Origin of the sequence: Swaminathania salitolerans (assembly GCF_007988945.1) — a bacterium.
Taxonomy (GTDB): Bacteria; Pseudomonadota; Alphaproteobacteria; order Acetobacterales; family Acetobacteraceae; genus Swaminathania; species Swaminathania salitolerans.
In genome coordinates, this window is the sequence record NZ_BJVC01000002.1 from 401,982 (window position 1) to 459,652 (window position 57,671).

Annotated in this window: 53 protein-coding genes (2 of these 53 cut by a window edge); 16 read left to right on the forward strand and 37 right to left on the reverse strand. The window is 63.7% G+C overall.

The features are described from left to right. Together glk and SSA02_RS05805 are read right to left on the reverse strand one after the other, a co-directional pair. On the reverse strand, positions 1-791 hold the 5' portion of the coding sequence (gene glk, locus SSA02_RS05800) for a glucokinase (protein ID WP_147093040.1). The gene continues 184 nt to the left of window position 1, outside the view; 791 of the gene's 975 nt are visible here — the first part of the coding sequence; the start codon lies at positions 789-791; its stop codon lies off the left edge, out of view. A 131-nt stretch (positions 792-922) separates the two neighbouring features. After that, entirely contained in the window at positions 923-1,729 is an 807-nt protein-coding gene (locus SSA02_RS05805) for an SDR family NAD(P)-dependent oxidoreductase (protein ID WP_147093043.1), read from the reverse strand. Between the two features lie 141 nt (positions 1,730-1,870). Between SSA02_RS05805 and SSA02_RS05810 the strand changes: the two genes are divergently transcribed. Beyond that, entirely contained in the window at positions 1,871-2,998 is a 1,128-nt protein-coding gene (locus SSA02_RS05810; RefSeq protein ID WP_147093388.1) for a hypothetical protein, read from the forward strand. A gap of 74 nt (positions 2,999-3,072) precedes the next feature. Here the strand turns inward: SSA02_RS05810 and thiL are convergent, their stop codons facing one another. The 3 genes from thiL to nrdR all read right to left on the reverse strand — a co-directional run bounded on the left by thiL (position 3,073) and on the right by nrdR (position 5,217). Further along, positions 3,073-4,017 carry a thiamine-phosphate kinase gene (gene thiL, locus SSA02_RS05815; protein ID WP_246103661.1) on the reverse strand — a complete coding sequence of 315 codons (945 nt, stop codon included), beginning with the start codon at positions 4,015-4,017 and terminating at the stop codon, positions 3,073-3,075. Positions 4,018-4,174: 157 nt separating this feature from the next. Beyond that, the gene (gene nusB, locus SSA02_RS05820; protein ID WP_147093046.1) at positions 4,175-4,708 is read right to left on the reverse strand and encodes a transcription antitermination factor NusB; all 534 of its coding nucleotides are present in this window, start codon (positions 4,706-4,708) and stop codon (positions 4,175-4,177) included. Continuing rightward, entirely contained in the window at positions 4,705-5,217 is a 513-nt protein-coding gene (gene nrdR, locus SSA02_RS05825; protein ID WP_147093047.1) for a transcriptional regulator NrdR, read from the reverse strand. The genes nusB and nrdR overlap by 4 nt, the downstream gene beginning before the upstream one ends. Before the next feature lie 84 nt (positions 5,218-5,301). Here nrdR and SSA02_RS05830 point away from each other — a divergent pair, with 84 nt between their 5' ends. After that, positions 5,302-5,781 carry a copper chaperone PCu(A)C gene (locus SSA02_RS05830; protein ID WP_246103689.1) on the forward strand — a complete coding sequence of 160 codons (480 nt, stop codon included), beginning with the start codon at positions 5,302-5,304 and terminating at the stop codon, positions 5,779-5,781. 100 nt (positions 5,782-5,881) lie between these two features. On the opposite strand, the gene recQ is transcribed toward SSA02_RS05830, so the two are convergent. From recQ to SSA02_RS05910, 16 genes are all read right to left on the reverse strand, one after another. Continuing rightward, entirely contained in the window at positions 5,882-7,663 is a 1,782-nt protein-coding gene (gene recQ / locus SSA02_RS05835) for a DNA helicase RecQ (protein WP_246103690.1), read from the reverse strand. Between the two features lie 194 nt (positions 7,664-7,857). Further along, positions 7,858-8,253 carry an OmpA family protein gene (locus SSA02_RS12705; RefSeq protein WP_186807694.1) on the reverse strand — a complete coding sequence of 132 codons (396 nt, stop codon included), beginning with the start codon at positions 8,251-8,253 and terminating at the stop codon, positions 7,858-7,860. Positions 8,254-8,426: 173 nt separating this feature from the next. Then, on the reverse strand, positions 8,427-10,175 hold the full coding sequence (locus SSA02_RS05845) for an amino acid ABC transporter ATP-binding/permease protein (RefSeq protein ID WP_246103662.1): 1,749 nt from the start codon (positions 10,173-10,175) through the stop codon (positions 8,427-8,429). Next, complete coding sequence (cydD, locus tag SSA02_RS05850; RefSeq protein ID WP_147093054.1) at positions 10,172-11,875, reverse strand: thiol reductant ABC exporter subunit CydD; 1,704 nt, start codon at positions 11,873-11,875, stop codon at positions 10,172-10,174. The genes SSA02_RS05845 and cydD overlap by 4 nt, the downstream gene beginning before the upstream one ends. 306 nt (positions 11,876-12,181) lie before the next feature. Beyond that, a complete protein-coding gene (locus tag SSA02_RS05855) occupies positions 12,182-12,529 on the reverse strand; it encodes a hypothetical protein (RefSeq protein ID WP_147093056.1) in 348 nt (115 codons plus the stop codon). Between the two features lie 190 nt (positions 12,530-12,719). Then, on the reverse strand, positions 12,720-13,181 hold the full coding sequence (locus tag SSA02_RS05860; protein WP_147093058.1) for a type II toxin-antitoxin system RatA family toxin: 462 nt from the start codon (positions 13,179-13,181) through the stop codon (positions 12,720-12,722). Beyond that, the gene (gene lipA, locus SSA02_RS05865; RefSeq protein ID WP_371859194.1) at positions 13,181-14,164 is read right to left on the reverse strand and encodes a lipoyl synthase; all 984 of its coding nucleotides are present in this window, start codon (positions 14,162-14,164) and stop codon (positions 13,181-13,183) included. The genes SSA02_RS05860 and lipA overlap by 1 nt, the downstream gene beginning before the upstream one ends. An 8-nt stretch (positions 14,165-14,172) precedes the next feature. Beyond that, positions 14,173-15,576 carry a dihydrolipoyl dehydrogenase gene (lpdA, locus tag SSA02_RS05870; protein ID WP_147093061.1) on the reverse strand — a complete coding sequence of 468 codons (1,404 nt, stop codon included), beginning with the start codon at positions 15,574-15,576 and terminating at the stop codon, positions 14,173-14,175. A gap of 3 nt (positions 15,577-15,579) precedes the next feature. Then, entirely contained in the window at positions 15,580-16,884 is a 1,305-nt protein-coding gene (locus SSA02_RS05875) for a pyruvate dehydrogenase complex dihydrolipoamide acetyltransferase (RefSeq protein ID WP_147093063.1), read from the reverse strand. Positions 16,885-16,896: 12 nt separating this feature from the next. Next, positions 16,897-18,243, reverse strand: a complete 1,347-nt coding sequence (locus SSA02_RS05880; protein ID WP_147093065.1) for a pyruvate dehydrogenase complex E1 component subunit beta — start codon at positions 18,241-18,243, stop codon at positions 16,897-16,899. A 3-nt stretch (positions 18,244-18,246) separates the two neighbouring features. Next, positions 18,247-19,266 carry a pyruvate dehydrogenase (acetyl-transferring) E1 component subunit alpha gene (gene pdhA / locus SSA02_RS05885; RefSeq protein ID WP_147093067.1) on the reverse strand — a complete coding sequence of 340 codons (1,020 nt, stop codon included), beginning with the start codon at positions 19,264-19,266 and terminating at the stop codon, positions 18,247-18,249. A gap of 104 nt (positions 19,267-19,370) precedes the next feature. Beyond that, positions 19,371-20,282, reverse strand: coding sequence for an indole-3-glycerol phosphate synthase TrpC (gene trpC / locus SSA02_RS05890; protein WP_147093069.1), 912 nt, complete (start codon positions 20,280-20,282; stop codon positions 19,371-19,373). Continuing rightward, entirely contained in the window at positions 20,279-21,397 is a 1,119-nt protein-coding gene (gene trpD / locus SSA02_RS05895) for an anthranilate phosphoribosyltransferase (RefSeq protein ID WP_147093071.1), read from the reverse strand. Before trpD ends, trpC begins: the two co-directional genes overlap by 4 nt. Beyond that, the gene (locus SSA02_RS05900; protein ID WP_147093073.1) at positions 21,398-21,997 is read right to left on the reverse strand and encodes an anthranilate synthase component II; all 600 of its coding nucleotides are present in this window, start codon (positions 21,995-21,997) and stop codon (positions 21,398-21,400) included. Positions 21,998-22,038: 41 nt separating this feature from the next. Next, positions 22,039-23,511, reverse strand: a complete 1,473-nt coding sequence (trpE, locus tag SSA02_RS05905) for an anthranilate synthase component I (RefSeq protein ID WP_147093074.1) — start codon at positions 23,509-23,511, stop codon at positions 22,039-22,041. Next, a complete protein-coding gene (locus tag SSA02_RS05910; RefSeq protein WP_186807695.1) occupies positions 23,508-25,433 on the reverse strand; it encodes a peptidylprolyl isomerase in 1,926 nt (641 codons plus the stop codon). Before SSA02_RS05910 ends, trpE begins: the two co-directional genes overlap by 4 nt. 394 nt (positions 25,434-25,827) lie before the next feature. Between SSA02_RS05910 and tpiA the strand changes: the two genes are divergently transcribed. The 5 genes from tpiA (at position 25,828) to SSA02_RS05935 (ending at position 29,982) form a co-directional block, all read left to right on the forward strand. Then, the gene (gene tpiA / locus SSA02_RS05915) at positions 25,828-26,577 is read left to right on the forward strand and encodes a triose-phosphate isomerase (protein ID WP_147093078.1); all 750 of its coding nucleotides are present in this window, start codon (positions 25,828-25,830) and stop codon (positions 26,575-26,577) included. A 34-nt stretch (positions 26,578-26,611) separates the two neighbouring features. Further along, on the forward strand, positions 26,612-26,971 hold the full coding sequence (gene secG, locus SSA02_RS05920) for a preprotein translocase subunit SecG (RefSeq protein ID WP_147093080.1): 360 nt from the start codon (positions 26,612-26,614) through the stop codon (positions 26,969-26,971). 92 nt (positions 26,972-27,063) lie between these two features. Beyond that, positions 27,064-28,695, forward strand: a complete 1,632-nt coding sequence (locus SSA02_RS05925; protein ID WP_147093082.1) for a CTP synthase — start codon at positions 27,064-27,066, stop codon at positions 28,693-28,695. Then, complete coding sequence (kdsA, locus tag SSA02_RS05930) at positions 28,692-29,519, forward strand: 3-deoxy-8-phosphooctulonate synthase (protein WP_147093084.1); 828 nt, start codon at positions 28,692-28,694, stop codon at positions 29,517-29,519. The genes SSA02_RS05925 and kdsA overlap by 4 nt, the downstream gene beginning before the upstream one ends. Then, entirely contained in the window at positions 29,509-29,982 is a 474-nt protein-coding gene (locus SSA02_RS05935; RefSeq protein WP_147093085.1) for an OsmC family protein, read from the forward strand. Before kdsA ends, SSA02_RS05935 begins: the two co-directional genes overlap by 11 nt. Here SSA02_RS05935 and SSA02_RS05940 read toward each other — a convergent pair. Then, positions 29,970-30,458 (reverse strand): DUF3429 domain-containing protein, encoded by a 489-nt coding sequence (locus SSA02_RS05940; protein ID WP_147093087.1) that lies wholly within the window; start codon positions 30,456-30,458, stop codon positions 29,970-29,972. The two genes, SSA02_RS05935 and SSA02_RS05940, sit on opposite strands and share 13 nt — an antisense overlap. A 100-nt stretch (positions 30,459-30,558) precedes the next feature. Here SSA02_RS05940 and eno point away from each other — a divergent pair, with 100 nt between their 5' ends. Then, positions 30,559-31,839 (forward strand): phosphopyruvate hydratase, encoded by a 1,281-nt coding sequence (gene eno / locus SSA02_RS05945; protein ID WP_147093088.1) that lies wholly within the window; start codon positions 30,559-30,561, stop codon positions 31,837-31,839. A gap of 255 nt (positions 31,840-32,094) precedes the next feature. Then, positions 32,095-32,424, forward strand: coding sequence for an FtsB family cell division protein (locus tag SSA02_RS05950; RefSeq protein WP_147093090.1), 330 nt, complete (start codon positions 32,095-32,097; stop codon positions 32,422-32,424). A gap of 129 nt (positions 32,425-32,553) precedes the next feature. Here the strand turns inward: SSA02_RS05950 and rpmG are convergent, their stop codons facing one another. Next, the gene (rpmG, locus tag SSA02_RS05955; RefSeq protein WP_023977387.1) at positions 32,554-32,721 is read right to left on the reverse strand and encodes a 50S ribosomal protein L33; all 168 of its coding nucleotides are present in this window, start codon (positions 32,719-32,721) and stop codon (positions 32,554-32,556) included. A 236-nt stretch (positions 32,722-32,957) separates the two neighbouring features. Between rpmG and lexA the strand changes: the two genes are divergently transcribed. Continuing rightward, positions 32,958-33,689: a transcriptional repressor LexA gene (gene lexA / locus SSA02_RS05960; RefSeq protein ID WP_147093092.1), complete on the forward strand. Its 732-nt coding sequence runs from the start codon at positions 32,958-32,960 to the stop codon at positions 33,687-33,689. Positions 33,690-33,813: 124 nt separating this feature from the next. Here lexA and SSA02_RS05965 read toward each other — a convergent pair whose 3' ends face one another. The 4 genes from SSA02_RS05965 to SSA02_RS05980 all read right to left on the reverse strand — a co-directional run bounded on the left by SSA02_RS05965 (position 33,814) and on the right by SSA02_RS05980 (position 38,795). Next, positions 33,814-34,380: a hypothetical protein gene (locus SSA02_RS05965; protein ID WP_147093094.1), complete on the reverse strand. Its 567-nt coding sequence runs from the start codon at positions 34,378-34,380 to the stop codon at positions 33,814-33,816. 263 nt (positions 34,381-34,643) lie between these two features. Further along, the gene (pgsA, locus tag SSA02_RS05970) at positions 34,644-35,249 is read right to left on the reverse strand and encodes a CDP-diacylglycerol--glycerol-3-phosphate 3-phosphatidyltransferase (RefSeq protein WP_147093096.1); all 606 of its coding nucleotides are present in this window, start codon (positions 35,247-35,249) and stop codon (positions 34,644-34,646) included. A 96-nt stretch (positions 35,250-35,345) separates the two neighbouring features. After that, on the reverse strand, positions 35,346-37,508 hold the full coding sequence (gene uvrC / locus SSA02_RS05975) for an excinuclease ABC subunit UvrC (RefSeq protein WP_246103663.1): 2,163 nt from the start codon (positions 37,506-37,508) through the stop codon (positions 35,346-35,348). Between the two features lie 297 nt (positions 37,509-37,805). Then, the gene (locus SSA02_RS05980) at positions 37,806-38,795 is read right to left on the reverse strand and encodes a dipeptidase (protein ID WP_147093098.1); all 990 of its coding nucleotides are present in this window, start codon (positions 38,793-38,795) and stop codon (positions 37,806-37,808) included. 81 nt (positions 38,796-38,876) lie between these two features. Between SSA02_RS05980 and SSA02_RS05985 the strand changes: the two genes are divergently transcribed. Further along, positions 38,877-39,680: an exodeoxyribonuclease III gene (locus tag SSA02_RS05985; protein ID WP_147093099.1), complete on the forward strand. Its 804-nt coding sequence runs from the start codon at positions 38,877-38,879 to the stop codon at positions 39,678-39,680. A 57-nt stretch (positions 39,681-39,737) separates the two neighbouring features. On the opposite strand, the gene SSA02_RS05990 is transcribed toward SSA02_RS05985, so the two are convergent. Further along, complete coding sequence (locus SSA02_RS05990) at positions 39,738-40,457, reverse strand: response regulator transcription factor (protein WP_147093101.1); 720 nt, start codon at positions 40,455-40,457, stop codon at positions 39,738-39,740. Between the two features lie 200 nt (positions 40,458-40,657). Here SSA02_RS05990 and SSA02_RS05995 point away from each other — a divergent pair, with 200 nt between their 5' ends. Next, entirely contained in the window at positions 40,658-41,161 is a 504-nt protein-coding gene (locus tag SSA02_RS05995; RefSeq protein WP_147093103.1) for a L,D-transpeptidase family protein, read from the forward strand. A gap of 81 nt (positions 41,162-41,242) precedes the next feature. Here SSA02_RS05995 and SSA02_RS06000 read toward each other — a convergent pair whose 3' ends face one another. From SSA02_RS06000 to mutM, 9 genes are all read right to left on the reverse strand, one after another. Then, complete coding sequence (locus SSA02_RS06000) at positions 41,243-43,165, reverse strand: cation:proton antiporter (protein WP_147093105.1); 1,923 nt, start codon at positions 43,163-43,165, stop codon at positions 41,243-41,245. Between the two features lie 50 nt (positions 43,166-43,215). Continuing rightward, positions 43,216-44,508, reverse strand: coding sequence for an RsmB/NOP family class I SAM-dependent RNA methyltransferase (locus SSA02_RS06005; RefSeq protein WP_147093107.1), 1,293 nt, complete (start codon positions 44,506-44,508; stop codon positions 43,216-43,218). 23 nt (positions 44,509-44,531) lie between these two features. Continuing rightward, complete coding sequence (gene guaB, locus SSA02_RS06010) at positions 44,532-46,040, reverse strand: IMP dehydrogenase (RefSeq protein ID WP_147093391.1); 1,509 nt, start codon at positions 46,038-46,040, stop codon at positions 44,532-44,534. 155 nt (positions 46,041-46,195) lie between these two features. Beyond that, positions 46,196-47,341, reverse strand: coding sequence for a hypothetical protein (locus SSA02_RS06015; protein WP_147093109.1), 1,146 nt, complete (start codon positions 47,339-47,341; stop codon positions 46,196-46,198). 399 nt (positions 47,342-47,740) lie between these two features. Then, positions 47,741-48,841: a DNA replication/repair protein RecF gene (gene recF, locus SSA02_RS06020; protein WP_147093111.1), complete on the reverse strand. Its 1,101-nt coding sequence runs from the start codon at positions 48,839-48,841 to the stop codon at positions 47,741-47,743. 23 nt (positions 48,842-48,864) lie between these two features. Continuing rightward, a complete protein-coding gene (dnaN, locus tag SSA02_RS06025; protein WP_147093113.1) occupies positions 48,865-49,989 on the reverse strand; it encodes a DNA polymerase III subunit beta in 1,125 nt (374 codons plus the stop codon). A gap of 72 nt (positions 49,990-50,061) precedes the next feature. Next, positions 50,062-51,450, reverse strand: a complete 1,389-nt coding sequence (gene dnaA / locus SSA02_RS06030; protein ID WP_147093115.1) for a chromosomal replication initiator protein DnaA — start codon at positions 51,448-51,450, stop codon at positions 50,062-50,064. Between the two features lie 373 nt (positions 51,451-51,823). Continuing rightward, positions 51,824-52,093 (reverse strand): 30S ribosomal protein S20, encoded by a 270-nt coding sequence (gene rpsT / locus SSA02_RS06035; protein ID WP_147093117.1) that lies wholly within the window; start codon positions 52,091-52,093, stop codon positions 51,824-51,826. 134 nt (positions 52,094-52,227) lie between these two features. Next, entirely contained in the window at positions 52,228-53,097 is an 870-nt protein-coding gene (gene mutM / locus SSA02_RS06040; protein WP_147093119.1) for a bifunctional DNA-formamidopyrimidine glycosylase/DNA-(apurinic or apyrimidinic site) lyase, read from the reverse strand. Positions 53,098-53,127: 30 nt separating this feature from the next. On the opposite strand from mutM, the gene SSA02_RS06045 reads away from it, so the two are divergent. From SSA02_RS06045 to SSA02_RS06060, 4 genes are all read left to right on the forward strand, one after another. Continuing rightward, entirely contained in the window at positions 53,128-53,913 is a 786-nt protein-coding gene (locus SSA02_RS06045; RefSeq protein WP_147093121.1) for a class I SAM-dependent methyltransferase, read from the forward strand. A gap of 8 nt (positions 53,914-53,921) precedes the next feature. After that, entirely contained in the window at positions 53,922-55,388 is a 1,467-nt protein-coding gene (locus tag SSA02_RS06050) for a bifunctional phosphopantothenoylcysteine decarboxylase/phosphopantothenate synthase (RefSeq protein ID WP_147093123.1), read from the forward strand. Between the two features lie 7 nt (positions 55,389-55,395). Continuing rightward, positions 55,396-55,857 carry a dUTP diphosphatase gene (gene dut, locus SSA02_RS06055; protein WP_147093125.1) on the forward strand — a complete coding sequence of 154 codons (462 nt, stop codon included), beginning with the start codon at positions 55,396-55,398 and terminating at the stop codon, positions 55,855-55,857. 188 nt (positions 55,858-56,045) lie between these two features. Beyond that, a protein-coding gene (locus SSA02_RS06060) for an ABC transporter permease subunit (protein ID WP_147093126.1) crosses the window boundary here: on the forward strand, positions 56,046-57,671 show its 5' portion. The gene runs 75 nt beyond the window's last position; only the first 1,626 of its 1,701 coding nucleotides appear in the window; it begins with the start codon at positions 56,046-56,048; the stop codon falls past the right edge of the window.

The window sequence follows — 57,671 nt, forward strand, 5'->3', positions numbered from 1 at the left end:
ATCACGACCCCTTCCGCACGATGGGCGAGAGCGAGATCCCCCGCGACCGCGCCGAGAGAGAGGAAGAAGCGCTCGAGAGCTGCGGCCGCCATCGAGTCTCGCCCCTCCATCGCCATTTCCCAAAGCGCCTTGTTGTCGCGCATCGTGATCGGCAGACCCTGCATTTCGGCGATGATCTCATAGAGATTGGTCAGGCCCGGACCGGAGACGATCCGCTCGGCAGAGACCCGGCGGAACCGACGACGGAGCGCGCGCAGGATCTTGTCCTCGAACTCGTCGAGGGGCGCAAAATCGATGTGACCGCCCTCGGTCTCGATGACGAAATACTGCCCCTTGCGGCGCAGCAGACAGGCCGCCCCGAGCCCCGTGCCCGGCCCGACGATCGTCGTCGTGCCCTGCTCGGGCAGCGGGCGATCCGGTCCGCAGAGATGACGAAGATAGCGATCATCCACCTGGGCGACGGCATGACCGACGGCACCGAAATCGTTGACGAGGGTAAAGTCGTCGAGATGAAGGCGCTCGGCGAGCATCGTTGGCTGGATCACCCAGGGATTGTTCGTCATCTTGAGCGTCTCGCCCTGGATCGGGCAGGCAATCGCGATACCGGCATGGCGCGGCAACTCGCGACCGATGGAGCGCCCGAAAGCCTCCCAGGCAAGCGCAAGACTGGCATGATCGGCCGTACGAAGCGTCGTCGCCTCTCCAAGATCGATCACGCGTCCCTGATCGATCGAGGCAATCGCGAAACGCGCATTCGTCCCACCGATATCGACAGTGACAATATCCTGCATCACATGCTCCAAGGTAACGGAAGAGAGTGCCTCACGGGGGAAGTCGACTCTGCCCGGTTGACTGAACAATCAGGGGCAGAGATCTTGCAGGCAATCACGTCTCCGTCAACAGCTGACGTCACAACTCTATCTCAACGCGCGTTCTGTTTCACGCGCGCCATGCGAAGAAGCCGATGCGCGATCCTGCGTGGCATGAGGGCGGAAACGAATTTGAGCAGAAGGAAAACCGCCGGAAAGACGAGTACGGCCTGCCCGCGCCCTATGGCCCGCGCAATACGACGTGCCGCGTCTTCGGGCGTGACGAGAAAAGGACGGGCCCCGTCGAGACGACGGCTCATGGCGGTATCGATGTAACTCGGCTCGATGAGGGTCACACCCACATCACTCGGCGTCATGGCAGCGTGAAGACATGTCGAAAAACGGGCAAGCCCCGCCTTGGAGCTGCAATAGGCGGTTGCGAAAGGCAGGTCGTGATGCGCGGCCACCGACCCGATCAGGGCGATCCGCCCGCGCCTGCGTCCCGCCATGAATGAAGCGGCCTCGGTCGCGAGCGCGACCGGAATGGCATAATTGACGAGTGCCGCCTCCCATACCGCCTCGACCCGTTCGGTCACGGCGCCCTCGGGCCGGATGTCGGACACACCGGCATTGAGAATGACGAGATCGAGCGGTCTGGCTGCGTCTGCCTCCCCGAGCAGGGAAAGGGCCCTGTCATGATCGGTCAGGCCGAAGGCCCTGACCGAGGTCGTGGCCCCCTTCGCCTCGCACAGGGATGCCGTACGGGCGAGACGATCCTCATTGCGGCCCCACAGGGTGATGTGAATACCGGGAGCGGCATAGTGACAGGCGAGCGCGCTCCCCAACCCGCCGGATGCGCCGGTCACAAGAACATGACCCGGGACAAACTCGTGCTTTGCAAATCGTTCAGGACGTGACATTCAACGCGCTTTCGTCGATGAAAACGGCAAGCCCGCGTCACAACACGGGGTTGCAGCGGGCCAACCGATACAGAAGAGTGAACCTTGCCGGAAGCAGAAGACCCCCGCCAGAGCGATACCGGACTGATTGTCCGACCCGTGATGTCCCGTAAAGATCTGAAACGCTTCATCAGACTTCCCCGCACGCTCTATTCCGGCCGCGACGGCTACGTTCCCGCACTCGATATGGAGCAGACGGATCTTCTCGATCCGAAGCGCAGCCCCATCTTCCGCCATGCATCCGTGCGCTATTTCATGGCCTGGCGCGGCGATGTTCCCGTGGGGCGGATTTCCGCGGTCGTCGATGGCAAGGCCCTCGAGGCCTGGAACGAAAAGATCGGCTGGTTCGGTGCGCTCGATGCCCTCCCGGAGGAAGAGATCGTGCGCGCGCTGGTCGATACGGCCCGTATCTGGCTGCGGGACCAGGGCATGGAGCGCATGCGGGGACCGGTGACCCTGGGGTATCACGGGGAATCGGGCCTCATGGTCAGCGGCCAGACGGAGCCGCCAATGATCGGAACGCCCTGGCATCCGCCTGAACTGCATGCCATCGTCGCGCGCGTCGGTCTGGAAAAATCGCAGGATCTCCTGACATTCCGGCTGGACCTGACGGCAGATCTGGACGCTCGCCATATCGTACCCGGCGCGCTCGTACCCGGCACGGGGAAGCTGGGCGACGTCACCGTGTCGCATCTCTCCAAAAAGGAAATCACCGCTCAGGGAGAGGTTCTGAGGACCCTCTATAATGACGGCTGGTCCGGCACGTATAATTTCGTCCCGCTTCAGTCCTATGAAATGACCGCCCTCATCGGGCAGCTCAAGCCGGTTCTGCGCCCCGAACATTACGTTCAGATCAATCGCGGAGACGTGCCCGCGGCGATGGCACTGGTCGTCCCCAATATCTACGATATCGCGGGCGATCTCGGCGGGGCGCCCTCACCCCTGGGCTGGGCGAAACTCGGGACACGGCTGCTCGGGCATCGCTTCCACTCGGCACGCGTCATTCTGCTGGGCGTATCCCATACGGTGCGCGGCACCATTCTGGGCGCTCTGATGCCCTCTCTGGCGATTGCGGAGCTCATCAGCAGACGCAAATCCCTGCCCTATGAATTCGTCGAGCTGGGCTGGATACTCGAAACCAACACCGCCATGCTCAATCTGGTGAAGCGCCTCGCGCCAGAGCCCAACAAGGTGCATCGGATGTACGAAATGGCCATCCCCCCTCTCTGATTTGGTCTTCCGCGCTGTCTGATCTCCCCCCCCGGGGGAGCAAGGGAGCCGTCTGACGGCTCCCGGCGCGAACATCAGAAATGCTGCCAGCCTTTCCGGTCGAGCGTCATCGCCTTGCCCGAAGGGTCGCGCACCACCACGCCACGCCCTTCACGGACCGTACCGATACGCGTCACGGGTATCCCGGTCTCCGCAGCGGCCTCCATGATCCGGACCTCGCAATCGGGCGATGCGGTAAACAGGAGTTCGTAATCGTCTCCGCCGGTCAGGCAGAGCGACTGCCAGCGCTCGCCTGCTGCCAAGGCCTGGGGAGAACGCGGTACCGCCTGCGCCTCGATCTCGAGACAGAGGCCGTTCTCGCTTGCGATATGTCCGGCATCCTGAACGAGACCATCGGAGATATCCATGGCGGCGCTGGCGAAACGGGCGAGAGGGAAACCGACTCTCGGGCGGGGGAGCCTGTAACGCCCTGCAAGGAAACCATCCGGATCGGGAAGATTATCGAGAAGCGCCTGCAGGCCGAGCGCGGCGTCACCGATCGTACCGGTCACCCAGACCGCATCGCCGCACCGGGCACCGATCCGGCCGATGGCCGCGCCCTTTTCCACCTCGCCAAGGATCGTGAGGCTGAGAACGAGCGGCCCGCGCGTCCCTGTCGTGTCCCCACCGAGGAGCGTAACGCCGTACTGCGCCTGATCCTGTGCAAGCCCCATACTGAAGCTCGCAAACCACTGATCGTCGAAGCCGGAAGGCCGGCTGACATTGAGCAGATAGCCGCGCGGAACCGCGCCCATGGCGGCACAATCGGAGAGACTCACTCGCAGGAGTTTCTGACTTACGGTCTCGGCCGGATCGCCGGGAAGGAAATGCACCGCCTCCACCAGCGTATCGGTCGAAAGAACGAGTTCCCTGCCCTCTGCCAGAGCCAGCACCGCTGCATCGTCGCGCAGCCCGCGCGCGCCCTCTCCTGCCAGCGGTCTGAAAAACCGCTCGATGAAATCGAATTCGCCGCCGCTCATCTTTCTGTCAGTCTCTCGATGCATCCCCCGACACGCGTCATCGGGCGTCTCTGAGGACACCTATCCGCGTGCCTTTCCGGGTGCCGCTCCGGGTGCCTCACGAGGCGCCTTTCCGGGCGCCTCGCTGCCGATATCGGGACAGGTATCGATACCGGTTTCAGTATGGGCCATCCCCTTCGGCGCGGTCGACTTCTCCCGGCGGCATCTTGCCCGAGACGGGTTCGCCGGAGCCGGACCTGTTCAGGGCATCGAGCACGCCATTGACGAGCTTCGCCTCGTCTCCGGAAAAAAAACCGTGCGCTACATCCAGATACTCGTTGATCACCACGCGCGCGGGCACATCCTCACCCAGCTCCCACGCTCCGGCACGCAGGAGCGCACGCAGGACCGGGTCCAGACGGGAAAGCGGCCAGCTCGCCGGCAGGGCTTCGGAAAGCATCGCGTCGATACGATCCTGGGCGAGCGTGGCTCCCTTGACGATGAGACCGAAGAGCCGGAAATCGGCATCCGGCACATGGCCGTCCTCGAAGCCCTGATCCTTGCCCGTACCGAGGCGATGACGCTGGAACTGGCTGATCACGGTCTCCGCATTTTCCCCGCCCTGCTCGCACTGGAACAGAGCCTGAACGGCAGCGACGCGTGCGACGGTGCGCGAACGCTTCGCCTGAGGCTGGGAGGGGGTTTCGGTCATGATGAGCTGTCCTTGTCTTCCTGTCGCGACGATACCCCGGAAAAGGCGCGCTCCTCTTCCTCGGGACGCATATCCGTCAGAAGCTTCGAGAACGCCTCCACTTCACGGAAGTCACGATATACGCTTGCAAAGCGCACATAAGCGACACCATCGATGCTGCGCAATGCGTCCATTGCCAATTCGCCGATACGGGACGAAGAAATTTCCGCCTCCCCCGATGCCTCGAGCTGGCGAACCAGCCCGTTGACGATCCGTTCCTGACGTTCCTCCTCGACCGGACGCTTGCGCAGGGCGATCCGGATCGAGCGCGCCAGCTTGTCGCGATCGAAGGGCACACGGCGACCGTCCATCTTCGTCACGGTGAGTTCCCGGAGCTGGACCCGCTCTATGGTCGTGAAACGCTGCGCGCATCCGCCGCAAACACGGCGACGACGGATCGCGGCGCCATCATCCGTTGAACGACTATCCTTGACCTGCGTATCTGCATGACCGCAGAACGGACAATTCATGACTGAGTCTCCCTGTATGGGCAGATGATGAGGCCGGCCCACCCGCCCGGGCCGGGGGCAGAAAGGAGCCTATCGTTGAAGAGAGTGCAAGCCATTCTGGCGCTGTCCCTTGCAGTTTGCGTGGCAGCTCCGTTCGCCGCTGCGTCACAGGCATTCGCCCAGACGACCGATGCAGACATACCCGGGCAGAAAAACGCGAGCCACGATATCACGATCGACGGATGGATGCGGCGATCGAAACATATCCACGGTCTCGCGGCCGCCTATTTCACGATCAGGAACACGAGCAGCGAACCGCATCTGATCTCGGGGGTGAGTTCTACCGACTGCACCGATATCGATGCCTATCACAGCGAACAGGAGATGAACGAGCGTACCGCGAGTCTCTTTTCGCATTTCACCATACCGGGCAACATGACGATGGTGTTTCCCGAAGGCGGGTATCATCTGATCTGCAAGGATTTCCCGGACTCGGTGAAACCCGGCGATTCCGTGCCGATCACCTTCAGCTTTCTCGGCGGCTCCAGGAAGACAGTGACGTTCAAGCTCCGGGACAGGTCCTGAGGAAGGCGGGTCCGGACCGGCTCGGGCCGGGATCGGCGCAGCAAGCCGGGACGGTTCCGGGGCGGAGGCCGATCTGCCCGCGATATTTCCCGGGGATGCCTCAGCAGGCGCGAAGAATGGCAATCACCGCCTGACCGTAGCGGTCCCGCTTCGAGGTCCCGACTCCCTTGATATGAGAAAGCGCTTCCATGTCGCGGGGATCGCTCTGGGCGATCTCCGCGAGAGTCGCATCGTGGAAAATGACATAAGGCGGGATCTCCTGCTCCCGCGCCTCGTCGCGCCGCCATTGTCGCAAGGCGTCGAAGCGTTCGCGCGAGGCTGCATCGAGCATGTCGGCCGGCGTCCGGGCCGAGGAGACGCGTCCGCTTTCCCTCGTCGGGGCGAGCGGATCCGAGCGGAGTTCGAGACGGGTCTCCCCGCGCAGGATCGGACGTGCGACGGGCACGTCGAGACCGAGCGTGTTATGCTCTCCGCTCATGCGAATGGCACCCCGGGCGATGAGCTGGCGGATGACGCCTCGCCACCATTGTTCCGGACGATCCTTCCCCACACCGAAGACCGTCAGATGCTGATGGGCGTGCCGTTCGACCGCCTCGGTCAGCTTCCCGCGCAGAACGGAGGTGAGATGAACCGCTCCGAATCGCTGGCCCGTGCGATAGATGGCCGAGAGAACCTTCTGCGCCGCTTCCGTCCCGTCGAAGGTCTCGACCGGGCTGCGGCAATTATCGCAATGGCCGCATTTCCCCTCGAGCGCTTCCCCGAAGCATGCAAGCAGCGCCTGCGTCCGGCATCCGACCGTTTCCGTCAATGCGATCATGCTCTCCAGACGCGCCTGCATCACGCGCTTCTCGCTCTCCGGCGCGCTGGATTGTTCCAGCCAGTACCGGGCGCGCGCCATATCCTCGCCGCCATAGAGCAGGAGCGTCTCGGCGGGTTCGCCGTCGCGTCCGGCACGTCCGATCTGCTGGTAATAGGCTTCGGGTGACGCAGGCATATCGAGATGGACCACGCAGCGGACGTCGGGGCGATCGATCCCCATCCCGAAAGCGACCGTCGCCACGATCACCATCGGTTCCCCGCTCCTGAAGCGCATGAGAGTCGCGTGTTTCTCCTGCGAGGACAGTCCTGCATGGAAAGGAAGGGCGTTGTACCCCCGCTCCCTGAGGCTTTTTGCCATACGCTCGGTACGGTTCCGGCTGCCGCAATAGACGATCGCGGCATCGTCGCGATGAGCCGCGAGCGCGTCCTGGACCTGACGCGTCTCGGAACCTTTGGGCGCAGCCGCGAGAAAGAGATTGGGTCTGTGAAAGCTCGACGTCAGACGACGCGCCTGCTCCATGCCGAGCGCCTGGAGGATGTCGTCCTGCGTGCGTGAATCGGCAGTGGCCGTGAGCGCGATGCGCGGTACGTCCGGAAAGATGGCAGGAAGATCGGCAAGGGCGCGATATTCGGGGCGGAATTCATGCCCCCAAGCGGACACGCAATGCGCCTCGTCGATCGCCAGCACCGAAACCCGGTTCCGGGCGAGCCATCTTGCCGTTCCCGGAGAGACCAGCCGCTCGGGGGATATGTAGAGCAGATCGACCCGCCCTGCCCGCAGATCGGCCCGTATCTCGTCCAGACGCTCTTCCGGCAGCTCGGAGTGAAGCGCAGCCGCGTTGATCCCGAGCTGCCTCAGGGCCGCGACCTGATCGTCCATCAATGCGATCAGGGGCGAGATGACAATTCCCATACCCGGACGACACAGGGCGGGCACCTGATAGCACAGACTCTTGCCGCCACCGGTGGGCATGATCACCAGAACGTCCTCGCCCCGGATAACCGAATCGATGACCTCTTTCTGCTGCCCGCGGAAACAGGAAAAGCCGAAAACCCGGCTCAGAACCGCATCGGGGCTTTCATCCCCCTGATGCGGTGCCGCCGGGCTTCCACTTCCGGAAACTTCGTTCCCGGAATGCGCAGCTACCGGATCCGCGCTCACCGGATCCACGCGCGCCGAAAGAGCCTCTCCGGACGTCCCGGTCGGGGTTCCGGCTACGCGCTCCGCGGGATCGGCTTCGATGTGGTCAGGCTCGCTCAGGGGACGTCCGGATCGACTTCGATCGTCACCACACGCGAGGCGACTGCGGCATCCTGATTATTTGCGGGCGGGAGCGCGATCTGGGTGATCTGCGCCTCGCCGACACCGGCCTGATGCAATGCGGATGCCACGATTTTCGCGCGCTCGACAGCGAGAAGTTCGTCCGCCGAGAGATTACCATGGGCACCCGCATGGCCGATCACCTCGACCGTCTTCGCATGCGTATCCCGGGCATCCCTGGCGGCCTTGTCGACGATCCCCTGGGCCGTGGCGGAAAGCGTGGTCGAAGCCGGCTCGAAGAAAACGGGATAGCGGTCCCGATCCGGACCGCCGGAGCAGGATGCCAGTCCCGCGAAGGCACTGACAGACAACATCACAGTCAGACGACGCATCTTTTCTTCCTTTTCGAATCGCCGTGACAGCCACGGTGCCTCGCTGAAGTCACTGCCGTGCGCCATGCCTTCCGTCAAGGATAACGGATCGGACCCCGGGGCAAGACCTCGGGCAAGACCCCGGGCAAGACCCCGGGCAACGCATCGTGTCGGAGGCACCCGGAGTCCTGCGATCACAGGGGGAGCGGCACCGTCCGTCCGGCTTCCAGCCTCCATGCACGATCGAGCTTCTCCGCTCCCGTCAGGCGATGCGCGATAAGAATGACCGTACGCCCCCTCATCACGCGGTTGAGCGTATGCAGGAAGGCACGCTCGGTTGCGGAATCCAGACCGGTTGCCGGTTCATCGAGCAGCATCACAGGCGCATCGAGAAGCAATGTCCGTGCGAGCGCGATACGACGCCCCTGCCCGCCCGACAGACGGGTCCCGCCTTCGCCTACCCAGCTATCCAGCCCATCGGGCAGTTCCTGCACGACCTCCGCGATCTCGGCCTGCTCGAGCACATCCCATAGCCGGTCCTCGGCGATATTCCCGCGTCCCAGCGTCAGATTGTTCCGGATGGTATCGGCAAAAAGATGCGTCGTCTGGGACAGCCATCCGATGCGCCCGCGCAGCTGCGCGGTGTCGAGCGTACGTATATCGTGCCCACCGAAAGAGATCTCGCCCGATTCCGGCTGCGCGACCTTGAGCAACAGGGCCGCAAGGCTCGATTTCCCGACGCCGGAAGGACCGATCAGGGCCACATGATCGCCCGCATGGATGGTCAGGTCCAGCCGGTCGAGAACGGGAGGTCGCGCAATCGCCATGCGATCGGCACCCTCGACCATGTCCTCGCCCGGAACAGGATCGGGAGCCGCCCAGCGGAAGGTGACGTCATTGAAAACGATGTCGCCGGTTTCGGGCGGGCGGCACTGTCCTTCACCGCTCTCATCCATCCGTTCCCCGCTGGTTTCCGTGATACGCCGGGCGGCGAGGCCGACCTGTCCCGCAAGGACACCCGTTCGCGCCAGGGCAGAGACGCCCTCGAACACGGTGCCGGTCAGGAAGACCAGTCCCACGCCCGAAAGCAAAGGAAGGTTGAGCCCGCCCAGCCCCGCCATCGCCAGAAGCAGGATCACCAGCGCCGTCTGACCGCAGAGATAGGAGAGTGCTCCGGAAACGGCCATGGCGCGATTCCGTTGAAGCTGCGCCTCGTGCAGTCTCGTCTCGTCCTCGATGATGCGACCGGCGAGACGAAGTTCGCCGGAAAACGCCCGAGCCTCGCGCAATCCGGTGGCGAGATCCAATGCTGCAACGCGCAGCGCGGATTCCGCATGAAGGACAGTGTGACTGAGGCCGCTCGAACGCAGCGCCGAGAGAAGCGGCAGCAGGCAGGCTGCCGCGAGAAAGAGCCCCCCCAGAGCCAGACCCAGCCGCCAGTCGGCCAGCCCGGCCACGATCACGAGCACTGGCAGGGAAATGAGCGCAGCGAGAAACGGCACAGCGATACGCAGATACAGATTGTCGAGCAGTTCGACATCGCCGACGAGACGGTTCAGCAGATCGCCCGCGCGACGGAATCCGAGCCCGGCAGCCGCTCCCTGCGCGAGACGCCGGAAGAACCAGACGCGCAAGGCGGCGAGCGCGCGAAACATCGCGTCATGGGCGAAGAGACGCTCCGCGTATCGCAAGACGATCCGGGCGCCACCGAAAACACGCAGAAGCCCGAAACTCGTGCCCGCGCCGAGAGCCAGCGCCGAGACACTTGCCCCCGCATTCCACATGAGTGCAAAGCCGCTGAGAAGCGCGAGCGCCGAGAGCAGCAGGCCGAAGCCGAGCCGGCCGTAATAGGGGCGCCAGACCGTCACGATCATGCGCAGGGCTTCAAGCGTTCTGTGCACCCGGTCGGGTTCCGTGCGCGTGGGGCTATGTTCGCTCATCATGGATGACCTCCCGTAACGGCGCCGTGCGAGAGCGACAGGGTCTGGGTGCCGAGCGCGCGCATGGCGGGGGAATGCGAACTCAGCACCACGGTACGCCCCTCTGCGAGACAGGCGAGCGATTCGATGATGTCCCGCTCGGTATCGGGATCGAGATGCGCCGTCGGCTCATCCAGAAGCAGGAGAGGCGCATCCTTGAGAAAGGCGCGCGCGATGGCGACACGCTGCGCCTGCCCTCCCGAAAGGCCGAAGCCTCCCTCGCCAATCTCGGTATCCAGCCCCTTGGGCAGGAGCGGCAGGAAGCTGTCGATCGCAGCGGCGCGCACCGCCGCATCGAGCGCTTCGTCATCCGCATCGGGCCGCGCGAAAAGCAGGTTTTCGCGGAGCGTTCCGGCAAAAAGAACCGGTCTCTGGCCGATCCAGGCCAGATATCGTGCGATCTCCCGGCCACGCATGGCCCGGGTATCGCGCCCGTTGAAGAGGATCCGCCCCGATACAGGGTGGATGAACCCGAGGAGCAGTTCGATGAGCGTCGATTTTCCCGCCCCGGAGGCGCCATCCACGACGAGAATGTCGCCAGGAGCAACCGTGAAATCGAGCGCTTCGAAAACGAACGGAAGATCCTCGCGCCACCGGTAGCTTATCGCGTCTCCCTCGACGGTCACCGGTCCGATTGCCTCAGCCATCCCGGCTCCGTCGACGATGCCTTCATCTCCGCCATGCTCGAGCGCATGCATCGCCTCCGCTGCACCTGCGGCATGGGCGCGATCCTGATAGGCGAGCGCCAGACCGCGCAGAGGTGCGAAGAATTCGGGCACCAGAAGAAGCGCGAAAAGGGTCGCCGTGAAATCGGGCGTGGCATGGACCGAAATCCCGCTCGTCTCATGACGATGGAGAAAATGACCCTGGGTGAGCACGATCAGGATGATCGCAACGACCATCGCGATATCGATGGCGGCAGAGGAGAGAAACGCAACGCGGAGAATCTTCATCGTCCGGCGACGCAGCTCGTCCGCCGCCCGGGAAAGCGCCTCAGCCTCGCGCCCATCGGCATTGGCGAGCACGATCGTCGCGATACCGCGTATCCGGTCGAGAAAGCGCGATTGCAGTCGCACCATGGCGAGAAACTGGTTACGGGAAGCGAGCGCCGCCCCGATCCCGAAGACGGCCTGGGCTACGGGAACGAGAGCGCCGCACACAGCAAGGATCAGGGCCGCACGGGGATTGAACCAGAAAATGGCGGCGAGACTCAGACAGGGCAGCAGGACCCAGCTCATGGAGGCCGGTAGCCAGCGCGCGAAATAGCCGTCGAGAACCTCGATCCGGTCGACGAGAAGGGCCGCGATCTCCCCGGAATGCTGGCGACGCAACAAGGCGGGGCCGATACCGATGACGGAATCGAGCACCGAGCGCCTCAGCCGCGCGCGCGCGCGTATCCCGGCGCGTGCAGCCGCCTGCTCCTGCACGATCATGCATCCGGCACGAAAGAGAGAGAGCACGGCGAAAATACCGATCGGGGAAAGCGAGGGCGCTGCGCGATCCCGCGCGACCCGGTCGATGATCGCGGCCAGACACCAGGCCTGACCGATTGCAAGGATCGTGCCGACACATGCAAGGAGGACGGCTGGTAGAGCCGCGCGCTTCGCGGGGCCGGATTGCTGTCTGACCCAGTTCCGTACCAGTTTTTTATCTACAGCGCTCATGACCCGGCCATATAGGCAGATTGCCCCCCCGGTGGTAGTCTTGCCGCGTCAAGATTGCAGAACATTTAAAGCCCGGGAGACGGCGCCCTTCCGCCTGTTTCTGCGGCGCGCCATCGATCACCGCTGAAAATCAAAGCATTTTTCCGATCGCTGCCCGAAGCGCACCTGTTTCTGTGAAAGGATAAAGCGATAAGGGCGTGAGAAGCCCTGCGCTCGCTCTATGCTCCCGGAATCAGAAAAGCGGCCCGGAGGCCGCTTTTCCCTGATACGATTCCGGGCGCAGTTACTGCGGTAGTCCCGACCGGATCACTGATTGGCGGGAGGCTGCGGCGCCGCTGCCGGCATGGAGGAGGACGGCATCTTCCCCTGGCCTTCCATCGGCATCGGTGCCGGGCTCGGCATGGTGGGGTTGGCGTTCGGGGCAGCCATCGGCGCCGTGGCCGGGACCGGCGTCTGTGCCTGCTGCAGGCTCCGCGCATTCAGATCCTCGGTCGAAGGCGAACCCTTGTCGCCCTTCTGGTGCATCATGCCCTTCTTGTGCATGCCGCTCATCGCGCCATGATGGCCCTTGTGATGGGTGTGGGCAGCGAAAGCCGGGCTGGAGACGGCGAAGGTAGCGGCGATCAGGGTCGCGCCGAGTGCGGAAAACTTCATCTTGGGTCCTTTCCAGTGTCGCGCATTCCATGACGATCCCCTGTCCATCGCCCGACCAACGCTTCAGCGATGCAGGGATATCGAGGGAAAGCCCGATGCTCGAGCTGAAAACGTAACGTCCGCGTTGCGGTTCCCCGTAAAAGGAACGAGATGGACAGAACAGGCCATCCCTTTCCAGCGGCGACGCCGTTCAGTCCCGGCGGATGGCGCCCGGTTCGGAAGACACGCCATAGGTGTCGCGCGCACGCTTGATGAATGCCGACACCATCAGACGTACGCCCTCATTGAACACGACCCCGATGGCATTCTGCAGAAGACGCGAACGGAACTCGAAATCGACGAAGAAATCGACCAGACAGCCACGCGGATCCGGCGTGAAGGTCCACACATTGTTGAGATATCTGAACGGCCCCTTCTCGTAGCGCACACGAATGCGCGACGGCCGATCCAGTGCGACACGGCTTGTGAAGGTTTCGCGGAAAGGGCCGAATCCCACCGTGAGATCGGCGATGAGCTCCTGCTCGGTGCGGGACTTCACGTTTGCCTTGACGCACCACGGGAGAAACTGCGGATAGGCCCCCACATCGGCAACGAGATCGAAAAGCTGTTCAGGACTATATGCGATCAGCCGTTGTTCGGCGTGGGTGGGCATTATCGTGTCTCCGGCCGGGGCAAACTCTGTCCCAGCTTGTTCTGACGGGCTTCGCGCAACGCTGCGAAATCGGAGTCCGCATGATAGGAAGATCGTGTCAATGGACTGGCACTGACCTGCAGGAACCCTTTCGCCCTTGCCATGCTCGCGAATTCGTCGAACTCGGCAGGCGGGACGAACCGGTCCACCTTCGCATGTTTGGGCGTGGGCTGCAGATACTGACCGAGCGTAATGAAATCCACATCGGCGATACGGAAATCGTCCATGACCTGCGCGACCTCCATCCTCTCCTCCCCGAGGCCGAGCATCAGCCCCGATTTGGTGAAGATCGAAGGATCCTGCCTTTTGACATCGTCAAGAAGCCTCAGGGACTGGAAATACCGCGCACCCGGCCTGATGGAGGGATAGAGGCGCGGTACCGTTTCGATATTGTGATTGAAGACGTCGGGCCGGGCCTCCACCACGACGGGAAGCGCGCCGGGCTTGCGCAGGAAATCCGGCGTGAGGATCTCGATCGTCGTGGAAGGCGATGCCTCCCTGATCCGGGCGATCGTCCGGGCGAAATGCCGTGCGCCGCCATCTGCCAGATCGTCGCGATCGACCGAGGTGATCACGACATGACGCAAGCCGAGCGTTGCCACCGCCTCGGCCACGCGATGCGGTTCATCCTCATCGAGCGCGTGCGGCATGCCTGTCGTGACATTGCAGAACGAGCAGGCCCGGGTGCAGATCTCGCCCATGATCATCATGGTCGCATGGCGCTGGGACCAGCATTCGCCGATATTCGGGCATGCCGCCTCCTCGCAGACCGTCACCAGACGGTTGTCGCGCATCAATTTGCGCGTCTCCTGATAGATCGGGCTGTTCGGCGCCTTTACCCGGATCCAGTCCGGCTTGCGCTGGACTGGATTATCGGGCCGATTGGCCTTTTCGGGGTGGCGGAGCGCGCTCTGCTTCCGATGATCTATGGTGATGCGCTGCATGGTCATGACTAGAAGTGGAGTGCCCCGCCCCAGGCTGCAAGAACCGATTCATGCATCGTTTCCGAGATGGTCGGATGCGGAAAGACCGTCTCCTTCAGCTCGGCCTCGGTCAGTTCAGACGTACGCGCGATCACATACCCCTGGATCATCTCCGTCACTTCGGCCCCGATCATGTGAGCCCCGAGCAATTCGCCTGTTTCGGCGTCGAAAATGGTCTTGGTCAGGCCATCCGGCTCGCCCATCGCGAGCGCCTTGCCATTTGCGAGAAACGGGAAACGCCCGATCCTGAGCTTGCGCCCCGTCGCCTTGGCCTTTTCCTCGGTCAGACCGACGGAGGCGACCTGGGGACGGCTATAGGTGCAGCCCGGTATGTTCAGAGGGTGAAGCGGCTCGGGGTCGAGTCCTGCGATCTTCTCGACGCAGATCACGCCTTCATGACTGGCCTTGTGCGCAAGCCAGGGGGCGCCTGCCACGTCGCCGATAGCCCAGAGACCCGGCTCGTCGGTGCGGCAGAACGAATCGACGACGATATGGGTCCGGTCGATCTGGACCTTCGTCTGTTCGAGACCGAGATCCTCCACGTTCCCGACGATGCCGACCGCGAGAATCACCTTGTCGACCACGAGATCGGTGGTGCCCGACGCTGTGGTGATCCGGGTGGATACAGTGCCATCCTTCCTGTCGAGCGGGCCGACCTTCGCGCCGGTCAGCACCTTGATGCCCTGTTTCTCGAAGGCCTTCTGCGCAAGGCCGCTGATTTCAGCGTCCTCGGCGATCATGATCCGGTCGGCCACCTCGGCGATGGTCACTTCCGCGCCCATGTTGCGATAGAACGAGGCGAACTCCACCCCGATCGCACCGGAGCCGATGACCAGAAGACGCTTCGGCAGTGCCTTGGGCACCATCGCCTCGCGATAGGTCCAGACCAGGTCGCCATCGGGCTCCAGCCCCGGAAAATGGCGCGCGCGCGCACCCGTGGCCAGAATGACATCGGGAGCTGCGATGCGTCCCGTTTCCTTGCCATCCTTGCTGATGGCGACGACATGCGCCTTGCCGTCGCGACCGGCCAGCTTCGCACGACCGTCGAACACCCTGACTTTCGCTTTTTTCAGCAAGCCCGCCACGCCGCGGGAGAGCTGGCGCGAGACGGCGCGTGAACGCGCCACGACCTTCTCGATGTCGAAGCTTACCTTCTCCGCACTGAAGCCGAATTCAGCGAGGTTGTGGAGCTGATGATTGAGCTCGGACGCGCGCAGCAGCGCCTTGGTCGGAATACAGCCCCAGTTGAGGCAGATACCGCCCAGATGGGTGCTTTCCACAACCGCGACATTCTTGCCGAGCTGGGCGGCGCGCAGGGCAGCGACATACCCGCCCGGACCGCCACCCACGACGATCAGATCGAACTTGTCCATGGGTCAGATCACCAGTGAATAGGGGTTTTGAACGATATCGCGCAGCGCATTCAGCCATTTCGCTCCGAGTGCCCCATCGACGGCGCGATGATCGACAGAGAGCGTGGCCGTCATGACGGTCGCGATGGCGAGCTGGTCGCCACGCACGACGGCGCGCTTCTCGCCCGCTGCGATCGCGAGGATCCCGGCCTGGGGGGGATTGATGATGGCCGAGAACTCGCGCACGCCGAACATGCCCATATTCGAGATCGAGAAGGTGCCGCCCTGGAACTCCTCGGGCTTGAGCTTGCCGTCACGCGCACGCCTGGCCAGATCGCGCGCCTCGGCGCTGATCTCGCGCAGGGATTTGCGATCGGCCTGGCGGATGATCGGCGTGATCAGCCCATCGGGGATCGAAACCGCCATCGAGATATCGATCTCGGGGAAATGCAGCGTCTCCGCCTCGGTGTACTGGACATTCAGGCCCGGGCAGTCGCGCAGGGCGAGCGCCACGGCCTTGATCATCATGTCGTTGACCGAGATCTTGAACTGACCGTCCCCCTCGCCCGGCGAAGCTGCATTGAGCCTGGAACGCAGCGCCAGCAGCGCATCGAGCTCGATATCGACCGATACGTAGAAATGCGGGACGTTCTGCTTGGACTCGCTCAGGCGGCGCGCGATGACCTTGCGCATCGAGGAATTCGGCACGCGCCTCGCTTCCGCTGGCGCTGCACCCGGGACGGGAGCGCCCCTGGGGGCGGGAGCGGCTTCCGGTGCGACCGGCTTCGCATTCTCGACGTCACGACGCAGGATACGCCCGTTCGGGCCGGTTCCCTCGAGGGTCGCAAGGTCGATACCCTTCTGCGACGCGATGCGGCGCGCGAGAGGCGATGCGAAAACGCGCTTGCCTGCAGGCGCAGCCTGAGAAGGCGAAGCGGTCTGGCCCGAGGCAGTCTGGCTTGAAGCAGTCCGGGCAGGAGCAATTCGATTGGAAGCGTCTTGATCGGAAGCGTTCCGGGCGGCGGTCTGCGGTGCCGGCTCGGCCTTCTTCGCGGGCGCTGCCTCGACAGCATCCGGCACGTCCTCGCCCTCATCGACCAGAATGGCGATGGGTGCATTGACCTTCACCCCCTCGCTGCCTTCTGGAACGACGATACGACCGAGAATGCCTTCATCGACGGCCTCGACTTCCATCGTGGCCTTGTCCGTCTCGATCTCGGCAATCAGATCGCCCGATCTGACCGTGTCGCCTTCCTTCTTCAGCCAGCGCGAGAGCGTTCCCTCGGTCATGGTCGGAGAAAGAGCGGGCATCAGGATATTGGTAGCCATGGTCGCAGCCCCTCAGAACAGTTTGCAAACCGCGTCCACCACCCAGTCAGGCTGCGGAAGCGCATGTTTTTCGAGATTGGCGGCGTAAGGCAGCGGAATATCGAGCCCGCAGACGCGCGCAGGCGGTGCATCGAGATAATCGAAAGCCTGCTCGCAGGCGATCGTGCAGATCTCGGCCCCGATACCGGCCACGGGCCAGCCTTCCTCGACCGAGACGATACGGCTCGTCTTCTTCACGCTGTTGACGATGGTCTCGGTGTCGAGCGGGCGGATGGTGCGCAGATTGATCACCTCCGCCTCGATCCCCTGCTCTGCCAGTTTCGCAGCCGCCTCGAGCGCCACACCGACCATGATCGAGAACGCCACCAGCGTGACGTCCTTGCCCTCACGCTCGATCTTCGCCTTGCCGATGGGCAGGATGAAATCCTCATCCACAGGGCACGGGAATTTCTGTCCGTAGAGAATCTCGTTTTCGAGCACGATTACCGGATTCGGATCGCGGATGGCGGAACGAAGCAGCCCCTTCGCATCTTCGGACGACCAGGGTGCGACCACCTTAAGGCCGGGCACATGGGCATACCAGCTGGCATAGCACTGCGAATGCTGTGCGCCCACGCGAGCCGCTGCGCCGTTGGGGCCACGGAACACGATGGGACAGCCCATCTGTCCGCCCGACATATAAAGCGTCTTGGCTGCCGAATTGATGATATGGTCGATCGCCTGCATGGCGAAATTCATCGTCATGAATTCCACGATCGGCTTGAGGCCCGTCAGCGCGGCGCCCACGGCCATGCCGGTGAAGCCATGCTCGGTGATCGGCGTGTCGATGACGCGTTTCTCGCCGAACTCGTCCAGCAATCCCTGACTTATCTTGTAAGCGCCCTGGTACTGGGCGACCTCCTCACCCATGAGGAACACGTCCTCGTCGCGGCGCAGCTCAGCTGCCATGGCATCGCGAAGGGCCTCACGCACGGTGATGACCGACGTCTCGCCCCATTCGCGATCCGGCGTTGCCACCATGTCCTGCGGCTTCACGGGCGCGGTCTGCTCTACGGCGGTCTGTGCCGCTGGCGTCTGTGCGGGTGCAGGACCGCTCTCCAGCGCCGAGATATCCTCACCTTCTTCCGAGATGATGGCGATCTGGGTATTCACGGCGACGTTTTCCGTGCCCTCCGGAACCAGGATTTTCGCAAGGATACCGCTATCGACGGCTTCGACTTCCATCGTGGCCTTGTCGGTCTCGATCTCGGCGATGACGTCGCCGGAACTGATCTTGTCGCCTGCCTTGCGCGTCCATTTCGAGAGCGTGCCTTCGGTCATGGTAGGCGAGAGAGCCGGCATGAGAACAGGAGCGGCCATAACTTACGCCTCCACCAGAATATCGGTCCAGAGTTCGGAAAGATCGGGCTCGGGGCTGTTCTGCGCGAACTCGGCAGCGTCGTTGACGATCTGCTTCACCTCGGCATCGATTTCCTTGAAAATATCCTCGCCGGTTCCCTTCTCGACGAGGAGACGGTGAAGCGCCTCGATCGGGTCGCGCGTGCGCCGCATTTCCTCGACCTCGGACCGGTCGCGGTAACGCGCGGGGTCGGACATCGAGTGACCGCGATAACGATAGGTTTCCATCTCGAGCAGGAACGGCCCCTTGCCCGCCCGGCAATGCGCGACGGCTTCCTTTGCGGCCTCATGCACGGCGAAGAGATCCATACCGTCCACCTTGCGGCCCGGAATATGCCAGGGCTCGCCGATACGGGAGAGATCCTTGGCCGCGCTGGCGCGCTCGACGCTCGTGCCCATGCCGTAGCGGTTGTTCTCGATCACATAGATGCAGGGCAGTTTGTGCAGGGATGCGAGATTGAAGCTCTCATAGACCTGCCCCTGCTGGGCCGCACCTTCTCCGAAATAGGCGACACCCACTTCGTCCGTGCCGCGATACTTGTTCGCAAAGGCGAGCCCGGTGCCGATGGCCACCTGGGCGCCGACGATTCCATGACCGCCATAGAAATTCTTCTCGCGCGAGAACATGTGCATGGAGCCACCCTTGCCATGCGAATAACCGTCCTTGCGTCCGGTCAGTTCCGCCATGACGCCGCGCGGGCTCATGCCCATCATGAGCATATGGGCGTGGTCGCGATAGGATGTCACGATCTTGTCGCCAGGCTTCATCGCGAGCGACATGCCGACGATGACCGCTTCCTGACCGATATAGAGATGGCAGAATCCGCCGATCAGTCCCATGCCGTAAAGCTGCCCGGCCTTCTCCTCGAAGCGGCGCAGGAGCAGCATGTCGCGATATGCTGTGCGAACGGTTTCCAGTGGCAGGATCGGTCCGTTGTGATCCGCGAGCGGCTGGGCCGCTCCCTTTTTGGCTGAGCCGGACATGCTGGGTATCTCCTGAGCCTGACTTTGCGCCACGCGCAACTTACGGACCGGTATTTACCAGTCCGGTTGCGCAAGTCCACAACCCGGGCTGTTAATTCTGTGCGTTACAACGTGCCGAGCAGGCGTCGGGCCGCCAGACCGGGATCGTCCTCGCGCAGCAGGCTCTCGCCGACGAGAACGCCGCTCGCCCCCACCTCGCCGACCCTCAGGACATCATCTTGCGTTCTGATGCCGCTTTCCGAAACAAGTATGCGATCAGGGGGCACGAGAGGTGCCAGATCCATCGTCGTCTGCAGATCGGTGGTCAGGGTTCTGAGATTGCGGTTGTTGATTCCGATGAGCGAGGTGTCGAGCGCGAGCGCCCTGTTCAGTTCGGATTCGTCATGAACCTCGCACAGGACATCCAGATCAAGTCCTCGTGCGAGCCCGATCAGCTCCGCCGCCTCGGAATCGGAAATCGCGGAGAGAATGAGCAGGATGCAATCGGCACCGATCAGGCGGCTCTCATGCACCTGCCAGGGCTCGAGGATGAAATCCTTGCGCAGGATCGGAAGGGCGCACGCATCCTTGACCGCCTTGAGATCGTCGATGGAGCCGTGGAAACAGGCGCTCTCGGTCAGGATGGAAAGACAGATCGCGCCGGCGGCCTCATAGGATTTCGCGATTCCCACCGGGTCGTAATCGGGGCGGAGGATTCCGGCCGAAGGCGACGCCTTCTTGATTTCCGCGATCAGCCCGACCCGCCTGTCGGCGGCCATCTGCTTGAGCGCCTGACCGAAACCCCGCGTCGGAACGCTGACCTCGCGGGCGCGCGCCGTGATCTCCTTGAGCGGCATGATCTGCGAACGCTGTTCGACATCGATGCGCGTCCTCGCGCAGATACGTGCCAGAACATCGGGCATCTCGCCTGTCTGGACCGGGACCGATGCCGTATCCTGAACGACGGTTCCCGGCACCTGTACATCCGGATAACCGGAGGGTGTATCGTGGGCCGGACCGGACGAAGTTTCAGTCATGGGAGTCCTGCTATCTGGATCATGCGTGGAGAGGATACCGCTTCATCGCCCCGGATATCGGCGTCCTGCGCCCTCGCCAAGGCGGAACGGGCAAGGCCGCTATCGATGGCCTGCGCGGCCGTGGCGACGTTCCGACGCAGAAGGTCGGATGAGACGGTATCGTTTTCAAGGATGGAAGCCCGCCCTGCAACATGCAGGGCGACGGCTGTATTGAGCAAAACGGTATCGCGATAGGCGCCGGCCTGCCCCGAGAGCATCTCGATCAGGCGCGCCGCATTGTATCCGGGATCGCCCCCGGCGAGCGCCGCAATCGGACGCCGTGAAAATCCCGCCATCTCGGGCGTGAGAACGAGGTCCAGAAACCTGTCTCCCTCCCAGGCCCTCATGCGCGACGGGCCGGCGAGCGTGATCTCGTCGCTGCCCCCACGATCGGTCTCTCCGTGCACGGCCCAGATGCATCGCCCCCCGAGAGCGGCAAGCGTCTGTGCCACCGGCTCGAGCCAGCGCGCTTCGTACACGCCGATCATCTGGCGTCGCACACAGGCCGGATTGCACAGGGGACCGACAAGATTGAAAATGGTCCGGAAACCGAGCGCCCCCCTGACGGGCGCGGCATGGCGCATCGCCGGGTGATGAACGGGCGCGGAGAGAAAGGCGAGATTATCCTCGTTCAGCCGCCGTGCCTGCTGCGCGAGGTCTTCGCTCGGGGCGATGCCGAGCGCCATGAGCGTATCGGTCGCACCGCTGCGGGAGGACAGCGCCCGGTTGCCGTGCTTGGCAACGGGTACGCCGAGCCCGGCGAGCACGAAGGCGACGGCTGTGGAGACATTGAGGGTGCCCAGACCGTCACCGCCCGTGCCGCACACATCCATGGCGTTCTCGGGCACGGAAGGAAGCGTCGTCATGACCTGACGCACGGCACGAACCGCGCCGCTCAGCTCCTCCACCGTTTCGCCGCGCAGATGGAATGCCATGAGGATGGCCGCGAGCTGCTCGGGAGGCGCGGCCCCGCGCATGACGATGGAAAAGAGCCGCTCCGTCTCTTCCGCAGTCAGGGTCTGGGCATTGGCGAGTCGGCCCAGAACCTGCCGGAGGCTTCCGCTTTGCGTGTCCATTCAGGCGGCTTGCCGTTCGGGTGCCGTGCCGCGAACGATCGAGAGGAAATTGGCCAGAAGGCGTCCCCCGTCTTCCGAGGCGATGCTCTCCGGATGGAACTGGACACCATGCACCGGCAGATCGCGATGTCGCACGCCCATGATGACGCCGTCCTGCGCGCGGGCATTGACGACCAGACACGCCGGGACACTCTCCGGCGCCAGGGTCAGGCTGTGATATCGCGTCGCCCGGGTCGGGTCGGGCAATCCCGCGAAAACGCCGCTGCCGTCATGGGCGATGGCATCGACCTTTCCATGCATGGGAACCGGCGCGCGAACCACCTTCGCCCCGAAGACCTGACCGATCGCCTGATGGCCCAGACAGACGCCAAGCACCGGAATGCCACGGGATGCGGCCTCTGCGATGAGTGGGCAGCATAACCCGGCCTCATCCGGCGCACGCGGACCGGGAGAGATCACGATGGCCTCGGGCGCGAGGGCGAGCGCGTCCTCGACGCTCAGGGCGTCGTTGCGCCGCACCTCGCAGCGCTCGCCCAGCATTCCGAAATGATGGACGAGGTTGAAGGTGAAGCTGTCATAGTTGTCGATCAGCAGTATCATGGCATCAAAATGGCGCGCTCTTCCCTGAAAATCAATTTCCGTTACGTTGCTATCGCGCAAGCAGCCTGTTTCACAGCAAGCTCTGCGGCGCGGAATATGGCGCGGGACTTGTGCCGCGTCTCCATTTCTTCCGCCTCCGGGTCGCTATCCGCGACGACGCCGCACCCGGCCTGCACATGCATCTGACCGTCATGCAGGATGGCCATCCGCAGGCCGATACAGGTATCCATATCTCCATCCGCACCGAAATAGCCGATACATCCGGCATAAGGTCCCCTGCGGGTTGCCTCCAGCTCGTCGATGATCTCCATCGCCCGGATCTTGGGCGCCCCCGTCAGCGTGCCTGCCGGGAAGGCCGCTTCCAGCGCATCGATCGCGTCGCATTCGGGACGGATCGCACCGTGAACGGTCGAAGAGATATGCATGACATGGCTGTAGCGTTCGATCACGAAGGATGCGGGAACCGAGACGCTCCCCATACGCGAAACCCGACCCACATCGTTGCGACCCAGATCGATCAGCATCAGATGCTCGGCGCGCTCCTTCTGATCGGCCAGCAGCTCGCGCTCGAGCCTCAGATCGTCGTCGCGATCCGCCCCACGCGGGCGCGTTCCCGCAAGGGGGCGCACCGTGACGACGCCCTCTCGCAGCCGCACGAGAATCTCGGGAGACGACCCGACGAGCGAGAAGCCATCGAGCTCGACGAGAAACAGGAACGGTGCCGGATTGACCCGCCGGAGAGAACGGTACAGCGCCAGGGACGGCAGAGGAAATCCGGTCGAGAACCGCTGGCTGGGCACGATCTGGAACGCATCTCCCGCCGCGATGTAATCCTGCGCGACACGCACCTTCGCCCTGAAGGCTTCGGCCTCCACGGTCGAACGCGGCGGCGCGAGTGTCGTCCCCGCCGGCAATGTATCGGCGGGATCGGGAGCGACAGTGGCAAGCGCCATCCGCGCACGCCCGAGCAGACTCTCGGCCTCCTCGCGGCTCATGCCGCCTTCCCGCAGGGGCACGGCGAGATAAAGCTCGTCGCGCACCGAGTCGAAAACGGCGAAGAGGCCGGGGCGCATCATCACCCCGTCCGGGAGTCCGAGATCGTCCGGAGGCGCTTCCGGCAGGACCTCCATATGACGCACCATGTCATAGCCGAGATAGCCGAAAACTCCGCCGATCATGGTGGGCAGCCCCTCGGGCAGTTCGGCACGGCTCTCCTCGACGAGTTTCCTCAGCGATACGAGCGGGGCATCCCCGACGGGACAGAATGCCGATCCGGCCTCGAGCGGCGCATGATCGATCTCGACCCTGCCCTGCGTGCAGCGCCAGACCAGATCGGGCAGAAGGGCGATCACGGAATAACGTCCCCGCGTCGCCCCCCCCTCGACGCTTTCGAAAAGCAGCCTGTAGGGCCGCCCCGTCGCGGATTCGGGCACGAGGGACGAAAGTTTCATATAGGCGGCGACGGGGGTGAGCAGATCCGCTGCCTCGACCGACCAGACGAACCCGGTCGTCATTGCGCCGCCTCGCCGTTTTCCGCTCCGAGCACCCGTTTGATGACCGCAAGATTGGGCTTGGGCTTGATCTCGTTCTCCAGGCTGCGGACGACCATGATGGGGATATCGGCGTGATAGCTATCGACGAGCTGGCTGCGCATCATGTCATTCAGGGATTTCGTCGCTTCGGGTGGCGGCATGCGCGTTCCGGTCACGGTGAACACATAATAGTCGTCGCCATGCGTCACCATCGCCGTCTTGCCCTTGCCCGTCGAGAAGATCTCACCCAGCAGCTCGGAGGGGAGCCCCGCAGTCTGGACGCGGGAGACGGCAAGACCTGTCTGGAGCAAAGCTGCATCCTGCGTCCCAGCGACCGACGGCCCCAGACCGTGCGCAGCGCGTGCGGCGCGCATGAGCGCGGTCGCGCGGATTTCGGCCATGCGATCCTGCTGCGCCTTTCTCCAGTCATGCGCCACCTGCTCGCGCACCTCGTCATAGGGCTTGACGTGGCCGGGCTCGATCGCATCGACGAGAACCGCGAAGGCGCTGCCCTCCGGACCGTTGACGAGGCTCGGCGCCTCGTCCTTCCCCTGGGAGAAGATACGGGCGATCAGGGCCTTGCGAAGTGCCTCGTCACCCGGAAGAGGTGCGACCTCGCCATCTTTCGTCAGACCCTGGGCATCGAGCGAGCCCTGGGCGGGAACGGCACCGATATCGCTCGGGATCTGCTCGAGATCGCGACTGCCTGCAATGGCATCCTGCAATTTGGCGACGCGCGCGGCGAGCAGTTGCGGCGCCTGGAGTTTTGCGGCTTCGTCCCTGATTTCCGCCTTGGCGTGGTCGAAATCGGTCTTGTGAGGCGGCTTGACCGACGTCACGCGAAAGACCACCCACCCTGTCTCGGTCCGGATCGGCCCTTCGATCTTGCCGGGCTGTGCCGCGAAAGCCGCCCTGGCCAGTTCCGGGCTCGGGATCGAATCGGCACGGGCATCGGGAAATGCGACCGAGGCCGCCTCGGGATCGCGCTTCTGGATCGCATCCCACGCGCCGTTTTCCTGCCAGTCGCGAAGCAGGGCTTCGGCCTTGCCTTTATCCGCGACCGTCAGCGCCTCGATGCTGCGCGTCTCGGGAACGTCGTATTTGCGAATCTCGAGGTCGTAGTAGCGGCGCAGATCCTCATCGGCGAAGGTCAGGGTGCGCGCGATGGTCCCGGCCGTGAGAACGACCGCCTTGGCGTGACGATATTCCGTCGTGCGGTAGAGCCAGGGGTGCGTGTCGTAGAAGCGTCGCAGCTGGCTCTCCTCAGCCGGGGCCGGAACCTGCATGGCCGTCGCATCGAGGCGGATCAGATCGATTACATGCTCCTGCGCATCGAAACCCGTGAGACGGTCGAGCATGGCGTTCGGCACGTTCATCGTGTTCCCCAACCCCTCGAGGAGATTGCGTGTCGCGATATCGTCACGGACCTTGGAAAGAAGATCGCGCTCGCTCATCCCGATCTGGGCGAGCTTGCGATTCATGACCGCACGATCGAACCGACCATCGGTGCCATGGAAGAAAGGCATGGCGAATACGGTCTGGCGCACCAGCGCATCGGGGATTTTCATCCCGTTACGATCGGCAAGCGCCAGGATTTCCGCCTGGGCGAGCAGCCGCTGGAGAACCTGCTGCCCCGCCTGCTGCCGGGTTTCTGCCGGGAGCTGCGTCGGGCTCTGGAAACCGGACTGGCGCGCGAGCTGCATGAGCTGGCTGCGCAGGGCGACATCGAGATCCTGGGCCGTCACGTCGCGCGTTCCGACCTTGATCGCGATATTGGCCTGGTTGCCGCTATAGCTGCCCACCATGTCGCCCACGCCCCAGCCGACAAAGGCAAGGAAGATGAGGAGCGCGATGATGCGCCCAACCCAGGAATCGACGACGAGATGACGTAAGGCGGTGATCATACGCGGTGCAGGTCCAGAACAGGCCAGGGTTGGAAAAGAGGGAACCATAGTGCCGGACGCCCGGATTGACCAGACGGCGCCCCGGAACAGGACCCCGCAACAGAGAACGGGAATGCGGAGCGGGCGCGCATGACGCCTTGCGCGGATCGGCACCCCCTCCTTCCTGAAGCGGTCGCCTCCCCCCCCTGAAGCGGTCGCCCCCGGGCCGGAATGTCCGGATGATCGCTTGAGCGCGCGGATATCCCCGCCGGAACCGGATGAAGATCCGCTCGAAGAAACACCCGAAGCAGTGCGACGACACGAGAAGATGATCTGTCATGATCAAATTCACCCCTGTTTCGTAACAGGGCATATCAGCTAAGCCCGGTTGAAACCGAAACGGAGAGGGCAATCGATGCGCCAGATGATCATGGGCAACTGGAAAATGCATGGGCTGCGGGGTTCGGGCGAGAGGCTGGCGCGCGAGATCGCAAAGGGGGCGGATCCGGCTTGTGTCAGCCGCGATCTCGTCATTGCACCGCCTTTCACGCTTCTTTCCTCTCTGGCTCCGCTGCTCTCGCCTCATGGCATCGGTCTGGCCGCGCAGGATTGCCACGAGGATCCCGATGGCGCCCATACGGGCGATATCGCGGCACCGATGCTCGCCGATCTCGGCGTGAGCCATGTCATTCTTGGACATTCGGAGCGGCGCCAGAACCATCACGAATCCAGCGCGCTGATCTGCCGCAAGGTGGAAGCTGCACAGAAAAGCGGCCTCATTCCGGTCCTGTGCGTCGGGGAGACGGAGGCGGACAAGGCGGCGGACCGGGTCGAGGACGTTCTGGGACGTCAGATCGAGGAGTCCCTGCCGAGAGGGTTTTCGGGAATCGTGGCCTATGAGCCCGTCTGGGCGATCGGAACGGGCCAGGCAGCGACCGAACAGGATATCAGCGACCGCATGGCCTTCCTGCATGCTGCGATCGCGCGCCACCTCGAAACGGATGACAAAGCGACACGCATCCTGTATGGCGGCTCAGTCAAGCCCGAAGATGCCGCGTCCATCCTCGCCGTTCCAGGTGTCGGGGGCGTGCTTGTCGGCGGGGCGAGCCTGACCGCGGAGTCCTTCCTCGGCATCGCGCGGGCTGGCCTGAAGCCGGCATATTGACGGCGTTTTTATTCAGTTTCCTAGAAAGCCGGACATGACCACGCTGCTGCTTATCATCAATCTCTTCGTCACAGTCGCCCTCATCGGGGTGATCCTCATCCAGCGCAGCGAGGGTGGCGGTCTGGGCATCGGAAGCAGTCAGGGCATGGGGTCGTTCATGACCGGGCGCGGCACCGCCAATCTCCTGACCCGCACGACCTCCGTCCTTGCCGGGGTCTTCATGGTGCTGTGCCTTCTGCTTGCCGTGCTGAACCGGGGCGCCTCGACAAATGGCGGCAACGATATTCTTGCCCAGCCTGCAAACGCACCGGCCGGAACCAACACGGCACCCGCGTCCTCGACCGGAGCGGCAAAGGGCGCCGCCCCCGCAGAAGCACCCCCGGCGAAGCAGTAAGGCCACAGCAAGGGAAATATGTGATGCCGGGCTTCCTCCGGCATCATTCTTCTCGTTCCCTCCGATCGCGAACCGGTGTAGGAGAGCCTTCCATGACTCGGTTCGTATTCATCACCGGTGGCGTGGTTTCCTCTCTCGGCAAGGGTATCGCTTCGGCGGCACTCGCGGCTCTCCTCCAGGCGCGCGGCTACAAGGTCCGCATGCGCAAGCTGGACCCCTATCTCAACGTCGATCCCGGGACGATGAGTCCCTATCAGCACGGCGAGGTCTTCGTGACCGATGACGGCGCGGAGACGGATCTCGATCTCGGCCATTACGAGCGCTTTACCGGCGTTCATGCCCGCAAGGCCGATAATGCGACGACGGGGCGCATCTATTCCGAGGTCATCGCGCGCGAAAGACGCGGCGACTATCTCGGTGCGACCGTCCAGGTCATTCCTCACATCACCGATGCGATCAAGGAAGCCGTCGTTACGGGCACGGATGGCTACGATTTCGTCCTTGTCGAGATCGGGGGGACGGTCGGCGATATCGAGAGCCTGCCCTTCCTCGAGGCGATCCGTCAGCTGCGCAACGATCTCGGTCATGCACAGACCATGTGCGTGCACCTGACCCTCCTGCCCTATATCCCGGCAGCAGGAGAACTGAAGACGAAGCCGACGCAGCATTCCGTAAAGGAATTGCAGAATGTCGGCATCCAGCCCCAGATGCTGATCTGCCGCTCCGACCGGGCGATACCGAGCAATGAGAGACGCAAGATCGCGAATTTCTGCAACGTGCGTCCCGAGGCCGTGATTGCGGCCCTCGATGTCGACACGATCTATGCCTGTCCGATTTCCTACCACAAGGAAGGCATGGACGATGAGGTCCTGCGCTACTTCAACCTCCCGGTGGAGGGGGAGCCCGATCTCAGCCGCTGGATCGATATCGTCGAATCCCTCCGTCATCCTGACGGCGAGGTCCGGATTGCTGTCGTGGGCAAGTACACGGCCCTGCTCGACAGCTACAAATCCCTGATCGAGGCGCTTCTTCATGGCGGCATCGCCAACAAGGTCAAGGTGCGCCTCGAATGGGTCGAATCGGAAACCTTCGAGAAGAACCCGAACGCCATCGCCGCTCTCGGGCGGGTCGATGGCATTCTCGTGCCGGGCGGCTTCGGCGAGCGCGGCTCGGAAGGCAAGATCGAGGCCGTGCGCTATGCCAGAGAGAATGGCGTACCGTTTCTTGGGATCTGCTTCGGCATGCAGATGGCCGTGATCGAATGCGCCCGCTCGCTCGCGGGTCTCGAAAAAGCCTCCTCGACCGAGTTCGGCCCGACGGACGAACCGCTCGTGGGCCTCATGACGGAATGGGCGCGGGGCAACGAGATGCTCCGTCGTCGCGAGCATGGCGAACTCGGAGGCACGATGCGTCTCGGCGCCTATCCCGCAAAGCTCAAGGAGGGGTCGCGCGCCGCCGATATCTATGGCAGCACGGAAGTGCGCGAGCGGCATCGTCACCGTTACGAGGTGAACGTACATTATCGCGAGCAGCTCGAAAAGACCGGCCTCGTCTTCTCCGGCATGTCGCCCGATGACGTCCTTCCGGAAATCGTGGAATATCCGGATCATCCCTGGTTCATCGGCGTCCAGTATCACCCGGAATATCTCTCGAAGCCCTTTGCGCCGCATCCCCTGTTCGCCGGGTTCATCGGCGCCGCCGTCAGAAAGGCCCGCCTCGCATGAGCGCATTTTCCCTCGGCTCTCTCACGATCGGGAACGAACACCCGTTCACACTGATCGTCGGCCCCTGCCAGATCGAATCCAGGGCCCATGCGCGTGAAATGGCGGCGGCGATCTCCGAGATCTGCACCGCCTCGGGGACGGGCTGGATCTACAAGAGCTCGTTCGACAAGGCCAACCGGACCTCGCTCAGGGCGCAACGCGGCATCGGCATGAAGGAAGGGCTCGATATCCTCGCCGGAATTCGCGAGGAGTTCGGCTGTCCGGTCCTGACGGATGTGCACGGGCCGGAGCAATGCGCCCCTGCCGCCGAGGCGGTGGATGTGCTCCAGATCCCGGCTTTCCTGTGCCGGCAGACCGATCTCCTTCTCGCAGCAGGCGAGACGGGTCGCGCGATCAATGTGAAGAAGGGTCAGTTCCTGGCCCCCTGGGACATGGCGAATGTTGCCGCCAAGATCGCCTCGACCGGGAACGAGCGGGTCATGCTGTGCGAGCGTGGCACGAGCTTCGGCTACAATACGCTGGTCAACGACATGCGCGGTCTGCCGATCATGGCCGCCACCGGCTATCCTGTCGTTTTCGATGCGACCCATTCGGTGCAGCAGCCCGGTGGCCTCGGCGGCGCATCGGGAGGGCAGCGGGAATTCGTCGCCCCTCTGGCGCGTGCGGCCGTTGCGATCGGGGTCGCGGCGGTTTTCATCGAGACGCATGAAGATCCCGATCGCGCGCCGAGCGACGGCCCGACGATGCTTCCGGTGTCGCAGCTCGGTTCCCTGCTCCGCCAGCTCAAGGCGCTCGATACGCTCGTCAAGACCGATGCCGGCTAAACGCCATATCTACACGGTCGAAACGGAGTGGACAGGCAATCACGGGCTCGGTACCCGGTCCTGGCATGTATACGGACGCAATCACGTCATCGTCGCCGATGGAAAGCCTGCCATACAGGGCTCTGCCGATCCGAGCTTCCATGGCGATCCGACCGGGTGGAACCCGGGTGAGCTTCTGCTGGCATCGCTGAGCGCGTGCCACAAGCTCTGGTATCTCGGTCTTTGTGCCGGAGCCGGGATCGTCGTGACGGCCTATCGCGATCACGCCGAGGCGGTGATGGTGGAATCGCCGATGGGCGAAGGCGTGTTCGAAAGCGCACTCCTGCGCCCCCATATCTCACTTTCCGGCCTGGGCCTGATCGAGCGTGCGCAGGCTCTGCACGATCAGGCCCATGCGCATTGTTTCATCGCGCGCTCGGTGACCTTTCCCGTGATCTGCGAACCCGTCTTTCAGATCGTATAGGCCTCGAGGGGCGCGCTCAGGCACGCGGCGAGGCAGACGATCACGATGGCGGTGAGAACGGCCCGGAAAGGGAAATAGCCCGGAGGAAGAGCGCCCTTGCGATATGCGGCGCGTTCGGCGGCGAGAACCGCGAGGAAGCCGACGATCTCGATCACGATCCCGCCGCGCGGCGACCACACCACACCGGTATAGACCGCGATCCAGCCGAACAGAGCCGGGAGCACGCCCAGCACGAGCCGTCGCCTGTTGAGCGCCCCGAGCCCCTGGGCCGGGACGATCGCGGGCTGCTCGAGTGCGAGCCCCCAGTGAACCGCGCCAAGAAACGACAGGATACATCCGCCATAGGCGAGAACGGCGACGCCGATATGCGTGACCGGCCCGAGACTGCCCCAGAAAAGTGCCGCCATGGCAAGGCAGAGAAACGGAACCAGGCCGCCGGCTCCGAGGAAAACGACCAGGGGTGATAAGGGTCTCACGGAATATCCATCCTCATTTCACATTACGTCAGTTGACAGCGCCAGTGTCTCGACGCCTTGTGATGCCCGAAGTTCAAACGTTCAAACAGGGAGCCCCCAAATGAGCGCCATTATTGATATCATTGCGCGTGAGATCCTGGATAGCCGCGGCAACCCGACTGTCGAGGTCGAGGTCGAGCTGTCGTCCGGAGCGAAGGGGCGCGCCGCCGTCCCGTCGGGCGCCTCGACCGGCGCGCATGAAGCCGTCGAGCTGCGTGACGGCGATTCCGGGCGCTACGGCGGCAAGGGCGTTCTCAAGGCCGCATCCTTCGCCGAAGGGGAAATCCTGGACGCCCTGCAGGGTGCCGAATCGTCCGATCAGATCGCGATCGACGAGGCGATGATCGAGCTCGACGGAACCCCCAACAAGGCCCGTCTGGGCGCGAATTCGATCCTCGCCGTGTCGCTTGCGGTTGCGAAGGCGACTGCGATCGAGCTCGACGTGCCGCTCTATCGCTATGTCGGTGGCGTATTCGCGCATACCCTGCCCGTCCCGATGATGAACATCGTCAATGGCGGCCAGCATGCCGACAATCCCATCGACATCCAGGAGTTCATGATCCAGCCGGTCGGCGCCCCGACGATCATGGATGCCGTGCGCATGGGGTCGGAAATCTTCGCCCGCCTCAAGAAAAACCTCTCCGCAGCCGGACACAACACCAATGTCGGCGATGAAGGCGGGTTCGCACCCGGTCTGAAATCCGCCGACGAGGCGCTCGGCTTCATCTCGAAGGCTGTCGAGGATGCAGGGTATCGCCCCGGCGAGGACGTGACCTTTGCGCTCGATTGCGCCGCAACGGAATTCTATCGTGACGGCCGCTACAAGATGGACGGCGAAGGCCGCGATCTCGATTCCGCCGGCATGATCGACTATCTGGCCGATCTCGCCAACCGTTATCCGATCGTGTCGATCGAAGACGGTCTGGCGGAGGACGACTGGGAGGGCTGGGCCGAACTGACCCGCAAGCTCGGCCACTCGCTGCAGCTCGTCGGTGACGATCTCTTCGTGACGAACACCGAGCGTCTGGTACGCGGAATCGAGAACAGCACGGCGAACGCGCTTCTGGTGAAGGTCAACCAGATCGGCACGCTGACAGAGACGCTGCGCGCGATGGAAACCGCCCATCGGGCGGGCTACAAATGCGTCATGAGCCACCGCTCGGGCGAGACGGAGGATTCGGTGATCGCCGATCTCGCGGTCGCGACGAATTGCGGCCAGATCAAGACCGGCTCGCTTTCGCGCTCCGATCGCACGGCGAAATACAATCAGCTCATCCGGATCGAGAACGAGCTTGCGACCGCCGCCCGTTACGCCGGTCGCTCGATCCTGCCGCGCGGCTGATCCCGACATCCGGAGGTGGCGGGTCTCCCTCCCCCTCCGGCGTCAAGAGCGCCCCCCGGGAACGATGCTTCGGGAACGATGCTTCGGGGGGCGCGCTTCGGAGACGGCGCTTCGGGGCTGCCTTCCGGCCCCCATATCGCCCCTCGCATTAAGGCTGTATCGTAGCCTTCGGCTCGTATAAGCTCTTCCCGCAAGACCGGATTCCGTTCCGGTTCACGGCGCCCAGCCTCATCATGCCGCGTTCAGGGAGCTTCCGTGCAGATCGTTCGTGCCATTCGCCGTTTTCTTCGTGTCGTGGTTCCGCCGACGCTGTTTCTCGGTCTTACGGCTTATTTCGGCTGGAATGCCGTCCATGGCGAACATGGCATCAATGCCTATCACACCCAGACGAAGCTGATGGAAGACGCCCGGCAGGCCGAGCAGGATGCCAATGCCGAACAGGCTGTCTGGCGCAGGCGCGTCGCCAGCCTGAACGAGCGCGCGCTCGATGCCGACATGCTCGACGAGCGTTCACGCGCCATGCTGAATCTCGCCCGGGAAGGCGATACGGTCATTCCCTACGGCCCTCACGACCGGCTCTGGTAGCCCCGGGCCCGGTTTTTCCGAACGGGCATAGGTCGCACGGAACCTGTCGACCCGTTGCCCGGATCCGGTGCCGGGCCAAAAAAAAACGGCCCGTGAGGGCCGCTTTTCCTGTCGTCAGACGATGTCGCCTTACTTGATCTTCGCTTCGCGGAAAGCGACATGCTTGCGCACGACGGGGTCATACTTGCGTACTTCCATCTTGCCGGTCGCGGAGCGGGCGTTCTTCTTCGTCACGTAGAAATATCCGGTATCCGCGGTCGAAACGAGACGGATCTGGATGACATTGGTCTTGGCCATGTGGTCCTCGCAAACTGATCTGTCGCTGCGCGCGACATGAACGGCAGCGTTTTCAAGCTGGGCGCATAAATGCGTGCATTACCCGCTGCGGTCAAGTGTTTCCGCCATGCGCGGCGATAATTTTGTGCGCTGCGGCGAAAACGACTTGAAGGGATCGAAGCAGGAACTTAATAAGAACGTTACGTTTCAGGGCCATCCGGCCGCGCGCTCCCCGCCACGGAGAGAGAGGACCCCCCATGCTGACACGCAAGCAACATCAGCTTCTGGTATTCATCGACGGATATCTCAGGCGCACGGGATTTTCTCCCTCTTTCGACGAAATGAAGGAAGCTCTCGATCTCCGGTCGAAATCGGGCATTCACAGACTTATTTCCGCACTGGAGGAGCGCGGCTTTCTCCGCCGCCATCACCACCGGGCGCGCGCGCTGGAGATCCTGCGCCTGCCTGTAACCGAATCGACGCCTCAGGCGGCGCCCGCAGGGGCACCGGCCAATACGCATACCGCCGAGACGGGCACGTTTCCGCGGCTTGCCCATAGTCACGATCCGGCGCGGCCCTCCCCTCTGGACGAGGCACGCAGCCCGGTAATCGGGGTCCCGCTTTTCGGGCGCATCGCTGCCGGTCTGCCGATCGAAGCCTTCCGGGATCAAGGCGAGCAGATCGAGATTCCCGCGGGTCAGCTCGGGAGCGGCCAGCATTACGCCCTGCATGTTTCGGGCGAGTCGATGATCGAGGCGGGTATCCTGGACGGCGATACCGTCATTATCCGCCAGACGGAGACTGCGGAAAACGGCCAGATCGTCGTGGCCCTCGTCGACGGGCAGGAGGTCACACTCAAACGCCTGCGGCAAAAAGGAAAATCGATCGCGCTCGAGCCCGCGAACGCCCATTTCGAGACCCAGATCTTCCCGCAGAACCGGGTCAGCATACAGGGCGTATTGATCGGTCTCTACCGCCGTTACGACTGACGTTGCGACTGGGCGACCAGGCAACCGGGCTTCGCCTTGCGCGAGGGTCGGGACAGTCACCCGGTGCGTTCCGGACTCCCGCCGGAAGCCGTTCCGGCGAGTTCCCTCCCGGGACCGGATCCGGTCAGGGCTTCGAGGCGGCGCCGTCCTTCGTTACCCTCACCGTCCCATCGGGCGCGATCAGAGTGGTCGTTCCGTCTCCGTTCGGAATGACGATGGTGCCGCTTCGCGAGGGGGAGATGTATTTTCCGGCATTGTCCTCGACCGAGGAAGGCAGGCTCGGCCGGGTCGGCGGACGGACCCCGTTGACAACATTGTCATGTTCTCCGATGGACAGCACGCCGCCATCGTCGAAGAGCGGTCCGTTATCGTGCCCTTCTCCATGATTCGTCGCCATGGCTCCGAAATAGCTGTTCGGATCGGACAGCGATTCGGTCAGTCCATGAGGTGAGGATTCGACGTCGCGCAATGTCGGCAAAGGCTGGGGAGCGCCGGGCCACACATTGCCGCTGGCAGGGAGGATCGGCTCGGCGACATAGCTGTGCCCCCTCACCCGGGCGAGATTTTCGGAGGTCCCCTCCGGCATGTTCGGATTGGCGCCGGGAAGGCTTGCGGTGTCATGCACGAACTTGCCAAAGCCGGAACAGCCACTCAGGAATGCGGACAGCGCCAAAAGAGCGGCCTTCTTCATTTTATACTCCGGAAAACACATCTTTGATTTTTTAGGCGCACTGCCGTAACATTGCCAGATACAGAAGATGTATAGAATGTGCGCCCGGAATACCAGTCACGCCCGATACCAGTCATGCGGCCCACGTCGCCGCGCGACATTTCGGGATGCACGGCGCGCCCGGCCCTCTTTTCTCACACGCCGTCTCACGATGCCGGGAGTCCCGCCTCGTATGACGAGGAGGACGACGCGGTTTTCCTGACAGGGTGCGAGTCGCTACGGGATCAGGAGGTGGCCTTGCGCGCGGCGGTTTTCCCGCGAACGCTCACCATCCGCGACACGCCCGTGACGAGATATCCCCAGCCGCTGAGAACGGTCGGCACGACGGAGATCCAGAGCAGCATCGAGCCCAGAGCAGGGAAAGACACGAAGCCGAGCCCGATTTCCCGGGGCATTGCGTCCCCAGCCAGAAGAAACCCGATCGCGACCATCTGGATGCCCGTCTTCCATTTGGCGAGGCGCGTCGAAGGCAGGGTCGCTGCCTGGCTTGCCATATATTCGCGCAGGCCGCTAACCATGATCTCGCGCACGAGAATGACGATCGCCGCAAAAAGCGCACCGTCCACCAGACGACCGTATCCCGCCAGCGCCAGAAGCAGGGCGCCGACGAGCAGCTTGTCGGCGATCGGATCCATCATCCGGCCCAGTTCCGAGCCCTGCTGCCAACGCCGCGCGAGCATACCGTCCAGATAATCCGTGATGCAGGCCGCAATATAGAGGAGACAGGCCGCCGCATCGGCCCAGGCCGCATCGACGGCGATGAGTGCGATGAGCACGGGAATGGAACCGATGCGAAGCAAAGTGAGGATATTGGGCAGATCCGTCAGCATGTATCGATCCTAGGGCCGGCCATTGGTGTCACAGGTCAGAGAGCGCGTCCGGCCCATGATAGGGAGAGTGTCGCACCGTTCATAGCGGCACATCCCCTATTGCGGGTGAAAAAACTGATAAATGCTGCGTGCGGTTTCTCCGCTGATTCCGGGAACGGCGGCGAGTTCGTCCATTCCCGCCTGCCTGACGCCTTTCAGAGAGCCGAAATGATTGAGCAAGGCCCTCTTTCGCACGGCACCGATCCCCGGAACGGCGTCGAGCTCCGAGCTGCGGATCGCCTTGCTTCGCCCGGCGCGATGGGTCGTGATCGCAAAACGATGGGCCTCGTCCCGCAATCTCTGGAGATAATAGAGCACGGGGTCGTTGGGAGGAAGCTGGAACGGGGATCGTCCGTCCTGGAAGAACCACTCCCGCCCCGCATCGCGATCCGGACCTTTCGCGATCGCGACGATCGGCACCCCTTGCACGCCGAGTTCCGAAAGCACGGCCTTGACGGCATTGAACTGCCCGAGACCGCCATCGATCAGCAGGAGATCCGGCCAGTCCTGGGGGCGTTCATTGCCCTCGCTTTCCTCGCTGCGGCGTCCGAAACGCCGCTCCATCACTTCGCGCATCATGCCGAAATCGTCGCCGGGCGTTACCGGCCCCCTTATGGTGAATTTCCGGTAGGCCCGCTTGACGAAGCCCTCCGGCCCACCGACGACCATGACGCCATAGGCGTGTTGTCCCATGATGTGCGAGTTGTCGTAGGTCTCGATACGCTGCGGCACGGCATCGAGCCCGAAAGTCGAGGCAACACCCTCGAGCAGCTTGCGGATCCCGGCAGTTTCCGCAAGACGCCGTTCCAGCGCCTCGCGGGCGTTCGTTTCGGCATGGACCACGACCTCGCGCCGTTCCCCGCGCTTCGGCTGGACGAGTTCGACCTTGCGTCCCCTCTTCAGCGTCAGCGCTTCCGAGACGAGATCGAACTCCGCCGGATCGGCATTGAGCAGGATCTGGGCGGGCGGCGGCTTGTCATCGTAGAACTGGAGCAGGAAAGCAGAGAGGATATCCGCAGGCGCATCGTCATCGGCGTGATCGGGATAGAAGGCGCGGTTTCCGTTATTGCGGCTGTTGCGGATGAAAAAGACCTGTATGCAGCTCTTGCCTGCCTCCTGCCACAGGGCGACGATATCGGCATCCCCGATCGAGGCCGGATTGATGATCCCCGATTCCTGCATGCTCGAAAATCCGCGTATCCGGTCGCGGATGGTCGCGGCGCGCTCGAACTCCAGCGCCTCCGAAGCCTTCTCCATTTCCTCGACGAGCGCTTTTTGCACATCGGTGCTCTTGCCTGACAGGAACTGCCTGGTTTCCTCGACGAGCGCGCCGTAACCGTCCTCGTCGATGCGCCCGACGCAGGGCGCGGAGCAACGCCTGATCTGGAACAGGAGACAGGGACGGGTACGGGAAGACAGCACGGCGTCGCTGCACGACCGGAGGAGGAAACTGCGCTGGATGAGATTGAGAGTCTGGTTGACCGCCCAGGCTGAGGCGAACGGCCCCCAATAGGTGGCGTCCTTGACCGGCCGTCCGCGCTGCTTGGTGATCTGGGGAAAGGCATGCCCCTCGGTCAGCATGATCCAGGGATAGGATTTGTCATCGCGCAGGAGAATGTTGAACCGGGGCTTCATCTTCTTGATGAAGTTGGCCTCCAGAAGGAGGGCCTCCGCCTCGGTGCGGGTCGTGACGATCTCCATCTGGCGGGTCAGACTGACCATACGGCGGAGCCGCTCCGGGAGCTGGTTGAGCCGCAGATAGGACGACACACGTTTCCTGAGACTCAGCGCCTTGCCGACATAGAGCACTTCGCCCTTTGCGCCGAGCATACGATAGACGCCGGGAGAGAACGGAATGGTCCTGAGCGCTTCCCTGATGGCGTCCGGTCCCTCGGCCACGCGCGCCTCGCTGCCCGCGACAGCCCTGTCCCCGGCGTTCCCGGCCTGATCGTTTTCGGCTTCATGGTCTTCGGGACGAGGCTCTTCCCCGATAGGCTGCGCCTTGCGCGACCGGCGCCGTTCCGCACCCTCAGGATCCATTACGTCCGCACGGATATCGTCGGACGCATGATCGTCGCATGCCTCATCGTCGCACTCGGGCTCGAACTCGGGCTCGGATTCGTGCTCGGGCGCATCCCGCATCGCGGCATCGACATCATGAGGCCTGTCTTCAGGCCCGGCGCTCCGCTCCGGATCTGCGGTTTCGCGAGGGGAACTCATCGCTCACCCACCGGGGCGAAGGAGAGACGCGGTTCATCCACGGAAGATGTGGATAAGTCTGTGGGACAACGCATGACAAACTGATGACAGGCGCAGTTTCTGGCGCTTTGTGACGCATTGCCTAAATTTTGAGCAGTTCGATATAACACGTTGAAAATCAACAATTTTGGAAAACCATATGAAGGAACACAGCGCAAGACCCTGGAATTACACGGAGTCAATAGGGCCAATGCGCGGAAAGTGGACAAATTCCACACATCTGACTCCAGAACGATCCTGTTTTGTTCGGGTTCCTTCCTAGAATTTCTCCGCCTCCCCCATGACGCGCAGAAAATTTCCGCCCCAGATCGCCGCCAGATCCGCCTCGGTCATGCCGCGTCGCAACAGCGCCTCGGTCACTGCCGGGGCTTGCGCAGCGTCCGTCCAGCCCTCGATTCCACCGCCGCCATCGAAATCAGACGAGAGACCCACATGGGCAAGCCCGATCCGGTCTGCGACATAAGCGACATGATGCGCCAGATCGTCGACATTGGCCCGCCCCTCACGGGACGGCTTGAGGAAGCCGGACATCGCGGTGATCTGGATGACACCGCCCGAATCCCTCAGCCGGAAGAGCTGTTCGTCGTCGAGATTGCGCGGATGATCGCATAATGCACGCGCGCAGGAGTGACTTGCGATGACCGGACCGTCGGCGAGATCGACCGCCTGCATCATCGTCGATTTCGCAGCATGGGAAACGTCGATGAGAATACCCGAGGCATTCATCCTCGCGATAACCTGACGACCGAGAGCGGAAAGCCCACCATGCAATGACGCGCCGTCGCCCAGAGCCGGAAGCGGAATGGCCGCATCGGCAAGGTCGTTATGGCCGTTATGGGTCAGGGTGATATAGCGCACCCCTCTCCCGGCGAGAACGGCGACACGTTCGGGATCGCCGCCCAGACCGTGCCCGTTCTCCATCGCAGGGACGATCGCCACATCGCCGCGCGCGACTGCCTCGGAAACCGCCTGAGCCGTGGTGCAAAGGGCTGCTCCCGGGCCGGTCAACCCGCAAATGGTGTCCAGCATCGCCTGAGCGCGGGTCCAGGCTGCCTCACGCGCCTCGTCGCTGCGCTCGGTCTGGGGAATATAGGCCGCAAGACAGACCGCCTTCATGCCCCCCTGGACCAGCCTGGGCAGATCGACCTGTCGCGCGGGAGACCCTGCGAGGAAGTCATCCCGATCGGGCCAGGGAATATCGATATGGGAGTCGAGTGTCAGAAGGCGGGCGTGGAGGTCGGAGGTCATAATCGTCTAGATGGTCTATCGCGGCGGGACGGCAAGTGGCATTGCTGCAGTTTCCGCCAGCTGTGAGGGACGATCGACACCATGCGTCTGATGACGTGGAATATCAACTCGCTGCGCCTGAGACTGCCTCTTCTCGCGCGTCTCGCTGCCGGGCAGAGGCCCGACATCATCTGTCTGCAGGAGACCAAGGTCCCCGATGCCCTGTTCCCGGCAGAGGCGATCCGAAAGATGGGTTACCCTCATTTCCATTTCGCGGGGATGAAAGGATATAACGGCGTCGCCATTCTCTCGCGCCACGCGATGACACCGCTCGACGCGGCGCCCGACTGGTGCGGAAAGGGCGATACCCGCCATATCGCGGTGAGGCTCGAGACCGCGCAAGGCCCGATCGTCCTGCACGATTTCTACGTTCCGGCCGGCGGCGACGTGCCGGACCCCGCCCTGAACGGGAAATACGCCCATAAACTGGCTTTTCTCGACGAGGTCACCGCCTGGTTCAGGGCCAACAGGCCGGAACGGGCGATCGTGGTCGGCGATCTCAATATCGCGCCGCTCGAGAACGATGTGTGGAGCCACAGGCAGCTCCTGCAGGTCGTAAGCCATACGGAACCCGAGATCGCACGGCTCGAAGCATGGCAGGATACGGGCTTTGTCGATGCGATGCGTGCCCTCGTCCCGCAGGACGAAAAGCTCTACACATGGTGGTCGTATCGCAACCGGGACTGGAAGAAATCGGATCGCGGCCGTCGGCTGGATCACGTCTGGATCACGCCGGATCTTCGCCCGACCCTGCAGAACATGGCGGTCCTGCGTGACGTGCGCGACTGGGACAGCCCTTCGGATCATGTCCCGGTCGTCGTCGATCTGGATCTCGACATGGCCTGAGCATTTGCGCCCCCGATCGCTCTGTCCTGATCGGGGGGAGAGAGACGCGCGACCGCCTCAGCTCATGAGGGCGTCGCTTCCCTCCGGGTTGAGCCGGTAGCCGCCGCCCTCGGTCAGGAGCAGGGAGGCATTGGCCGGATCCGGCTCGATCTTCTGGCGCAGGCGATAGATATGCGTCTCGAGCGTATGGGTAGTGACCGCCGCGTTATAGCCCCAGACCTCGTTGAGCAGCACCTGACGTGCGATGGGCCGATGACCTGCACGGTAGAGATACTTGAGAATTGCCGCTTCCTTCTCCGTCAGGCGTATCCGGCGGTTCTTGGCAGGCTCCTGCAGGATCTTGGAAGACGGGCGGAAGAGATACGGACCGATCGGGAAGACAGCGTCCTCGCTGTTCTCGAACAGGCGCAGCTGGGCACGCAGCCGGGCGAGCAGCTCGGCAATGCGGAACGGCTTGGCGACATAGTCGTTCGCCCCGGCATCGAGCCCACGGACGACATCCGCCTCGTCATCGGATCCGGTCAGGATGATGATCGGCATACGGATCCCCTGCCGGCGCAGCTCGGCGCAGAAATCGCGTCCATCGCCATCGGGAAGGGTCACGTCGAGAAGGATCGCATCGACACGCGCATCGGTAACGCTCAGCTTATCCCTGGCATCGGCAACGGAAACGGCCTGGATCGGGTCGAATTCGCCTTCGAGCTTGAGCTGTTCCACCAGAAGCTGACGAAGCGTATCGTCATCATCGACAATCAGGACAGGACGCGGACCAGGCATGGACAACCTTCTCTCACCAGCTTGAGGAATACCTCCGTCTCCGGGATCAGCCCCTGTGCGGAGGAAAGAGCCTCATTTTGATGTGAGCCTTACACGGATCTCACAGGCTCGCCAATGCAAGCGGCCTGCCGGGAGCCGCGGATATCGTTTTTTAGACGGTAAATACCCAAAAATTAATGTTTTAGCGTGAGGAGTATGAAATGAATGTCATTTTGCGCCCTGTCGGTGTCCATGAGGCCGTCATTCTGCTGGACGGTGCGCAGATCCCCGTCGCGATCGGCGCAGGCGGGATCAGCGCCCACAAGAACGAGGGAGATCACGCGACCCCGGTCGGCGTCCTGCCGTTTCGCCGGGTTTTCTATCGTGCGGACAGAACATCCCGCCCGGAAACGACGCTCCCGGTCGAGGCCTTGTCGCCTCACGACGGGTGGTGTGACGATGCGGGCCATCCCGATTACAACCGCTTCGTAACCACACCCCATCCGGCCAGCCACGAACGCCTCTGGCGCGATGACAACAGCTACGATCTGATCGTCGTTCTCGGCTGGAACGATCTCAGCCCTGTCCCCGGTCGCGGCTCCGCCATTTTCATGCATCTCCCGACCCGGAGCGGCTTTACCGAAGGCTGTATCGCCCTCCCGGATGCGAGCCTGAGGCAGCTGTTGCGCAGAGGAGTCTCCGGGATCGAGGTGCAGGGTCACTGACGCCGGACTCCCGGCGCGCGCTTCCCTGCCTTACCTCGCATTTCCCGACGCCGCGACCGGGCGATTGACGAGAGGCCTATTCTACCGGGCGGATTCTCCGGGAGTATTCCGCGCCGGCTCTTCTTCCCCAGATTCCGCTTTTCCGGGTTCCGCTTTTCCGGGTTCCTTTTCACCGGGTTCCTCTTCCCCGGGGCGCTCCTCCTCGGGAGCCGGAGGCGGGGTCATGAAGACGAGAAGGTCGCCCACAGCGGGGCTTGCCTGGAATTCGTCCTCCGCCGAGCGGATGGTGATCGACTGGCCGCGGCGGATCGAGAGAAAATCGAGCCTGTTCGGAACGGCACCGAAAGTCCCCGCACTCGCATCATCGGCCATGGCGGTCATGAAACGCCACCCCTTCTCGTAGAGCATCTCGATCAGGGTGAAGTTCCATGACGGATCGCCGAGGAGCTTGCCGCGCGCATCGCGCGAGAGCCCGTGATAGAGATCGAGACGGGCGACGCCCGGGCTGATCTGGAAGACGCGCTGACGCCCCATATGAGGCGCCATATGGGCGCAGACCAGCCCGTTATAGATCGCATCCCCCGTCGTCGCGATGAGATAGTCGGCCGGGCGCTCCTCCAGCGCCTCCTCGCCATGCTGGGAGAGCAATTCGGCCCGCAGGACGGGTATGCCGCGCCTCATGGCCGGGAGCAGTGTGTTGGAGCGGTTATCGACCAGAAGGACCGGTATGCCCGCGCCGCTCAGACATTCCGCCAGATTGATGGACCACGCGGATGCGCCGACAATGGCAAGGGCGGGCTCGTTCGAGAGCGTCAGTCCGAGATAGCGTGCGAGCGGCCTGAGCGAAAACCCGTGAAAGATCATCGTTCCGCCGATGATCGCGAAGACGGCGGGCATGATCAGATCGGCGCTGTGATATCCGGCATCCGTCATCCGGTATCCGGCCGCACCCGCCACGGCGGCGGCCACGATGCCGCGCGGGGCGATCCACGCCACGAAGAGGCGCTCCTGCCAGCGCAGCCCCGTACCGATGGTCGAGGCGAAGATCGCAAGAGGACGCACGCCGAACATGACGGCCGCGGTCAAAAGGCAGATCGGCAGGGAGAGATGCGCCAGCACATCGCGATGCAGGTCCGCCGTGAGCATGATGAACAGCACCGCCACGACGAGCACGACGAGGGATTCCTTCATCCGGCGCAGCTCGGACAGGCCGGGCACATGCAGATTGGTGAGCGCCATACCGAACACGGTCGCGCCCACGAGCCCTGCCCCTTCCATGCTCATGTTGCAAATGCTGAAGATCAGAAGCGCCAGCGTCAGGAGAAGCGGCGTCTTCAGCGGCTCCGGCATGAGGTCGCGTACGAAGAGATAACGCACGAGATAGGCGGGCGCGATACCGACTGCGAGGGATTCCGCCGTCGATGCGAGAAGATCCGGGAGCACTTCGGTCAGGAAGACATCCGTGCCGATCGGCACCCGCGTGGCCACCACCTGAAGCACGACCGCAGCGAGGATGGCGCCTATCGGATCGTTGATGATGGCTTCCCAGCGCAGATAGGCCGCAACGCGGGGCTGGAGCTTGTTGTGTCGCAGGAGGGGCAGCACGACGGTGGGCCCGGTCACGGTGATGATCGCGCCGAAAAGCGCCGCGACGCCCCATTCCATATGCGCGATATAATGCGCCGCCGCCCAGCCGAGCCCCCAGCTTATCGGCAGCGCCAGCATGGTCAGGCGCGTTACGCCCTCGCCCGCCTCGCGGAGCTGACGGAAATCGAGAAGCAGCCCGCCTTCGAACACGATGATGGCCACGAGCAGGGAAACGAGCGGACGGAAGATCCATCCCAGCGCGGCAGAAGGATGCAGAAGCCCCAGTCCGGGTCCGAAGACGAGTCCGAGCGCGAAGAGCAGGACGATCGCCGGCAGGCGAAAACGCCACGCAACCCACTGCGCTCCGATCCCCGCCCCCAGCGTCAGGAGCAGGCCGACAAACATTGCAAGAGCCATGACTTAGTGATCACTCCAGCCCGATGGGCAGTACGACAGGATGCGGGGCTTCAGACCGGCTTGCAGCGAAGAACGGCTGCAAAAAATCCGTCCGTGCCGTCGCGATGCGGCGTGAGCGAGAATCCGGTCTTCTCCCTGAGGGACACTGGCAGGGTTTCGCCACCGGCCGCAACACGTTCGAAACGATCCGACCGGGAGAGAAACGCCGCGATCTGGTCTTCGTTTTCCTCTTGCAGCAGCGAACACGTCGCATAGACCAGTCGGCCGCCCGGCTTGACCAGACTGGCCGCCCGCTCGAGGATCTCGGCCTGCTTGACCAGAAGTTCGCGTATATCGCGTTCCTCGAGCCTGATACGGGCATCGGGATTGCGTCGCCATGTTCCCGTCCCCGAGCAGGGCGCATCGACCAGAACCCGGTCGAACGCGCCCGCCCGGCGCTTGACCCATTTGTCGCCACCGGTCAGGAGATGGCGCTCCACATTATGGACTCCCGCCCGCCTCAGGCGCTTGACCGCGCCTTCGAGACGCGGCGCCGACACGTCGCATGCCACGATCTGCCCGCGATTTTCCATGCTCATGGCAATTGCGAGGGTCTTGCCCCCTGCCCCTGCACAGAAATCGACGACCCGCTCACCCGGTCTGGCATCGAGGGCCGCAACGATGAGCTGGCTGCCCTCGTCCTGGATCTCGATAATGCCCTCCCTGAAGCCCTGCGTGGCCGTCACCGGCTGTCGGCCGGGAAGTCTGAGCCCCCAGGGAGAGAGCGATGTGGGTGTCGCAACGACCTGCTCGTTCCGGAGGATACGGATGGCCTCTTCGCGATTGCCCTTGAGCAGATTCACACGCAGATCGAGCGACGCTCCCGAATCGAGCGCGGCCATTTCCTGTTCGAGCGAGGCCCCGAACGCCCGCACGAGATAAGGATGAAGCCAGTCGGGATATTCGAGCCGCACCGGCCCCGGCATTTCAGGGTCGTTCAGCGCCGCACCGGCTAGGGCAGCGAGCGCCGTGTCCTCGCGCTGGGTGAGATGGGACTGGGCGAAGCGCTCGCCGCTGAACAGCCCGCGCACGGTCCCGAGTTCCTCCCCGCCGAGCAGGAGGGATGCGGCGCAGAGCGTCCGGGGCGACGGCCCTCCCGCAATGGCGCGGAGATGCCAGTGAAGACGGCGCCACTGACGCAGGACGTCCCAGACGCGGGCGGAAATGACACGGCGATCGCCGCCCCCGATATAACGGCGATCGCGGAAATAGGCATTTGCCGTCGCATCGGCAGGACGGCGGGGAGCGGCCTCGATGGCACAAAGCAGATCGATGGCGGCAGAAAGTCTGGCGGCGGGAGTCATGCTCCCGCACCTACAGGCTTTTGTCAGTCCTGGCGATAGTTAGGTGCTTCACGCGTGATGGTCACGTCATGCACATGGCTCTCGCGCAGACCGGCATTCGTGATGCGACGGAACTGGGTGCGCACCTGCAGATCGGCGATCGTCGCGGAGCCCGTATAACCCATTCCCGCCTTGAGGCCGCCGACAAGCTGGTGGATGACCGCCGCCATGCTGCCCTTGTAGGGCACCTGCCCCTCGATGCCCTCGGGCACGAGCTTGAGCGAGTCCTTGACCTCGGCCTGGAAATAGCGATCCGCAGAGCCCCGGGCCATGGCACCGAGCGAGCCCATGCCACGATAGGCCTTGTAGGAGCGCCCCTGATGCAGGAAGACCTCTCCCGGGCTTTCCTCGCATCCGGCGAGAAGAGACCCGATCATGACCACGTCCGCACCGGCGCCGATCGCCTTGACGATGTCGCCCGAGGTCCGGATGCCGCCATCAGCAATCGCGAAGATGCCGGCGTCATGACAGGCGGCCGATGTTTCCATCACAGCCGAGAATTGCGGCACGCCCACGCCGGCCACGACGCGGGTGGTGCAGATCGAGCCCGGGCCGATACCGATCTTGACGCAATCCGCACCGACCCCGGCAAGGGCGATCGCAGCGGCCGGCGTCGCGACATTCCCCGCAATGACCTGTATCCCGTCATGACGCGCCTTGAGGGTCGCCACCGTATCGAGCACGCCGCGCGAATGACCGTGCGCCGTATCGACGATCACGATATCCACACCGGCGGCGACCAGAGCTTCGGCCCGGGCGAGACCGTCCGTGCCGACACCGATCGCGGCAGCACACCGCAAACGACCGAAGCGATCCTTGATCGCAAGCGGATGTGCCTCGGCCTTGTCCATGTCCTTGACCGTGATGAGACCGATGCAGCGATTATGCTCATCGACCACGAGAAGCTTCTCGATGCGATGACGGTGCAGAAGCTCCTGGGCGACGGCAGCATCCGCCCCGTCGCGAACGGTCACGAGATTGTCGCGGGTCATCATGTCCCGCACCGGGGTCTCGAGATCCCGGGTGAAGCGCATGTCGCGATTGGTCAGGATACCCACGAGCTCGCCGCTCTCGGGCAGCACCACGGGCAGACCGCTGATGCCGTGCTGCGCCATGATGACATGGACGTCACGGAGGGTCTGATCGGGGCCCACGGTGACCGGATTGACCACCATGCCGGATTCGAAGCGCTTCACCCGGCGGACATGCTCCGCCTGTTCCTCGATCGAGAGGTTCTTGTGAATGACGCCCATGCCGCCCTGCTGGGCCATGGCAATGGCCATGGCATCCTCGGTCACGGTGTCCATGGCCGAGGAGAGAAGCGGAATATTGAGTTCGATCGAACGGGTCAGCCGGGTCCGTGTCGAGGCCTGTGCGGGCAACACGTTCGATTCGGAGGGCTCGACGAGCACGTCGTCGAAGGCAAGCGCTTCACGGATCCGGGCGTGGGATACCGAGCGGGATGCGTAATCACCGACACGTTCGCCGGCCATTCCGGTCGGTCCTTCATTGGTCGTCGTCATCTGCCGCTACCTCCCCGCAAGTCAATCGGGAAAGCCCGCGGCTTCCCCACCGTTGGCGCGTCCTCTTAGACCAATCGGCACGGAGTTGGAAACAGCTTATCGCGCGCATGCGCGCTTATTTCGCCTCAGGCGGCGAGCCTCATGCGCTCGGGTCCGGCCGAGGCGGAGAGAAACGCCCGGATCGCCCCCGCCGCCCGCAGGGATGCGCCCGCGAGCGGAGACGGGCCGAACGTCTCCTCGATGACCCGCTCCTGCCGTCCGCGATAGAGCGCGTGACGGGAGGAGGCGAGAGAGAGCGCCTGCGGGATGTCCTCGATACGCTCGACCACGTCACCGAGCGTCCAGTGAAGAAAGCGGGGATTGCCGCGCCAGGCGACGCGATGGGGATTGAGGAAGACGCAGGGGCGCGGTTCGACCAGGAACTCATAGACCTGGCTGCTTACGTCTCCGATGTAGAGAGAGGCCTGCGTGGTATGGGTCATGTCGAGCATGGCGGTCGAACAGGTATCGATCGCGATTCCCGGTCCCGCCATTTTCCTGAAGAAGTGGCGGCGCATCCCGAGATCCCGGTGAAAGATCTTCACATGGGGCGCCACGAGGAGATCGTACTCCTCCATGGCCGAGATCGCCTGGACGAGCGGAGCGAGACAGGTCCGATAGGACGAGAGACCGCGCTTGTAATGCGGATTGTAAAGCGCCGTCTTCTTCTCCCCGGTGGCCTCGCGATTCGCGCGACGCCCGGAGACAGCGTCGAATTTCGGATAACCGACGAGGCGTATCCGGTCCGGCGTCGTGTGACCCGCCTCCGTCATCATGCGCGCGACCTTCCGCCCCGGAAGCAGGACGAGATCGAAGGCCCGGACCAGATGCTCGTCATTGACCACACGGTCGCCGGCGCCGTGCTGGATGAGAATCAGCGCAGGTTTGCGCAGCCCCATTTCTCGGAGGATACCGGCAGAATATTCGGTCGCGACCACGGCATCGAATGTCTCGAGGCGTCCTATGGCGGCCTTCATGACGCGCAGACGCTCCGCATCGAACCGGCGAGCGGCTCTCAACACGCGCGCAGCGGGAGGCATGGCGAGCCGCTCCCTGCCGATGCGGCTCCGGGCAGGATCGTCTCTCCGGATGGAATCGAGATGGCTACAGGTCTCCGGGAAGCTCACGAATTCAGTGACTTCGCACCCGGGCGCCATCGCGAGCTCGGACGCAACCTTTGCGACATGATAGCATTGATAGGGCTCGGCGACGTAGAGAAACGCGATCTTCATGAGACGGGGCGCGACGTGATCTTCATCCCCGCGATCCTAGAACCATCCCACGTAACGCATTGTAACGATAGGATTCACCGATCCATACCGGCGCGGGAAAGGGTCGGGCCTGTTGCATGCCGCGGCCTCGTGCAGTTGCGCATGCGGGAGGCTTCTTCGCCAGATCCCGTGTCGAAGTGGCAATGGATGAAACGCGTCCCCGCTTCCGCCGCCCGCAGCGCGGGATGGCGGTCTTGCGGCACTTTCGCGCCGGGGTCGTCCCGGCACGCGCGGGGCGGAGACGCATCGCCGGACATGATCACCGCGATACCGGAAAGGATCGGACGGTCGGCTCAACTCCCGCCAGGAAGTCGCGATTTCTGTTACAATTTTATGACAATATAACGATCGCGAAGCGAATCAGGAAACGAATCCGCCGTCGCTGATCTGCCGGAACTCCGCATGTCGCTCCAGCGCCGCGAAATGCGCGCGGTCGGTTCCGGTCATCGTCACGGCCATATCGGAGCGTGCCAGAAAATCCTGCAGCGCGTCGCGTCTTTGCCGGTCGAGATGAACGAGCGGCTCGTCCAGAAGGATGAGAGGCGAGGCATGACCCATCGCGCGCAGCAGGCCTGCGTGATTGAGTATCGTATGGACGAGCATCGCCTTCTGCTGTCCACTGCTCGAAAGGGTCGCGTCTCTCCCGGTCCGCACGTCTTCCAGAGCGAAATCCGCCCGATGCGCCCCTGAGGAGGTCGCGCCGCGCTCGCGATCCGCCCCCCGTGAGGCGCGCAGGGCGTCCCTGAGCTGCTCTTCGACCGCGATCGCCGGACGCTCGGACAGAAGAGCGCCGATGGCGCATCGCAGCCTGAGACGCGTTGCCGGAAAGGTCGAGCCATACGCCAGATCGCGGGCATTCATCGCCTCGACCAGAGCGAGGCGTGACGCCGTCATGGCGACTGCATGGCGCGCGATGCTGTCCTCGAGCCCGTCCAGCCAGACGGCCTGCCCGGGATGAGTACCCAGAACGCGATTGCGCTGAGACACCGACCGCTCGTGCGACGCAGCCTCCCGGGCGTGATTGGAATCGAGAGCGAGAACCAGACGGTCGAGGAAACGGCGTCGTCCCGATGCAGGATCGGAGAAGAGACGATCCATCGGGGGGGTGAGCCATGTCACCGCGCAATGTGCGGCGATCTGGCTCTGGGCCCGCACGGGCATGTCGTCCAGCCGGAACAGTCTTCTGGCGGGGTTGGAGGGATCGCTGCCGGTCGCGATCGAAACCGGATCTTCCGCGCCGAGCCGGGCGGCTATGCCCCAGACATGCGCGCCCTGCCTGAGGATCTGGCTATTGCCCGCGCCACGCAGACCGCGCCCCGGAGCGAGGAGGGACAGCGCCTCCAGGAGATTGGTCTTTCCCGCGCCATTCTCGCCGAACAGGACGGAGAGCCGCGCCTGCGGTTCCCAGACGAGCCGCTCGTAATTGCGGAAATCGGTGAGAACGAGACGCGCGACACGCAAGGGAGACGTTGCTTCCCCCGGGATCAGACGCGCATCGGCATCAGGACATAGAGTGCCGAAGGCGCATTCGTATCGCGGACCAGGGTCGGCGCGGCGCTGTCGGCAAAGACGAACTCCGCCTCCACGTCGATCTGATCGGTGATGTCGTTGAGATAGCGCGCCTGGAACCCGATCTCGAGCGACGGACCGTCATAGCTCACGCTGGTCTCGTCGAGTTCCTCTTTTGCCATCCCCTGATCGGGGCTGATCGCGGAAAGCGTCAGGAGATTGGGCTGCACCGCAAGCTTGACCGGACGCGAACGCTCCTGGCTGATCGCTGCGACGCGCGCAACGGCATCGGCGAAGGCCTGCTTGTTCACCCTGAGGAAACGGTCATTGTTCTTGGGGATGACACGCTCGTATTCGGGGAACGTCCCGTCGATCAGCTTCGACGTCAGCATCACCGCACCGACGCGGAACTGGATCCGCGTGTCGGACAGCCCCACCTCGACGGCTCCGGCGCCCTCGTCGAGCAGCTTGCGCAGCTCGGCAACGGTCTTGCGCGGAATGATGACACCCGGAATATCCGAAGCGCCTGCCGGGAGATCCGTCTCGACCCGGGCGAGACGATGCCCGTCCGTCGCGACCGCGCGCAGCATGGGCAGATCGCCATCCTTCGCGACATGGACGTATATACCGTTGAGATAGTAGCGGGTTTCTTCCGTCGAGATCGCGAAGCGGGTCCGGTCGACCAGACCGCGCAGGACAGGCGCGGGAATGGAGAAACCGTGCGGCAGTTCGCCGGCGACCATCGAGGGAAAATCCTCGACCGGAAGCACGTTGAGGCTGGTTGCGTAACGACCGGCGCGCAGGGCGAGAGGGGCATCGCCGCCACCGTGATCCAGCTCGACGACGGAGCCGTCCGGCAGTTTCCTCACGATTTCGTACAGCACGCTTGCCGGCGCGGTAACGGCGCCATCCCGGCTTCCCTCGGCGGCAACCTCCTCGACCACGGCAATTTCCATGTCGGTGGCGGTCAGACGCAGGAGATTTCCCTCGATCGAGAGCATCACATTGGCGAGGATCGGAATGGTGTTCCGCTTTTCTGCAACGCTCTGGATATGTGCAAGGGCCCGGATCAGCGTTGTACGGTCAGCCTGGAATTTCATCGAATTATGGACCCTCGAGCACCATGAAAACAGTTGATCTAGTCTAGCAGAGGGCGTCCTCCCCGCAAGGGGTCAGCCCTCCAACATGCGACGGAGCAGCTCGACGTCTTCCGCGAATGCGGCGTCGCGCTCCATGAGCTCCTGGACACGGGATACGGCATGCATGACCGTGGTATGATCGCGATTGCCGAACTTGCGGCCGATTTCCGGCAGGGAGCGGCTCGTGAGCTGCTTGGCAAGATACATCGCCACCTGACGGGGACGGGCCACCGCGCGCGCGCGACGCGCCGAGGACATGTCGGTGAGCCGGATGTTCCAGTGCTCCGAAACCTTGCGCTGGATCTCCTCGATCGTGACCCGCCTGTCATGCGCCTTGAGGATATCGTGCAGGACATCCTGCGTGCTTTCGAGCGTGACCGGCCTGCCGAAAAGATTGGCATGGGCGATGAGACGATTGAGCGCGCCCTCGAGTTCGCGGACATTGGAGGTGATCTTGTGCGCGAGGAATTCGAGCACCTTCCCCGGAACGGAAACGCCCGAAGCCTGTGCTTTCGCCTCCAGGATCGAGATACGCAGCTCGAATGTCGTGGCATGGATATCGGCCACCATACCGCAGCCCAGACGCGTGCGCAGACGATCCTCCAGCCCGGAGAGATCCGAAGGGGACTTGTCCGCGCTGACGACGATCTGGCGGCCCGCATCCACGAGCGCGTTGAAGGTGTGGAAGAACTCTTCCTGCGTGTTGTCCTTGCCGATCAGGAACTGGAGATCGTCGATCATCAGCACATCGACGGAGCGGAGCTGCTCCTTGAACTCCATGGTCGATTGCGAGCGGATGGCGGCAATGAACCGGTACATGAATTTCTCGGCGGACATATAGGCCACCGAGACCCGTCCGCCGCTGGTCAGCTCGGAGCCGATCGCATGCATGAGATGCGTCTTGCCCAACCCGACCCCGCCATAGAGAAACAGCGGATTGAAACCCGGGCTGGACGGCTTCTCGGCCACGCGCCGGGCGCAGGCATAGGCAAACTCGTTCGGCTTGCCGACCACGAAACTGTCGAATGTGAAACGCGGGTCGAGCGGCGCGGCAAGATCGTGCCGTGCATCGGGCTGGACGGCGACCTGCGCCGGTGGCGGCGCCACCTCCTCGTCAGCAGCGGGCGTTTCCACGGGGACCGGCGTCGCGAGCGCGTCTCCGGCCCTCTGGACCTGCAGCTCGACATGATGGACGGCACGGTTCTCGTTGCGCCAGAGCTCCTGGAGCCGGTCGCCATACTGCCCGCGCACCCAGTCGCGGAGGAAACGCGTCGGAAGATAGAGCGTGATCTCGTCTTCCTCGAGCGGCCCCAGAACGATCTGTTGCAGCCAGGTCCGGTATTCCACATCGCCGACCTCGACGCGCAGCCGCTCGCGGACCTTGACCCACTGGGAGGCAAGCATCGGCTCGGTTCCGGACATGCAGGACACCGTTTCCGTCACTGCAGGAAGATCCGCATGCGACCCCTCGTCTGCCATCACTCCCCCAAATTGCAACTGAAAACACGAGAAGCCGCCGCGATGCGGAAAACGCCACAGGGCCAGGACTTCGGAAAGGGCGGGCAGGATACGGCAACCGCACCGATCGAGGCAAGCCCGACCGGAGGTCCGTCCCCGGCATTCATCGCCGGACACGGCCTGTACGACGCCCGGGTCCCGCTATCCGGCCCCGGACAGGCGAGGTCCGGAACCGGGCGAAAAAAAAGAACGGATACGACCGGAAGGCCACACCCGTTCTTTTCCCACTTTTCTCGACCGCGCATCCCCGCCCGGAGACGGAGATGCGGGAGGGCGATCAGGCCGAAGCCAGAGCCTTGATACGCGCGGAAAGACGCGAAAGCTTGCGGCTCACGGTGTTGGCGGCGAGAACGCCCTTGCCGACAGCGCGCTGCATCTCGGGCTGGGCTGCGCGGAACGCTTCGTTCGCAGCCTGCTTGTCACCGGAAAGGATAGCGGTCTCGACCTTCTTCACGAAAGTACGGACGCGGGACATGCGGGACACGTTGCGCTCGCGACGACGCTCGTTCTGACGGATGCGCTTGCGCGCGGAGGCGGTGTTAGCCATTTCTACTCTTCAGCCCTGTTCTGTTCGGCTTGTTAGGTTGCCCTGCGACAACGATAAAGCGTGCCAGCCAGTCCTCTCGAAGGAGACGCAGAGCCAGCGGAGGGCTCGCCTTTAGTCCAGTTCGCCTGCGCCAGTCAAGCGTCCAGCAGAGAAAGTGGCGGCTGGAGACGCGGACAGAAAAAACCGGACCGCCCCGCCTGGACGATACGCCGTATGCCACCGCAGGCCGGATAGCCGGGACATTCCGGGCAGGGTTGCCCCTCGCGCGCATAGACCTTGTGGAGATGCTGGAACGCGCCCGGCCTGCCCTGGGCATCCACATAATCCCGCAGGGTCGATCCTCCCGCCTCGATGGCCTCCCTGAGCACGGCCGGAATGATTTCGGCAAGACGCGTCACTTCCTCGACCGTCAGGGAGGCGGAGACACGTTCCGGATGGATCCGCGCCCGATAGAGAATCTCGGACACATAGATATTGCCGAGCCCCGCCACGACGCGCTGATCGAGAAGGGTTATCTTGATCGGACCGCGCTTCCCCCGCAGCTGCGCGACGAGATGCGCCGCATCGAACCCGCTCTCGAGCGGATCGGTCCCGAGATCTCTCAGAAGCGGATGTGCAAGCTCCCTGCCGCCGTCGAGAAGAAGAAAACAGCCGAACCGTCTCGGATCGACGAGGCCGACCCGCGAGGAATCGTCGAAGGTCAGGGTGACGTGCTCGTGACGCAGCGGGGTATAGCCCGCCCGCGCCTCGGCTCCCGGCGTGATGCGGATGCGGCCGCTCATGCCGAGATGGATGAGAAGGGTCGGCCCGCGAACGAGGCCGACCAGCAGGTATTTGCCGAGCCGCGTGACCTCCCTGACCCGCTTGCCATCGGCACGGATGGAGAGATCGTCCGGCACTGGCCAGCGGAGATCGGCCCGCGTCTCGCTGCTGATGATGCGCCGGTCCCGCAGGGCAGCCCGCAAACCGAGGAGGATGGTTTCGACTTCTGGTAGCTCTGGCATCTTGGGAGCTGACACTATATCCAGAAGAGCATGACCGACAACGCATCATTTCCCCATCCCGACTCAGCCAGCGGCGAGAGGGAGGAGACAACCGATTTCGGATATCGCTCCGTCCCGAGAGCCGAGAAGAAACCGCTCGTGCGCGCCGTGTTCGACAGCGTCGCCGGACGCTACGACGTGATGAACGACATGATGTCGCTCGGCATTCACCGTGTATGGAAGAGGATCTTCATCTCGACCCTCGCACCGCGCGGCGATCTCAAGCTGCTCGATCTGGCGGGGGGCACGGGCGATATCAGCTTCGGCTGGCTGCGCGGCGGCGGCGGCCCGGCCCTGCTGACCGATATCAATGCCTCGATGCTCGAGGTCGGTCGCTCCCGGGCCGCGAGCAAGGGCTATCTGCGCGATATCGAGTTCTCGGTCGTGGATGCCGAGGCGATTCCCCTGCCCGATCGCAGCGTCGACCGGGTGTCGATCGCCTTCGGTCTCAGGAACTGCACGGACAAGGATGCGGTCCTGCGCGAGGCGCGCCGCGTCCTGCGTCCGGGCGGGCGATTCTGCTGCCTCGAATTCTCCCACGTCCAGGTTGCGGCGCTCGCGCCGATCTATGACGCATGGTCCTTCGGCGTCCTGCCGAAAATGGGCCAGATCATCGCAAAGGATTCGGAGAGCTATCGCTATCTCGCCGAGAGCATCCGCACCTTCCCCGAGCAGGACGTCCTGGCGGAGATGATGCGCAAGGCTGGGCTCGAGAAGGTCGGCTATCAGAACCTGTCGGGGGGCATCGCCGCCATTCACTCCGGCTGGAGGCTCTGAGTCCTTCGATGGCAGCCCGCGTCATCCTGATCATCGGGGGCGGCATCGCCGCCTATCGAACGCTGGATGTCATCAGGATCCTCCGCAGGCGAGGCATTGACGTGACCTGCGTCATGACCGAGGCGGCGAGCCATTTCGTGACCCCGCTCTCCGTTCAGGCCCTGTCGGGTGAAGCCGTCCATCGCGATCTTCTCTCCCTCGCCGAAGACAGCAGCATGGATCACATTGCGCTCTCGCGAAGTGCCGATCTGCTCGTTCTGTGTCCTGCCTCGGCCAATCTCCTTGCCAGAATGGCCCATGGCCTTGCGGACGATCTCGCAACCACGCTGCTTCTCGCCACGGACAAGCCGGTTCTCGCCGCCCCGGCCATGAATGTCCGGATGTGGGAGAATCCGGCCACGCAGCGAAATCTTTCCCTGCTTCGCGCACAGGGTTGCCATTTCGTGGGTCCGGATGAAGGCGAGATGGCCTGCGGCGAGTTCGGCCCAGGGCGGCTGAGCACCCCCGATGCCATCGTCGATGCGATCGAGGCCCGTCTGCCGCGCAGCTTTGCCCGTTCGGGTCAGGCTTCTGCAAGCCAGATACATGCGGGGCAGGCTCGTGCAGGACAGGCGCTTGCAGGACAGGCGCCTGCGGAGCGGGTTCCTGCCAGGCAGCCTCTCTCCGGGCGCAGCGTTCTCGTTACGGCCGGTCCGACCCAGGAACCGATCGATCCCGTCCGGTTCATCGCCAACCGCTCTTCCGGGCGGCAGGGTTATGCCATAGCGGCGGCCTGTGCCGCACTCGGCGCCGAGGTGACGCTCGTGAGCGGACCGACGAATCTGCCCTGCCCGGAAGGCGTCAGACGTATCGACGTGACCACGGCCTGCGATATGGATGCCGCCTGCAAGGCGGCCCTCCCCGTGGATGCGGCGATCTGCACTGCAGCCGTGGGCGATTGGCGGGTCGCGGAACCCGCATTGCAGAAACGCAAGAAGCCCCACGAGAAACCCCGGACAGGAACGGCGGCGCAGCCTGCGTCTTCTCTCACCCTGACACTCGTCGAAAACCCGGATATTCTCGCGAGCCTCTCACGGCCCGGCCCCGATCGGCCCGCGCTGGTCGTCGGTTTCGCCGCAGAGACAGAGGCGCTCGAGAGCCATGCCCGGGAAAAACGGCAACGCAAGGGATGCGACTGGCTTCTTGCGAACGATGTGGGCGCAGGCAGCTCGGTTTTCGGTGGAGACCGGAACACGATTCTCTTTCTGACCGCGACCGAGACCACCCTCTGGCCGGAGCTTCCCAAAGCGACGATCGGCAGGGCTCTCGCCGATCGTATCGCCGCCTTTTTCTCCGGTCACATCGCCCGGACACGGCACTCCGCCTCCCCCACCGCTGCCGATCCTGAAACCGATCCTGCCACCGACCCTGCCATCGACCCTGCACCCGCCTCCCCAGGCGATCAGTCCCCGGCCGGTACGGCCGAAACGAGGTAACACCATCATGTCTCCCCTCCCCGTCGAGATTGTCAGACTGCCCCATGCCGAAGGGCTCGACCTCCCGCATTATGCAAGCAGCGGTGCCGCCGGGATGGATCTGCTCGCGGCCATCGACGAACCCCGCATCGTTGCCCCGGGATCCCGCATCCTCGTCCCGACCGGCCTGCGTGTCGGCCTTCCCTCGGGATACGAGCTTCAGATCCGCCCGCGCTCCGGTCTCGCCCTGAAACACGGTATTACCCTGCCGAACACGCCGGGTACGATCGATGAGGATTATCGGGGAGAAATCGGCGTCATCGTTCTCAATGCCGGTACGGAGTCCTTCACGATCACCCGCGGCATGCGGATCGCCCAGGCCGTGCTCGCACCCGTCACGCGTTTGACATGGGTCGAGGTTTCTGAACTGGATGAGACCTCACGCGGTACGGGCGGGTTCGGAAGCACCGGCCTGTGCCGCCCCGGCTGAACGCCAGTCCCTGCCGGACAAGACGCCTTCATCCGGCATCCGGGCGAAAAGACCGGCCGGGACCGATAGAGGCCGGTCCGGGATATCGGAGCCGGAACTGACATTGAAAACGGCTGGACGTCACGGGACCGGCACTGGGCCGCCCCCGGACCGGTCGGGCCGAAGCATGGTAACGAGGTAGGGAGATCATGTCGCCATTCCGGGCGAGACGCGGCACACGAAGCCTTGACCGCAAGGCCGGCCTGACAGCATCGCTGATCGGCATTCTCGTCGTGGTCGCTGCGCTCGCCGCGTTTTCGCGCTTCCTGCCTGCACAGATCGCCCTGCCCCACGGCGCGATCAAGGCGCCGCATTTCCGCGCGCTGGGCGGGCTCGCGGTTCTGGGCGGGGATCTCGGGCACACAACCTTGCGCATGGCCCTGGCAACCGGAACGGGAAGCGCGATGGGCGGCGTTCTCGCGCTGCTCGCCGGCAGGGTTTCCGCACTGGAAGGGCCGATCCGCGTCTGTCTCGGCGGGCTGCACATGATGCCCCTGCTGTGTCTTCTTCCGTTTCTGCATCTCCTCGGCACCGAAGTCGCGCTGATCGGCGTCGCCGCGCTGTGCTTCGCTGCGCCCGTGGCCAGTGCGGCGCTGGACTCGTGGAGCCGTATCCCGCGCGCCTTCGACGATGCGACCCGGGCGCTCGGTCTGACCAGCTGGCAGCGCCTGTGGCGTCTGGAGGCTCCTTTCGCCATTCCTTACTGCGTGACGGCACTTGCCCGAGCGATGCCGCTCGCCTGGTGTGTGCTGATCGGGGCGGAAATGCTCCCTGTCGATGGCGTGCTCCCGACCCGTCCCGGCCTTGGAACCCATGCGATGCAGGCCGCAGCCCTCGGCTCCGTGAAACAGAGCTTTCTCTCGGCCGGGCTGCTGGCCCTTCTCGTCGCGGCGTACGATCTCTGCCTCGTCTTTCCCTCCCAGATCTGGGCCGATCGCTATCGCATCTCGCCCGTTTTCGACGACAACACGGACCCGCTTCCCCTGCGTCTGTGGCGTCGTACCCGCTTTCTCAAACGCGGTGCGGAACGCTTCCGACAGGGCCTGGGCTGGGTGGGAACGCTGCGTCTGGGTGGCACGGGCGCGCGCGCGACCCGCGCGGAAACGCGCGCCTCGCCCCTTATCGGGCTCTCGTCGCTCCTTTTCCTTCTTCTGATCGCGCTCGGGTTTTTCTATCGGCATCACGCGCTCGATCTGCGCGATCTGGAACGCGTCACGCTTGCAAGCCTGCTTTCCGCCCTGCGCGTCACCCTCGCGCTCTGCGTGGCCCTTCTGGTCTGGGTTCCCGTCGGCGTCTGGCTGAGCCTGCCGCCGAGCCGGAGCGGGAGCATTCGCTCCGTTGCGCGGTTCTGCGTGCTTTATCCGAAAAACGTTCTCTTTCCGCTTCTGGTCCTGCTCGCCATCGCCATCGGCCTTGGCAACACGGTCTGGCCGCTTCTGCTCGTGCTCTTTCACGTCCAGTTCGTGTTCCTCGCGCAGGTTCTGCGGGGCATGCGCAGTTTCCCGCCCGATCTGCTCCGGGCCGCACAGAACCTCCAGCTTCGCGGCTGGCTCTGGTGGCGTCGCGTTCTCCTCCCCGGGCTTGCACCCGCCTTGCTCGAAGGTGTCAGCGCCGCCTCCTTCGCCGGGTGGTCGATCCTGATCCTTGCCGAACGCAATGCGTGGCGCCTTCAGAGTCACGATGGCGGCGGTATCGGCGCCTTCGTGGCCCGGGCGATCGCTACAGGGGATCTGCCGCGCGTCGTGCTCGGCGCGGCGGTGCTCACCCTGTGCATC

Coding starts and splice junctions, on each gene's coding strand:
- SSA02_RS12705 (WP_186807694.1), bottom strand. CDS start 8,253: ATGCGTCGTCTGACTGTGATGTTGTCTGTCAGTGCCTTCGCGGGACTG.
- lpdA (WP_147093061.1), bottom strand. CDS start 15,576: ATGGACAAGTTCGATCTGATCGTCGTGGGTGGCGGTCCGGGCGGGTAT.
- tpiA (WP_147093078.1), top strand. CDS start 25,828: ATGCGCCAGATGATCATGGGCAACTGGAAAATGCATGGGCTGCGGGGT.
- dnaA (WP_147093115.1), bottom strand. CDS start 51,450: ATGTCCGGAACCGAGCCGATGCTTGCCTCCCAGTGGGTCAAGGTCCGC.
- SSA02_RS05925 (WP_147093082.1), top strand. CDS start 27,064: ATGACTCGGTTCGTATTCATCACCGGTGGCGTGGTTTCCTCTCTCGGC.
- SSA02_RS05995 (WP_147093103.1), top strand. CDS start 40,658: ATGAATGTCATTTTGCGCCCTGTCGGTGTCCATGAGGCCGTCATTCTG.
- SSA02_RS05860 (WP_147093058.1), bottom strand. CDS start 13,181: ATGCCCACCCACGCCGAACAACGGCTGATCGCATATAGTCCTGAACAG.
- guaB (WP_147093391.1), bottom strand. CDS start 46,040: ATGGCCGGCGAACGTGTCGGTGATTACGCATCCCGCTCGGTATCCCAC.
- trpD (WP_147093071.1), bottom strand. CDS start 21,397: ATGGACACGCAAAGCGGAAGCCTCCGGCAGGTTCTGGGCCGACTCGCC.
- SSA02_RS05990 (WP_147093101.1), bottom strand. CDS start 40,457: ATGCCTGGTCCGCGTCCTGTCCTGATTGTCGATGATGACGATACGCTT.
- SSA02_RS05875 (WP_147093063.1), bottom strand. CDS start 16,884: ATGGCTACCAATATCCTGATGCCCGCTCTTTCTCCGACCATGACCGAG.
- dnaN (WP_147093113.1), bottom strand. CDS start 49,989: ATGAAATTCCAGGCTGACCGTACAACGCTGATCCGGGCCCTTGCACAT.
- SSA02_RS06015 (WP_147093109.1), bottom strand. CDS start 47,341: ATGAAGATCGCGTTTCTCTACGTCGCCGAGCCCTATCAATGCTATCAT.
- thiL (WP_246103661.1), bottom strand. CDS start 4,017: ATGAGCGGCGGCGAATTCGATTTCATCGAGCGGTTTTTCAGACCGCTG.
- trpE (WP_147093074.1), bottom strand. CDS start 23,511: ATGACGACCGGGTTCGTCTGGTCGGTCGAGGCAGCGGATCTGCTCACC.
- SSA02_RS05810 (WP_147093388.1), top strand. CDS start 1,871: ATGTCCCGTAAAGATCTGAAACGCTTCATCAGACTTCCCCGCACGCTC.
- secG (WP_147093080.1), top strand. CDS start 26,612: ATGACCACGCTGCTGCTTATCATCAATCTCTTCGTCACAGTCGCCCTC.
- SSA02_RS05855 (WP_147093056.1), bottom strand. CDS start 12,529: ATGAAGTTTTCCGCACTCGGCGCGACCCTGATCGCCGCTACCTTCGCC.
- SSA02_RS06050 (WP_147093123.1), top strand. CDS start 53,922: ATGGCAGCCCGCGTCATCCTGATCATCGGGGGCGGCATCGCCGCCTAT.
- SSA02_RS05965 (WP_147093094.1), bottom strand. CDS start 34,380: ATGAAGAAGGCCGCTCTTTTGGCGCTGTCCGCATTCCTGAGTGGCTGT.
- mutM (WP_147093119.1), bottom strand. CDS start 53,097: ATGCCAGAGCTACCAGAAGTCGAAACCATCCTCCTCGGTTTGCGGGCT.
- rpsT (WP_147093117.1), bottom strand. CDS start 52,093: ATGGCTAACACCGCCTCCGCGCGCAAGCGCATCCGTCAGAACGAGCGT.
- trpC (WP_147093069.1), bottom strand. CDS start 20,282: ATGACTGAAACTTCGTCCGGTCCGGCCCACGATACACCCTCCGGTTAT.
- SSA02_RS05910 (WP_186807695.1), bottom strand. CDS start 25,433: ATGATCACCGCCTTACGTCATCTCGTCGTCGATTCCTGGGTTGGGCGC.
- SSA02_RS05935 (WP_147093085.1), top strand. CDS start 29,509: ATGCCGGCTAAACGCCATATCTACACGGTCGAAACGGAGTGGACAGGC.
- lexA (WP_147093092.1), top strand. CDS start 32,958: ATGCTGACACGCAAGCAACATCAGCTTCTGGTATTCATCGACGGATAT.
- dut (WP_147093125.1), top strand. CDS start 55,396: ATGTCTCCCCTCCCCGTCGAGATTGTCAGACTGCCCCATGCCGAAGGG.
- kdsA (WP_147093084.1), top strand. CDS start 28,692: ATGAGCGCATTTTCCCTCGGCTCTCTCACGATCGGGAACGAACACCCG.
- SSA02_RS05985 (WP_147093099.1), top strand. CDS start 38,877: ATGCGTCTGATGACGTGGAATATCAACTCGCTGCGCCTGAGACTGCCT.
- uvrC (WP_246103663.1), bottom strand. CDS start 37,508: ATGAGTTCCCCTCGCGAAACCGCAGATCCGGAGCGGAGCGCCGGGCCT.
- SSA02_RS05980 (WP_147093098.1), bottom strand. CDS start 38,795: ATGACCTCCGACCTCCACGCCCGCCTTCTGACACTCGACTCCCATATC.
- nusB (WP_147093046.1), bottom strand. CDS start 4,708: ATGACCGAAACCCCCTCCCAGCCTCAGGCGAAGCGTTCGCGCACCGTC.
- SSA02_RS05845 (WP_246103662.1), bottom strand. CDS start 10,175: ATGATGAGCGAACATAGCCCCACGCGCACGGAACCCGACCGGGTGCAC.
- lipA (WP_371859194.1), bottom strand. CDS start 14,164: ATGCAGCGCATCACCATAGATCATCGGAAGCAGAGCGCGCTCCGCCAC.
- SSA02_RS05880 (WP_147093065.1), bottom strand. CDS start 18,243: ATGGCCGCTCCTGTTCTCATGCCGGCTCTCTCGCCTACCATGACCGAA.
- nrdR (WP_147093047.1), bottom strand. CDS start 5,217: ATGAATTGTCCGTTCTGCGGTCATGCAGATACGCAGGTCAAGGATAGT.
- rpmG (WP_023977387.1), bottom strand. CDS start 32,721: ATGGCCAAGACCAATGTCATCCAGATCCGTCTCGTTTCGACCGCGGAT.
- SSA02_RS06000 (WP_147093105.1), bottom strand. CDS start 43,165: ATGGCTCTTGCAATGTTTGTCGGCCTGCTCCTGACGCTGGGGGCGGGG.
- SSA02_RS06005 (WP_147093107.1), bottom strand. CDS start 44,508: ATGACTCCCGCCGCCAGACTTTCTGCCGCCATCGATCTGCTTTGTGCC.
- pdhA (WP_147093067.1), bottom strand. CDS start 19,266: ATGTCCGGCTCAGCCAAAAAGGGAGCGGCCCAGCCGCTCGCGGATCAC.
- cydD (WP_147093054.1), bottom strand. CDS start 11,875: ATGAGCGCTGTAGATAAAAAACTGGTACGGAACTGGGTCAGACAGCAA.
- SSA02_RS06045 (WP_147093121.1), top strand. CDS start 53,128: ATGACCGACAACGCATCATTTCCCCATCCCGACTCAGCCAGCGGCGAG.
- eno (WP_147093088.1), top strand. CDS start 30,559: ATGAGCGCCATTATTGATATCATTGCGCGTGAGATCCTGGATAGCCGC.
- SSA02_RS05805 (WP_147093043.1), bottom strand. CDS start 1,729: ATGTCACGTCCTGAACGATTTGCAAAGCACGAGTTTGTCCCGGGTCAT.
- pgsA (WP_147093096.1), bottom strand. CDS start 35,249: ATGCTGACGGATCTGCCCAATATCCTCACTTTGCTTCGCATCGGTTCC.
- SSA02_RS05900 (WP_147093073.1), bottom strand. CDS start 21,997: ATGATACTGCTGATCGACAACTATGACAGCTTCACCTTCAACCTCGTC.